Origin of the sequence: Streptomyces sp. CA-179760, assembly GCF_050937045.1 — a bacterium.
GTDB lineage: Bacteria > Actinomycetota > Actinomycetes > Streptomycetales > Streptomycetaceae > Streptomyces.
Genome location: NZ_JBNJLZ010000001.1, coordinates 2,273,954 through 2,331,624, shown reverse-complemented (window position 1 = coordinate 2,331,624; position 57,671 = coordinate 2,273,954). Strand labels below are relative to the sequence as shown.

Sequence of the window (57,671 nt, the reverse complement as noted above, 5' to 3'; positions counted from 1 at the left end):
GGGTGCCCGCGGCGGCCTGGGGGCTTCGGTGGGGGTGCGCGTAGCGCCTGTGCCGTGGTGGTGGGTCGGGGCCGCGCCGCGGGGTGTCCGTTTTTCGGAACGTCGCGATGGCGTTGGGCGCCGACTGACTGTTCGTTGACGCGACAACCGCTGCGGGCGGACACCCCCCGACACGTCCCCTTGCGTCGTCCGGCGGGTGCGGGCGCGTCGCCCCCGCTGCGGGCATGCGTGCCCGCTCCGCCGGGCTGCGGAAAACCCTCGCTTGACCTCAAGCTTGGTTGAGATTGAAAGGTGGGGTGCGCAGGCATTCGGCGAAGTGTGACTGGAGTGTTCAATGAGCCGTCGGACCGAGCAGCACCCTGATCTCACCGACCCGCGTATCGGTGCTCCCCTCTTCAGTACCTGGCGCGTGGGGACGCCCGAGCGGCAGGGGCGGACCGTGGAGGCGATCGGGCGTACCTGGGAGCGGCGGCCCTGGCCCGCTGACGGGCTGCTGGGGTATCACGTCTATGCCGGGCATGACGGGTCCACGCTGATGCACCACTCGCAGTGGAGCGCTGAGCAGGCTTTCGAGGCGTTTGTGAAGACGCATCGGCAGGAGCGGGTCGACGAGATCGACACCGCCGTGCCGGGGATCGAGCGTGTGGGGCTCGGGCGGTACCGGCGGTATCGCAGCCGGGAGCGGGCCGTCGGGGACGTGCGGGTACCGGGGTTGATCGTCACCGTGCGGATCGACTTCGAGGAAGGGGCCGGTGCGCGGCGGGAGGACTGGGTCGACCTGGTGGTGAAAGCCGTGGGGGACGATCCGGAGGCGCACGCCGGGCTGATCTCCGCTCACTTCCATCTGAGTACCGATGGCGGGCATGTGCTGAATTACGCCGAGTGGGAGAGCGACCAGGCCTATGACGACGCCTTGGCCGCGCCCGGGACAGACGCGTGGGAGCGGGTACGGACGTATCCGGGGATGAAGGGGACGAGCGGGAGCCGGTACCGGCATGCTCTGGGGCTCGTGCCCGGCTGAGTGCTGTGAGGTGGGGCCGGCTGAACCATTCGTTCAGCCGGCCCTTGTGGGTTACGGGCGGAAGCGCAGGACCTGGGGGTCGTGGTCGCTGATCTGGTCGTTGAACTCCGCGTTGATGTGCACGCTGTCGTACTCGAAGTCGCAGTCGCGGCGGATCGACGGGCTGATCAGGATCTGGTCGAGGACCTGGCTGTTGCCCTGGTAGACGTACGAGTAACGCTCGCTGCGGGGGAGCGACTTGATCGCCGACCAGAGTTCGCCGCGGCCCTCCAGGAGCTTCGCGGTCTTCGAGAACTCGAAGTCGTTGATGTCGCCCAGAGTGACGACGTCCGCGTTCTTCTGGGTGTCGAGGATGTCCTTGACGAAGGCGTTCACCAGGGTGGCCTGCTGGTGGCGCTGGGTCTCGGAGCTGCGGGACGGCGGCTGGTACTGGGAGGTCAGGCCCTGGTCACCGCCCTTGGAGTTGAAGTGGTTGGCGATCACGAAGACCGTACGGCCGCGGAAGGCGAACTCTCCGGCCAGCGGCTTGCGGCTGTTCTTCCAGGCCTCGTCGGCGGGGGCGACGCGGCCGGGGCTGAGCGTGAGCCGCGCCTTGCCGCGGACCTTCGTCACGTCGGTGGCCGTCGTGGCGTCGCCGCCCGCGCGGTCGGTGAAGGAGACCCGCTCCGGGTTGAACAGGAACGCCTGGCGGATGTTGCCGCCCGGCTCACCGCCGTCCGTGTTGTTGGCCGGGTCGATCGAGCGCCAGTCGTACTTCGGGCCGCCGGCCGACACGATCGCGTCGATCAGCTTGGTCAGGGTCTGGTCGGCGGCGACCGTGCCGTCGTTCGTGGCGCCGTTGTTGTCCTGGATCTCCTCCAGGGACACGATGTCCGGCGACTCGAGGTTCTTCACGATCGCGGCGGCGTGGGCGGCGAAGGTGTTGTCGGACGGGTCGAGGTTCTCGACGTTGTACGTCGCGACCGACAGTTCGCCGCCGCGCTGCTTGCGGGTCGTCTCGCGCTTGAGGTCACCGGTCTTGAGCGTGCCGAGCTCGCTCGCCACCAGGGTGTAGCCGCCGAACTGGTTGTAGTCGAGCGGGCCCGCCGTCGTGCCGGTGAGGGTGTCGCCGACGTTCGCCTTCGGGAAGTCCGCCGTCGAGCCGAGGGACTGGATCTGCAGGCGGCCGGTGTTCTGGGCGTCGTAGGCGCCGTAGACCGTGCCGCCGTGGCGGTTGCGGTTCTCGTGCGACTTCACCGTCACCCAGAGTTCGGTGTACGGGTCGGTGGCGCCGACGACCCGGGTGTCGGAGACGCGGACGGCCATGCCCTCGAGCGCCTCGTAGTAATCCAGGGCGTACTTCGAGGGCTTGAGCGGGAGGGCGTTGATCGAGCCGTTCGCGGTCGGGTCGCCGGGGGGCGCGTAGGCGGCGGGGACCGACCGGGCGGTGATCGTGGTGGCGGCGGGGAGCTTGTTGCCGCTGGAGAGGACCGTGAACGACGGCTTGGTGATCTCCGTCAGCGACTGGTTGCCGGAGGTGGCGCCGCCGGGGACGTACTCCGAGACTGTGCCGCTGACCGTGACGGAGTCACCGACGGCGACCCCCTTCGGCGCCGAGCTGGTGAAGACGAAGACGCCCTCGCTGGTCGCCGGGTCGGCGTCCGGGTTCGGGTCCTGGATCCAGAAGCCGCGCGAGGAACCGTACGTCCGGATGCCGGTGACGATTCCGGCCACGTCCGTTACCTGCTTCCCGGCGTACGGGGAGGTCCGGGTGCTGCCCTGGACGTCGTGGACGCGGACCGAGTCCGCGTGCGCGGGGGTGGTGAGGACGATCGTGGATGCCGCGGAGCACACGGCGGCGACGGTGAGCGCGGCGAGACGCGCGGACGACTTGCTCGGCAAGGGGTTTCCCTCCGGGGACGTGACAGAGCGCCGGGACGAGGGTGGTGCGTGGGCTGTCCGCCGCTGCCTGTGGGGCGGCGGGGCGGTGTGACGCGCGTAGCGGGCGGTGGACGGGCGGGGTGGGGCCGACCCGGTGAACAACTGTCCGCCGACTTCTACGCGCGTCAATCTCCAGCCTGCTCATGTCACTTGTCAAGGTTTCGGCCATGTACGGCGACTGACGGGGAGATGAAGCAGGCGGCATGGGTGGAAATCCGTCTAGGCTGAGCGGCTGAGTCGTAAGAGGCGCCCTAGGAGAAACAGCCGATGTCAGACAGCTCCCCCCTGCCGCCGGTGCGGCTGACTTCCGAAGCGGAGCTGGCGCGTGCCGCACTGTCCACGCCGTTGCTGTCCCGGGCCGCCCGGCTCGCCCGCTGGGCCGGGCCGGACACCCGCGTCGACGCCGGGGGAGGGCTCGTCGACGAGCAGCTGCCCGCGGCGGCCGAGACGCTCGGGCTGAGCGGGGACGATGCCGCCGCCGACGCCAGTGAGGCGTGGCGGGTGGCCGTGGACGCCGGGCTCGTCGAGGTCGTCGACGAGGAGGAGGGCACCGTCCGCGCGGGCGAGGACCTGGCCCTGCTCACCGGCGGTTCGCCGCAGGACGTGCTCGCCCTGTGGCTCGCGGCCCTGGAGACGGTGCTCGCCGACGCGAGTGTGCCCGACCTGGAGGGGCTCGCGGACCTCGTCGACGAGGACGGCGAACTCGACCTCTCCGCCCTCGACTGGGACCCCGAGTCCGAGGCCGAGTTCCTCGACGGTGTGCTCGGCAACCTCTATCTGCTGACCGTCGGCGAGGACACGCCCGGCGAGGCGCCGGTGCCGCTGCCCGCGCTGGCCGCGTCGGTGATCGTGCCCAGCGACATGGGCGAGCCCACCAACGACGTCCTGGAGCAGGTGTCCGACGCGATGATGCGGCTGGACGACCAGTTCCGGATGCTGGAGCCGGTGGGGCTCGTGGAGTACCAGCCGGTGGACGAAGCGCTCATGGCCGATGCCGACGAGGAGCCCGCGGCGCCCGTCGACGACACCGACGTCTCCCGGTACGGCATGGTCCGCCTCACCCCGCTCGGGCTGTACGGGATGCGTGCCCGGCTGCTGGAGGCCGGGCTCGAGGCGCCGGCCGTCGGGGACCTCGCGGACAAGGGGGCCGACGCGCTGCTCGACGGCACGGCGGCGTTCCCGCCGGCCGCGGCGCAGGCCGAGACCGAGCAGTGGCTGGCCCGCCGTGACTCCCTCGCCTCCGCGCGGGAGTTGCTGGCGGCGGCGCGGGGTTCGGATGCCGGGGCGCCGCTGCGGCGCTTGCGGTGCCAGCAGGCCTTGTCGCTCGTCGGTGCTTCGGCTGAGCCGGCCTTGCGGGAAGTGCTTGACGATGCCGAGCTGGGCGGGCTCGCGCGGGTGTGGCTGACCGAGCACGGGGCGGCGGATGTGCCCGCGCCGTCCGAGGCGATGGTGTATTGGCTGACCATCGACACGGTGGCCGCGCAGCTTGCCGCGGAAGGGAACTCCGAGGAGTTGCGGGCGCTGGTTCAGGGGCTCGCTCAGCAGCACAGTGGGTTCTTCGCGGCTGTGTGGCGGGTGGATCATCCGGCTGTGGCTGATGTGCTGGAGGCGATGGGGCGGCTGCATCCCGACAAGAAGGTCGCGAAGGAAGCACGAAAGGCTGCATTCAAGGCGCGGTCGCAACAGGGTGGTTGATCTTGCATTGCGGGTGCGGCGCCGTCTCGGCTTGTCGCGCCCACGCGGCGGAGCCGCATAACAGAACAGCCCCGCGCCCCTGAGGTGTTGTTCAACCGGCGTTCATGGATGAGCGGCACGGTGTCGCCGAATGAGGTCCGCCACCCTCCACGGCATACTCACCGTCACAGGAGACACCATGTCGCTCACCCGCAGGGACTTCGCCAGAACCTCCGCGATCACCGGTGCCGGTGTCGCGCTGGCGGGCAGTGTCGGCGCCCTCGCCACCGCACCGAACGCGCTGGCGTCCTACGACACCGACGCCGACAGCGCGGGGGACGCGTCCGCGGACTCCCGGCACGGGGTCGGCTACGGCCCGCTTGTCCCGGACCCCGAGGGCATCCTCGCCCTGCCCGCCGGCTTCACGTACCGGATCCTCACCTACAGCGGGAAGACGAAGCTGGAGTCCGGTGAGTTCACGCCGTCCAACCACGACGGCACCGCCACCTTCGACGGACCCCGTGGCACCACCCTGCTCGTCAACAACCACGAGCTGAAGGGCCCGCGCGCCAACTGGGAGCACCCGGTGCCGCTCACCGAGGGCCTCGTCTACGACCCGGCCGCCGCCGGTGGCTGCACGGTCGTCGAGGTGCGCCCCGACGGACGCGTCGCCGAGTGGGTGGGCATCGCCGGCACCTCCACCAACTGCGCCGGCGGCAGCACCCCCTGGGGCACCTGGCTCACCTGTGAGGAGAATTCCGACAAGGCCGGTGTCAACGGCATGACCAAGGACCACGGTTATGTGTTCGAGGTCGACCCGTGCGACCGGCGCGCCAATCGCAGCCCCAAGCCCCTGAAGTTCTTCGGCCGCTACGACCACGAGGCCGTCGTCATCGACCCCAGGCGCGGCCACGCCTACCTCACCGAGGACGCCTCCGACCCCAACGGCCTCTTCTTCCGCTGGACCCCGCCCAGGGGCTTCGAGTACGGCCCCGGGAAGTTCCGCAGGCTCGCCGACGACGCCGGTGTCCTCCAGGCGCCCAAGTGCTTCGACTCCGGCGGCACGTTCGTCGACGACCTGTCCCGGGCCACCAAGATCGGCACCGTGTACGGCGTCGACTGGGTGGACGTACCGGACCGCGACGCCCGCACCACCCCCGTGCGCAAGCAGTTCAAGGACGACCAGGTCACCCGCGCCCGCAAGCTGGAGGGCATGTGGTGGGGCGACGGCGGTGCCTACATCGTCTCCTCGTACGCCCGTGAGGAGAGCCCCGTCCAGCACGACGGGCAGGTCTGGTTCTACGACCCCAAGCGCCGGACGCTGACGCTGAAGGTCTTGCTCGGAGTGAACCCCGACCCCTCCAAGGACGGCGCCTTCGACGGCCCCGACAACATCACCGTCTCCCCGTACGGCGGCCTCGTCATCGCCGAGGACGGGGAAGGGGTGCAGCATCTGTTCGGGGCCACCGACAGCGGACGTACGTACCCGATCGCCCGCAACGAGCTGAGCACTGGCACCGACGAGGAGCCGGAGTACAGCGAGTTCACCGGTGTCACCTTCTCTCCCGACGGCCGGACGCTGTACGCCAACATTCAGACGCCGGGCATCATGCTGGCCATCACCGGTCCCTGGAAGCGGCAGCGGCGGTAAGGCTTCGGTCCCTCTACTTGTCCACCCCCAGGCTGACATCTAACATTTCAGTTCATGGAGACCATCCGGCCCGTGCCCCGGACCCTGCTCAGGGACCGGGCGTACGCGGCGATCCGGGACGCCATCGTGGCCGGGGAGATCGAACCCGGTGCGGTGGTGCGGGACGCCGAGCTCGCGGAGCGGCTCGGGCTGTCCCGGGCGCCGGTGCGGGAGGCGTTCTCCCGGCTGGTGGACGAGGGGCTGCTGGAGAGCAAGCCTCAGAGCTACACGCGGGTGACGCCGCTCGTGGCCTCCGACGTGCGGGACGCCGCCGCCGTGGTCGGCGCCATGCACGAGCTGGTGACACGGGTCGCCGTGTCCCGGCTGAAGGCCGTGGACATCAAGGTGATGCGCGCGGCCAACGAGCGGTTCGCCGCCGCCGTCGGCACCGGAGACGTGGACGCGGCCCTGCGTGCCGACGACGCGCTGCACGGGGTCCTGGTCCGGGTGAGCGGCAATCGCGCGGCCGCCGCGACCGTCGCCCGCTACACCCCGCTCATCCGCCGTCTGGAGCGACGGCGCTTCGGGCAGGGCGGCAGCTGCCGTTCGGCCGGGCTGCACGAGCGGCTGATCGAGGCCTGTGCGGCCGGTGACGTGGCCGAGGCGGTCCGCGTCACGGCGGAGATCTGGCGGGGGCTCGAAGAACTCGCCGACTGAGACCGACGCCCGATCCCGGGAGGAACCATGCCCCTTTCCTCGTACGAGCGTTACCCCCTGCTCTTCGGGCCCTCGCCCGTCCACCGTCTGCGGCGGCTGACCGAGCATCTCGGCGGCGCCTCCCTCTGGGCCAAGCGCGAGGACTGCAACTCCGGTGTCGCGTACGGCGGGAATAAGACCCGCAAGCTGGAGTACCTGGTCGCCGACGCGCTCGCCCAGGGCTGTGACACGCTCGTCTCGATCGGCGGGGTGCAGTCCAACCACACCCGCCAGGTCGCCGCCGTCGCCGCCCGGGCCGGGCTCAAGTGCGTGCTCGTGCAGGAGAGCTGGGTGGACTGGCCCGACGCCGTGTACGACAAGGTCGGCAACATCCTGATCAGCCGGCTCGCCGGGGCCGATGTGCGGCTCGTGAAGGCCGGGTTCGGGATCGGGTTCAAGGAGAGCTGGGAGCAGGCCCTCAGGGAGGTCGAGGAGGGTGGCGGGAAGCCCTACGCCATTCCTGCCGGCGCCTCCGATCATCCGCTGGGCGGCCTGGGCTTCGCCGCCTGGGCGTATGAAGTGGTGCAGCAGGAGCGGGAGCTGGGCGTCTTCTTCGACACCGTCGTCGTGTGCTCGGTGACCGGGTCGACGCAGGCCGGCATGGTCGCCGGGTTCGCCGCGCTGGAGGAGGCGGGCGGGCGGCCCCGGCGCGTGCTCGGCATCGACGCCTCTGCCAGGCCGGCCGCCACCCGTACGCAGATCGCGCGGATCGCCCACAACACGGGCAGGCTCATCGGCCTCAAGCGTGAGGTGACCGAGTCCGACGTCGAACTCGACGAGCGGTACCACGCGGGCATCTACGGCATCCCCGACGAGTCCACCCTGGCGGCGATGCGGCTCGCCGCCCGCACGGAGGGCATGGTCACCGACCCCGTGTACGAGGGGAAGTCCATGGCCGGGATGATCGACCTGGTCTCCAACGACGAGATCGGCCGCGACTCCACCGTCCTCTACGCCCACCTCGGCGGGCAGCCGGCGCTGAACGCGTACAGCGCGCTGTTCTGAGCGGACGACGAGGGGCCGGGCGGCCGGGGTCGTCGCCGAGCCGACGCATGCCCCCTGGAACTCGCTGAACTCCCGGCCGGAGGCCCCGGCGCCCCGAGGCTGACGCTGTTCACCGAGCTCGGCGACCGAGCTGCCCGCCCCGCTGCCCCTGCCGGGCGGCGTCCGGCGCCGGATAAGGTGCTCAGCGTGTGGACCGACGAACAGCGGGTGGAGCCGGGTGACGAGCGGCCCGACGGTGCCCGGCGCCGGGCCACGATCCATGACGTCGCACGGCTGGCCGGGGTGTCACGCCAGACGGTCTCCCGGGCGGTCAACGACAAGGGTGAGATCGACCCGGGCACCAAGGAGCGGGTGCTGGAGGCGGCGCGGCTCCTGGACTACCGGCCCAGCCGGTTCGCGCGCGGGCTCGTGCAGAAGGGCGCGGTGACGGCGGGCCTGGTCATCCCGGACCTGCGCAACCCGTTCTTCCCCGAGGTGGCCGCCGGGGTGCTGGAGGCGGCCGAGCAGCGCGGCTGGCAGGTCGTCGTGTGGGATTCCCGTATCGACGAGGCCAGGGAGCGGCAGGCTCTCGACGTGCTCTCCCACCAGGCGGACGCGGTCGTGGGCTACTTCAAGGATTCGGACGACGTGCTCACCCGGCACCTCGGGGGCGTGCCGCTGGTACTGCTGGAGCGCGGTCCGCAGCAGACCCGGTTCGCGGCCGTCGGTATCGACTCCTCCGCGGGTGTCGAGCAGGGCATCGCCCACCTGGTGGAGGCCGGGCACCGCAGGATCGGCATGCTGGACGGCGAGCGCGAGAACGGGACCCGTAAACAGGCCTTCCTCGAGCAGGTCAGGCGGCACGGGCTGCCCGTCGACGACAGCTGGATCGTGCTGTGCCCCGAGCACAGTGTGGCGGGGGGCGAGGCCGGCATGGACCGGCTGCTGGACACGCGGCCGGAGATCACCGCGGTCTTCGGCTTCAACGACCTGATCGCGGTCGGGGCGATGCGTACCGCCCGGCGCCGTGGCCGCGGGGTTCCGGACGATCTTGCCGTGCTGGGCTTCGACGGTCTCTCCCTGGGCGAGCTGGTGGATCCCGCCCTGACCACCCTGCACATCGACAAGCGGCAGCTGGGACGGCTGGCCGTCGAGCAGATGGCCCGGCTGTGCGCCGGTGAGGAGCCGCTGCGGGGCGCGGACGCGTGGATCACGCCCGAACTGATCGTGCGCGAGTCCGCCTGATGCCCGGGGCCGCCGCGCCCTGTCGGTAGATCACCCCGCCGTTCTCTTGACACCGGTTTTCGGGCGCCCCGATACTCAACCGCAACGCTCACGTGAACGTTCACGAATGCTCAGAAACCCCCACTGCGAGACTCGTCGGCCCGACTACCCCGCGCCTGCCGACATCGTTGTCTTCGCTTCCTCATCCCGGAAGCCTTCCCCCCCCATCCCCGTGTGAACGGGCCCGCGGCAGCGCTTCCCCAGGCCGCGGTACGCCCGGAAAGCGAGTGCGCGCCCATGGAACACCGAACGATGTCCCGCAGACGCTTTCTGGGGGCCTCCCTGGGCGGCGCGGGAGCGGGGCTGCTCGGACTGACCGGATGCGGGACCGAGGCAGGCTCGGCCTCCGCCGGCACCGACCACCTCAGCCTCTGGTACTGGAAGGGCTCGCTCAGCGACAAGCTGCTCGCCACCGCCAGGCGCGGCGTCCCCGGCGTGCCGGGACTGCGGGTGAAGGGCTCCCAGATCCCGGACGGCGAGATCGACTCCAAGGTGCGCACGAGTCTCGCAGCCCGCGCCTACGTCCCGGACCTGACGGTCGTCAACAGCGACAACCTCGCCACGTTCTTCCCCGACGAGGGTGAGTTCCTCGACCTGCGCACGCTCGGTGCGGAATCCCTTCGCGACCAGTACCTCGACTGGAAGTGGAAGGCCTGCTTCACCCCGACGGGCAGGATGATCGGGTTCCCGCTGGACGCCGGCCCCACCGCGCTCTACTACCGCAGGGACCTCTTCGAGAAGGCCGGACTGCCCCACGAACCGGCGGATGTCGCCGAAGGGGTGCCCACCTGGGAGAAGTTCATCGCCGCCGGACGGACACTGCGGGCCAAGGGGCCCGGCAAGCCCTACCTCGTGAGCAACATCGGCAACGTCTTCCAGCAGGTCCTGCTCCAGAGCCCCCGGCAGTTCGTGGACGCCGGTAACCGCTTCGTCGGCGACCAGGAGCATGTCCGTCGCGCCTGGGACGTGTCCGTGGAGATCCTCCGCCAGGGACTGAGCGCCAGGATCACGGACGGCACGCCCGACTTCAACGCGGCCATGAGCGGAGGCCGGGTCGCCACCATGACCACGGCGGTGTGGGCCAGCTACGGCCTGAAGGACACCGCCCCGAAGACCTCCGGATCCTGGCGGCTGACCACGCTGCCCGACGGCCCCTGCAACTACGGCGGCTCCTACGTCACCCTGACCCGCTACTGCCGGGAACCGGAAGCGGCCTTCGCCTTCCTGAAGTGGATGCTCAGCCCCGCGAACCAGCTCAAGAGCTACCAGGAGATGGCCCTGTTCCCCACCACTCCGGCCTCCTACGCCGACCCGGCGATGCACAAGCCCGACCCCTTCTTCGGCGGTCAGCAGCCCATCGACGTCTTCGGCCCCGCCGCCAAGAAGGCCCCGGTCGTCTACTTCAGCCCCTACGAGGAGACCGCCAAAACCCCGTTCTTCCAGGAGCTGACCAATGTGGAGATGCTCGGCAAGAATCCCGCCCGGGCGTGGCGGGACGCCGTGAACACGGCCGAGACCACGCTGTCCCGGGTGGGGGTGAGCTGACATGGCCACGGTTCTCGACCCGGCCGGCGCGCCGGCGGCCGACGAGCGGCGGCCCGCCCGCCGTACCAAGTCCTCCACCCCGGGCGGACGCAGGCGTCACGTCCCGCCCCTGCTCGCCATCTCTCCGTTCTACGTGCTGTTCGCCGTCTTCGGCGCCTTCCCGATCCTCTTCTCCGTCTATCTGTCCTTCCAGGACTGGGACGGCATCGGCGACATGCGCTTCGTCGGGTTCCAGCAGTACGGCTGGCTGCTCCAGGACTCGGTGTTCTGGCACTCGGTGCTCAACACCTTCGAGATCTGGCTGCTGTCGACGGTGCCGATGCTGTTCCTGGCGCTCGTGCTGGCGTTCCTGCTGCACTCGCAGGTCCGCTTCAGCGGCGTCTACCGGGTGGCCTACTTCATCCCCAACGTGACCTCGATGGTCGCCATGACCGTCGTCTTCGGCTCGGTCTTCGCCCAGGCGGGCCTCGCCAACGCGGTGCTGCGGGCGATCGGGGTGGACGGGATCGGCTGGCTGTCCTCGGAGTGGGGCATCAAGTCGTCCGTCTCCCTCATGATCATCTGGCGGTGGGTCGGCTACAACGCGCTGATCTTCCTGGCGGGCCTCCAGGCCATCCCCACCGAGCACTTCGAGGCCGCCCGCGTCGACGGCGCGAACAGCCGGCAGACCCTCTTCCGGGTCGTACTGCCGCAACTGCGGCCGGTGGTGCTGTTCGCGGCCGTCACCTCCACCATCAACGGCCTGCAGATCTTCACCGAGTCCCAGGTGCTCTTCCAGTCGAGCGACGTCGGAACCACGGGCGGGCCGGGCCAGGAAGGGATGACCATCGTGCTCTATCTGTGGCAGAAGGCCTTCATGGAGCACCAGTTCGGCTATGGAGCCGCGATGGGCTGGGTCCTCTTCGCGATCATCGCGATCTTCACCATCGTCAACTGGCGACTGGTCGCCGGCTCGGACGACGACCGCCGTCCCGGCATCACCGCTCTGCTGCGCCGCAAGGGAGCTCGCCATGGCCGCTGACGACAGGACGACCGGCAGCGCGGGCCTGGCCATCGGCTCCGGCAGCAGGCTCAGCCGTATCGGTGTGCGGGCGACGCTGCTGTTCGGTGTGCTGGTCTCGCTGTTCCCCTTCTACTGGCTGGTGGTGCTGGCCTCCGGCACCACACAGGACATCTACCGCTACCCGCCCAAGCTGCTGCCCGGGCCCCATCTGCTGGACAACATGGGGCGGGTGCTCGACACCGTCGACTTCTTCGGCTCGCTGTTCAACACCGTCGTCGTCGCCGTGCTCGGGACCGTGCTGGTGCTGTTCTTCGACTCGCTGGCCGCGTTCGCCTTCGCCAAGTACGAGTTCCCGGCGAAGAAGTTCCTCTTCGGCATGCTGCTGGTGACATACATGATCCCGGCGCAGCTCTCCCTGGTGCCGCAGTTCGTCACCATGGCCGAGTTCGGCTGGGCGGGCTCGCTGAAGGCGCTGATCATCCCCGGTGCGGCGAACGCGTTCGGCATCTTCTGGATGCGCCAGTACGCCCAGAACTCACTGCCGGACGAGCTGCTGGACGCCGGGCGGATCGATGGGGCCGGGTTCTTCCGCCTCTACTGGACGGTCGCCCTGCCGCTGTTCCGCCCGGCCCTGGCCTTCCTCGGCATCTTCACGTTCATCGGCCTGTGGAACGACTACATCTGGCCCCTCGTCGTCATGATCGACCCGGACAAGGTCACCCTCCAGGTCGCCCTGGCGAATCTCAACGTCCTCTACAACACCGACTACTCCCTGGTGATGGCGGGCGCCTTGATGAGCGTCATCCCGTTGATCGTCGTGTTCCTGATCGGGGCGCGGCACTTCCTGCGGGACCTGGCGGCGGGGGCGATGAAGATGTAGGACCGCGGTCGCGGGGCAGGGGAGCCGGGCGGTTGTCTCGATAGGGTGCGGAGAGGATCCCCGGTTCTCGTCCCCGGTTCTCGTGTCTCGTGAGGAGTGGCTGCGTGGCGCAGGTCAGGCCCATGCGGGCGGACGCCCGGCGTAACTACGCGCGGTTGCTGAAGGCGGCCGTGGAGGCGTTCGCCGAGCATGGGGAGAGCGCGTCGCTCGACGACATCGCGAAGCGGGCCGGGGTGGGCTCCGGCACGCTGTACCGGCACTTTCCGACCCGGCACGCGCTGCTGGAGGCCGTGTATCTCGACCGTATCGAGGCGATCGCGGCGCGGGCGGATGAGCTGGCGGCCCGCCTGTCGCCGGGCGAAGCGCTGGTGGAGTGGCTGTACGAACTCGGCGCCGGACTGATCGAGGTGCGCGGCCTCAAGGCGCTGCTGGGCCCGGCCGTCACGGACTCGGGCGCCCCCGTGGGGACGGCCTGCGGTGACTCGGTGAAGGGTGCGGCGGGGCGGCTGGTGCGGGCGGCGCGGGAGGTGGGCGCGCTGCGGGGGATGTCGAGCCGATCGATGTCCTGCGGCTGGTCCACGGTGTCGCTGCGGCGGCGGAGCTGGCGGATGCGGAATGTGGGTATGTGCGGCGGTATCTGATGCTGTTGGTGGAGGGGTTGCGGCCGCGGGGTGTGTGAGTGCGGTGCCGGGAGTGGGTCCCAGGCGCCGTAGGGGTGGGGGAGTTTGTCGGGTGCGGGAGGTGTGTGGCTTGTCGCGCAGTTCCCCGCGCCCCTGAGGGGCGCGGGGAGAAGGTTGTTCAGAGGGCCTGGGCTGCCGGCTTGACCATGCCCCTGACCGTGCGGGACTTCACGAAGTCGCCCATCGCCGTCATGTCCCACTCGCCGGAGAACTGGCGGACGAGCTTGGCCATCATGACGCCGGTCTGCGGCTCGGCGCTGGTGAGGTCGAAGCGGACCAGTTCCTCGCCCGTCGTGCCGTCCAGGAGGCGGCAGTAGGCCTTGGCGACCTCGGTGAACTTCTGGCCGGAGAAGGAGTTGACCGTGAAGACCAGGCCGGTGACCTCCTGCGGCAGCCGGCCGAGATCGACCATGATCACCTCGTCGTCCCCGCCGCCCTCACCGGTGAGGTTGTCGCCGGAGTGCTTGATCGCGCCGCCCACGATCTGGAGCTTGCCGAAGTAGCAGCTGTCGATGTGGTTGCGCTGCGGCCCGTAGGCGATGACCGAGGCGTCGAGGTCGATGTCCTTGCCGCGGTACGCCGGCTCCCAGCCGAGGCCCATCTTGACCGAGGAGAGCAGAGGGCGGCCGCCCTTGACGAGGGAGACGGTCTGGTTCTTCTGGAGGCTGACGCGGCCCTTGTCGAGGTTGATCTTCCCGGTGCCGGGCGCGGGTGGGGGAGGGGTGGCCGGGGCCGGGGCGCCGCGGGCGTGGTGACGGGCGGGGCCACCGGCGGCTGCACGGGGGCCGGCGGCGGGGTCACCGGCTGGGCGGGGGACACGGGCTGGGCCGGGGCGGCCGGTTCCTCGACCGTGACACCGAAGTCCGTGGCGATGCCCGCGAGGCCGTTGGCGTAGCCCTGGCCTACCGCGCGGGCCTTCCACTGGCCGTTGCGCAGATAGATCTCGACGATCACCAGGGCCGTCTCGCTGCCGAGCTGCGGAGGGGTGAACGAGGCCAGGACGGAGCTGTCGCCCGCGTTGCGGATCGTCGCCGTCGGCTCCACGCCCTGGAAGGTCTGGCCCGCGGCGTCCGGGCTGGCGGTGACGATGATCTTCTCGATGCCGGGGGCACGGCCGTCGTGTCGACCACGATCGCGTCGGGCGCGGTGCCGCCGCCGGAGCGGTACGTCACGCCCGGGCCTGACGGCTGGTTGTAGAAGATGAAGTCGTCGTCGGAGCGCACCTTGCCGTCGGCGGTGAGCAGCAGGCCCGATACGTCGAGCCGCACGGGAGCGGCGACGTCCACCGTCACGCGGGCGGCGGACAGGGGGATGTTCGAGCCTGGGGTCATAGCTGTCATGCCGGGTGAACGAGCGAGGCGGTTTTGCCGTTCCCTTACCTTGCCGCCAATCGGGTCAGCGGCGATTGCGGGGGTGATCGCGCGCGGTGCGTTCGTTGCCCCGCTTGTAGTTGCCGGTCCAGCGGGCCATGACGAGCTGGGGGTCGGAGGTCTCGACCTCGGCGAGGAACTGTTCGGCCCGGGGGCCGTTCAGGGTGGTGGCGGGGCGGACGTGGTGGGTGATGCGGACGGTTCCGCCGGTGTGCTGTTCGTAGCTGAATCCGTGGGGTCGTGGCATGGCGCGAGGGTATGGGGTGGGAGGCAGGCGCTCCCAGCGGATTTCGCCTGCATCGTCTCGGTCGACCCGGGCCCCGGGGTCGCCGTCCATTGATAGGTGTTCCGCTATCAATCCGGCGAAGATCGGAATCAGACGGACGTTCCCTTCGGTGGTCCGGCTGCACAAGAATGGCGCGGAAGGATCTTGCACGACCGGCGGTGACTCGGGGGACGCGTGGGGTGCGGCCGGAACAGGTCGCATCCCACGCGCCGTTTGAGCCGTCCGGCCTTCCTACGGCACCACGACGATCTTCCGGCCCACGCCGGACGCGAACTGCTCCAGCGCCTGCGGGTACCGCGTCAGCGGGATGCGATCGCTGATGAAGACCTCCGGGTCCAGCACGCCGTTCGCGAACAGCTCCGCCGCCCGCTCGAAGCTGTGCAGCACCGCCATCGAGCCCGTGATGGTGATCTCCTGGTTGTAGATGCGGTACGGGTCGATCGTCACGCGGGTCGCGTAGTCGGCCACGCCGAACTGCAGGAACGTGCCCGCCTTCGCCACCCGCTCCAGACCGTCCTGGATCGCCGCCGCGTTGCCCGTGGCGTCGACGACCAGGTCCCAGCCCTGCGGGCGGTCCAGTTCGTCGGGGTTCGCCGCCGACGCCGAGACACCGAGGCGGCGGGCCGTCTCCAGGCGGGCCGGGTTCACGTCGACGATGTCCACGCTCGCCGCGCCCGTGCGCTTGGCCAGCTCCAGCATCATCAGCCCCATCGTTCCCGAGCCGTAGATCAGGACGTGCGCGCCGAGGCGGGACTGGAGCACGTCGTAGCCGCGTACCGCGCAGGACAGCGGCTCCACGAGGGCCGCGTCCTCCGTGCGGACGTGCTCCGGAAGCTTCACGCAGTTCGCCACCGGGGCCACCGCGAACTGCGCGGCGCCTCCGGCCGTCGTCACGCCGATCGCCGCCCAGCGTTCACAGAGGTTGTTGTGACCCGTACGGCAGTAGCGGCACTCGTAGCAGTAGAGCGAGGGGTCGACCGCCACCCGGTCGCCCACCGACACCTCGGTGACCCGGTTGCCGACCCCGACGATCTCGCCCGCGAACTCGTGCCCGGGCACGATCGGCAGCTTCGGGGCGAACTCGCCCTGGAGGATGTGGAGATCGGTGCCGCAGAGGCCGCAGGCGGCCACCTCCACGACGACCTCGCGCGGCCCTGGCGTCGGGTCCGGGACCTCGGCGACGACGGCCTTGCCCACGGACTCGATGACGGCGGCCTTCATTTCACGGCTCCCAACGACAGGCCCTGGACCAGCTTGTCCTGGGCGGCGAACCCCGCGGCGAGCACCGGCAGGGAGATGACGAGCGACGCGGCGCACACCTTCGCCAGGAACAGGCCCTGGCTGGTGATGAAGCCGGTCAGGAAGACGGGGGCGGTCTCGGCGACCACGCCGGTCAGCACCCGTGCGAAGAGCAGTTCGTTCCAGCTGAAGATGAAGCAGATGAGGGAGGTTGCCGCGATGCCGGGCAGGGCGATCGGGGCGACCACGCGCGTGAGGACGGTCGGCAGTCTGGCCCCGTCCACCTTCGCCGCCTCGATCACCGCGACCGGGATCTCGGCGAGGAAGGACTGCATCATCCACACCGCGATCGGCAGGTTCATGGACGTGTAGAGGATGACCAGCAGCCAGATGTTGTCGAGCATCCCGGCGTTCCTGGCGAAGAGATAGATCGGCAGCAGACCCGCCACCACCGGCAGCATCTTCGTGGAGAGGAAGAAGAACAGGACGTCCGTCCACTTGCGGACGCGGTTGATCGACAACGCGTAGGCCGCGGGGAAGGCCAGCAGCAGGACCAGCAGGGTCGAGGCCAGTGACGCGACCGCCGAGTTGATCAGCGCCGGCCAGGGGCTCGCGCCGCCGCCCGCGCCGAAGAACTCGCGGTAGCCGTCCAGGGTCAGGGAGGCCGCGAAGGAGGGCGGGTTGGTGGCCGCGTCGGCCTCCGAGTGCAGGGACGTCAGGGCCATCCAGGCGATGGGCAGGAAGAACACGATCCCGGCCAGCCAGGCCATGAGGCCCATGCTGTTGCGGCGTACGGCGTTCATGCGTGGGAGGCCTCCTCGCGGAACAGGGACGACACCACGCGCAGGGCGAAGGTCGCGATGACGATCGAACCGATGACGACCAGGACGCCCGCGGCCGAGGCGAGGCCGTTCTCATGGGCCTGGTAGAAGCTCTGGTAGACGGTGTAGGGGAGGTTGGCGGTGCCCAGGCCGCCCGACGTGATCGTGAAGACCGCGTCGAAGTTCTGGACGATGTAGATCGAGCCCAGCAGGGCGCCCAGTTCGAGGTAGCGGCGCAGATGCGGGAGCGTCAGATGGACGAAGATCTGCCAGTCGCTCGCGCCGTCGACCCGGGCCGCCTCGACCTGCTCGTGGTCGCGGCTCTGCAGGCCGGCGAGCAGGATCAGCATCATGAACGGGGTCCACTGCCAGACGAGGGAGGCCTCGACCGCGAGCAGCGGGGTGTGGGAGATCCAGTCGGGCTGTGGGCCGCCCACATAGTGCAACAACCCATTGAGCAGGCCGTATTCAGGGTTGTAGAGCACATGCTTCCAGAGCAGGGCCGCTGCCACCGGGACCACCAGGAACGGTGCGATCAGCAGGGTGCGGACGATGCCCCGGCCCCTGAACCTCCGGTCCAGCAGCAGGGCGAGCACGAGTCCCAGCACCAGGCTGGCCAGCACCACGGCCACCGTGAGCAGCACGGTCGTCCACACCGAGTGGCGCAGGTCCGCGTCGGTGAGGACCTCCTGGTAGTTGTCGAGGCCCGTGAAGTGCCGGGCGTCGGGATAGAGGGCGTTCCAGTCGAAGAAGGAGATCACCAGCGTGGCCACGAAGGGCAGCTGGGTGACGACGACCATGAAGATCAGGGCGGGGAGCAGTGGGGCCCGGGTGGCCCACGCGCGCAGCCGGGCGGAGGGCCTGCGGACGGGGTTGCGTATCTCGGGGGAGGCCACGGGGGCCGTTGTCGTGGCGGTCATCGTCCCTCGTACTCCTCGGAGATCTTCTCTGCGAGCGCCTGAGACTTCTTCAGGGCCGACTCGACGGACTGGCGTCCGGCGATGGCCGCGCTGATCTCCTGGGAGACCTTGGTGCCGAGGTCGGTGAACTCGGGGATGCCGACGAACTGGATGCCGGGGGCGGGCCGCGGCTGCACGCCGGGATCGTCGGGCCGGGCCCCCTCGATGGCCTCCTTGGTCATCTCCTGGAAGGCGGCGGCCTCCTTGCGGTAGTCGGCGTTGGCGTACGTCGACGCCCGCTTGCCGGCTGGGACGTTCGACCAGCCGGCCTTGTCCCCGACCAGTTCCTCGTAGCCCTTGCCGGACGCCCAGGAGACGAACTTCCACGCGTTGTCGGGGTTGCGGGAGGACTTCTGGATGCCCCAGGCCCAGGTGTAGAGCCAGCCGGAGGACTTCGTCTTCTCGACAGGGGCGGGGGCGTAGCCGACCTTGCCCTTGACCGGGGAGTTCGCCGCCTCCAGGGATCCGGCCGCGGAGGTGGCGTCGTACCACATGGCGACCTTGCCCTGGGTCATGTTGTTCAGGCACTCGGCGAAGCCGGACTGGGCGGCGCCGGACTCGCCGTGCTCGCGGACCAGGTCGACATAGAACTTCGTCGCCTTCTCGAAGGCGGGTGAGTCGAGCCGCGCCTTCCAGTTCTTGTCGAACCAGGTGCCGCCGAAGGTGTTGACGACCGTGGTCAGGGGTGCCATGACCTCGCCCCAGCCGGGCAGCCCGCGCAGGCAGATGCCCTTCATGCCGGACTCGGCGCCGTCCGCCTTCGCCGCGAGGTCCGCCACCTGCCGCCAGGTGGGGTGCGCGGGCATCGTCAGGCCCCGCTTCTCGAAGAGGTCCTTGCGGTACATCAGGAACGACGACTCGCCGTAGAAGGGCTGGCCGTAGAGCTTGCCGTCGTCCGCGGTGAGTGACTGGCGCATCGGCTTGAGGATGTCCCGCTCGTCGTAGGCCGGGTCCTTGGCGACGTAGCCGTTCATCTGCCGCAGCCAGCCGTTGCGGGCGTAGATCGGTATCTCGTAGTTGGACAGGGTGGCGACGTCGTACTGGCCGGCCTGGTTGGCGAAGTCCTGGCTGATCTTGTCGCGGACGTCGTTCTCGGGCAGGACGGTGAAGTTGACCTTGATGCCCGTCTCCTTGGTGAAGTGGGCGCGGGTCAGCTTCTGCAGCTCGACCATCTGGGGGTTGTTGACCATGAGGACGTTGATGGCGTCGCCGCCGGATCCGGCCCCGCCCGCGCCGACCCAGCAGCCGGAGAGCAGCGGGGCGAGCAGCGTCCCTGCGGCGGCCGCGGCGAGCGTGGCTCGCGGTGGCCGTCGTCGGCTCTGGGTTCGCATGGATCGCTCCTGGATGTATGGGGAGATAAGGGGCAGCACAGAGCGTGACCGCTCCCGCTGGGGGCGAGGGGCGGTGTGGTCTCAGACCCGGATGACCTGGGGCCCGAGCAGTGAGTAGCGGTGAGCTTCGGCCGTCGGCAGCAGCGTGCTCGTCACGATCGTCTCCAGCGCGCCGACCTCGGCGAACCGGCAGAAGCTGACCGCTCCGAACTTGGTGTGCACGCCCGCGAAGACCGTGCGGCGGGCGGCCCGGATCGCCTGCGTCTTGACCTCGCTGACGGCCGGGTCGGGGGTGGTGAGGCCGTGTTCGCGGGAGATGCCGTTGGCGCCGATGAACGCCAGGTCGACGACGAAGCCGGCCAGCATCTTCGTCGTCCAGTGGTCGACGGTGGCGAGGGTGCCGGAGCGGACCCGGCCGCCGAGCAGCAGGACGGAGACGGTGTCGGTCTCGGCGAGCGCGCCCGCGACCGGCAGGGACGCGGTGACCACGGTCAGCGGCCGGTCCCTGGGGAGTGCCTCGGCGATGAGCTGCGGGGTGAAGCCCTCGTCGACGAAGACGGTCTCGGCGTCCCCGAGCAGCTCGGCCGCGGCGGCCGCGATCCTGCGCTTCTCGGGGACGTGGCTGGTGGCGCGGAAGGCCAGCGTCGTCTCGAAGCCGGCGCTCTCCACGGGGTAGGCGCCGCCATGGGTACGGCGGAGCAGGCCGTGGTCCTCCAGGACGCGCAGATCCCGCCGTACGGTCTCCTTGGCCACGCCCAGTTCGGTGGCGAGGGCGGTGACGTCGACGGCGCCGTCACGCCGTGCGGCCAGCACGATCTCGCGCTGGCGATCCTCCGCGGTTCTGTTCATGGCCGTCACCCGCCTTTCCGCCGTGCTGCCCGTTCGGGCCCTCGGTGGGCCATGGGGGAAGTTCTACAGCGGGTGTTCCGTGGTGGCCAGGCCTGTTGCGGGCGTGATCCTGCCCGTGTGTGCCCGTTCGGTCTTGCGGATGTGCGGAGTGCCGTGGGGAGGCCGTGGCCGTCTGCGGGTGCGTTCTGGCTGGTCGCGCAGATTCCCGCGCCCCTGGCGGCGCTGCCCGACTGCTTCCGGGTCGTGCCCGAATGCCCGAGCGGGCGGGCCCGTTCTCTGCCCGCCCGCCGCTGGAGGTGAAGTCTTCCGGTCAGTACGGCCAGACCGGCGGGTCCGTCACGAACTGGCCGCCGAGGTAGGCGTGGGCTTCGTTGCCGTCCCGCAGTTCGCCGTGCTCGGCGATCAGCTTCTCGGCGAAGGGCTCGGAGTCGTCCTGGGGGTCGTAGCCGAGCGCCCGTGCCGTGGTGAGGTCCCACCACAGCCGGGTGTTGGCGGAGGAGCCGTAGACGACGGTGTGGCCGACGTTCTCGGCGGTCAGGCTCGCGTGGAGGAGGCGGGCGCCGTCGGCCGGGCTCATCCACAGCGACAGCATGCGCACGCTGGTCGGTTCGGCGAAGCAGGAGCCGATGCGCACCGAGACCGTCTCGATGCCGTGCTTGTCCCAGTAGAACTGCGCGAGGTCCTCGCCGAAGGACTTGGACAGGCCGTAGAAGGTGTCCGGGCGGTGCGGGGTGTCGACGGGGATGAGCGGGTCGTCGCCCTGGGGGCGCGGGGTGTAGCCGACCGCGTGGTTGGAGGAGGCGAACACGATCCGGCCGACGCCCTCCTCGCGGGCGGCCTCGTACAGGTGGTAGGTGCCCTCGATGTTCGCCTTGAGGATCTTCTCGAAGGGGGCTTCCAGGGAGATGCCCGCGAGATGGATGATCGCGTCGACGCCCCGGACGGCCTCGCGCACGGCGTCCTTGTCGCCGAGGTCGGCGACGATCGCGTCCGGCGCGTCCTCGATCGGGCGCAGGTCGAGCAGGCGCAGCTCGTAGCCGTAGTCCGGGAGCAGGTCCCGCATCAGGGTGCCGAGGCCGCCGGCGGCGCCGGTGAGCAGAACGGTGCGGGGAGCGGGCATCCTCGGTTCTCCTTGAATGAGCCGCCGTGTACATGAGTGCACGGCATTCATATGCGTGGACACGCTAAGGATCTGGGGCGGAGCCCGTCAAGTATGTCGCGTGAGCGGCCAATCCGCTGGTGTGTCGCGGGTTCGTGCGCTTGACCGGCACCGAGGGGGCGTCTTAGCGTGGGGGCGTTCAGAAATGTAGACGCCAATCATGAATATGGAACCGGGAGAGCTCGTGACGTCAGCCCCCTCGCCGCTCGGCTCACCGTCCCCAGCGGACCGCTGTTCTTCCCGGTCACCGCGTACGGCCCCGACGGCTCCGTGGACCTCGACGCCTACCGCACGCACGTACGACGCGGAGTGGAGGCCGGAGCCGCCGCCGTGTTCGCCTGCTGCGGCACCGGCGAGTTCCACGCGCTCACACCCGAGGAGTTCGAGCGGTGTGTCCGGGCGGCCGTCGAGGCGACCGAGGGGCGCGTGCCGGTCGTCGCGGGCGCCGGGTACGGCACCGCGCTCGCCGTGCGCTACGCCCGCCTCGCCGAGGCCGCCGGGGCGGACGGGCTGCTCGCCATGCCGCCCTACCTCGTCGTCGCCGGACAGGAGGGGCTGCTGCGGCACTACCGGGAGGTGACTGCCGCGACCTCCCTGCCGGTCATCGTCTACCAGCGCGACAACGCTGTCTTCACCCCGGAGTCCGTCGTCGAACTGGCCCGCACGGACGGAATCATCGGCCTCAAGGACGGGCTCGGCGACCTCGACCTCATGCAGCGCGTCATCAGCGCAGTGCGCTCGGAGGTTCCGGGTGACTTCCTGTACTTCAACGGCCTGCCGACCGCCGAGCAGACCCAGCTCGCCTACCGCGCCCTCGGTGTCACGCTCTACTCCTCCGCCGTGTTCTGCTTCGCGCCCGAACTCGCCCTCGCGTTCCACCAGGCCCTCGCCAACGGCGACGAACCGACCGTGGAGAAGCTGCTCGACGGCTTCTTCCGCCCCTTCGTCGAACTGCGCGCCGAGGGCCGCGGCTATGCCGTCGCCCTCGTCAAGGCCGGTGTGCGGCTGCGCGGACTGGACGTCGGGGAGGTGCGGCCCCCGCTGCACGAGCCGACCGAGGATCATGTCAAGCGGCTCGCCGAACTGATCGAACGCGGCTACGCGCTGTTGGAGGAGGACTAGTGAAGGCGTCGACATTCGTCTACCCCTGGGACGTCAACGGGGATCCGGAGGCGCCCGCGCGGATCGCCGCGCTGGGTGTGGAGCAGGTGACGCTCGCCGCCGCCTACCACTCCACGCGCGCGCTCACGCCCCGCCATCCGCGCCACCGCATCGTCACCGCCGAGCACGCCTCCGTGCTCTATCCGGCCGACGAGCGCTGGGAGGGGCGGGAGCTGCGCCCCTACGCGGCCGGCGCCTGGGCCCCGGGGACGCCTTCGGGGAGGCCGCTGCCGCTCTCGCGGACGCCGGTCTTGAGGTGCACACCTGGGTCGTTCTCGCGCACAACTCCCGGCTGGGTGCCGAGCACCCTGACGCCTCGGTCGTCAACGCCTACGGCGACCGCTACCCCTGGGCGCCGTGCATCGCGCAGCCGGCCACGCGCGCGTACCTGACCGACCTGGCGGCGGAGGCGGCCATACGGTCCGGGGCGCGCGGCACCGAGCTGGAGTCCCTCGGCTGGTACGGCCTGCAGCATCTGCACGCCCACGACAAGACCGGCGGCATCGGCCTCGGGGACGCCGGGCTGTACCTGATGGCGCTGTGCTTCTGCCCGTCCTGCCGGGAGGGCTACGGGCGGCACGGCCTGGACGCCGACGAGCTGGCCGCCGCCGTACGGACCGCGCTGGAGCCGGTCTGGCAGGGGGTGACGCCCTCCGACGAGGGCTGGACGGGCATCGAGAAGCTCCTCGGTGAGACCCTCGCGAACACCACGCGCGCGTACCGCGACGAAACCGCCCGCACGCTTCAGGAGGAGGCCGTCGCGGCGGTCCGGGCGGCCGCCCCCGACGACTTCCAGGTGCTGCTGCACGCTGACCCGGTGTCCTACCGCGTCGGCGCCAACCCCGGCGTCGACCCGGCGCACATCCTGTCCGTCGCGGACGGCGTGGTCGTGCCCTGCGCGGGCGGCACCGGCACGCTGACGCCGTTCGCGAGCCAGGGCAAGGAGGGCGCGGTCATCGCCGCCAACTTCCCCGTCGTCTCCGGCATGGGCGGCAGCCCGGGCACCCTCGCCGCCGACGCGGCCGAGGCCCGCCGGCTCGGGGCCACGGAACTGCGGCTGTATCACGCGGGGCTGGCGTCGGACGGTGACTTGGAGGCGGTCCGCGCCGCTCTCGCGGGGCGCTGAAGCGGCCCGCCCGGCCCGGCGCCACCGGTCATTCCGGGCCGGTGTCCGACGGTGATGTCGACGGGGTCCGTCGCGCTCTCGCCGGGTGCTGAAGCAGCAGGGCGGCCGTGGGCAGCAGGGCCGCGCCCAGAGCCACCAGTACGAGCCGGTGGTCGGTCAGCTCGACCAGGGCCGCCCCCGCGGCCAGGCCGACCACGTTCGGGCTGTACACCAGCGTGTTGGCCGTGGCCGTGACCCGGCCCAGCAGCGGGGCAGGCGTCTCGCGCTGTACCGAGGTCAGGGCGGCGATCAGTACGGCGGGCAGGCCCGCGCCGATCGCCGCGCCGCACACCAGCGCCAGTGGGTCGGACGGCACCGCCCGCAGGGCCACCGCGACGGACAGCAGGCCGATGCCGTACGCCGCGAAGCGCCGCTCGCCCAGGAGGCGCAGAGCCGTGCCGGAGAGCAGGCCGATCGCCACCGACCCGGCGCCCTGGACGGCGTACAGCACACCGGCGTACGCGGGGGAGTGTCCGAGGCCGGCGACGACGGCGTAGACCATCGCCCCGTTCACCCCGGCGCACAGCATGGTCGCGCCGCCCGCCAGGATCAGAGGGCGCAGCGCGGGGTGGGACCACAGGTGGCGGGCGCCCTCGGCGGTTCGCGTCCGCCGGCTTCCGGTGGGCGGCGCGGGCCTCTCCTCCCGCGCCCGGAGCAGCGCGTACAGCCCCGTGGCCAGCACGAACGTCGCCGCGTCCAGGAGGGCTACGCCCGCACCGCCGTACGCCGCGTACAGGCCCGCGCCCGCCAGCGGGGCCAGGAGCTTCATGCTCTCGGCGGCCGTCATGCGCAGGCCGTTGAAGTCGCCGAGCAGGGACGGGTCGACGGCGGTCGCCACGAGCGCCGACTCTGCCGCGTCATGGACCACGCCCGCCGCGCCGTACACGAAGAGCACCGCGCGTACAGCAGCCACAGGTCGCCCGGGGCGTCGACGCTCACCAGGGTGAGCAGGAGGGCGCCCAGGAGCACGTTCACGCCGATCAGCAGCGGCTTGCGGCGGCCCCGGTCGGCGAGGACGCCCAGCAGTGGCCCGGCCAGGGTCGGCAGCCACATGGCGAGCATGCACAGCGCGGCCAGGCCGTCCGAGCCGGTGAGGTCCTTGACCCATACACCGGACGCCAGCCACAGGGCCGAGGTGCCGAAGCCGGAGACCACCACCGAGGAGAGGCAGAGCCCCGCGTCGCGGTCGCGCAGGACGCGCACCAGAGGCCAGGTCGTCTTGGTCGTCATGCCTGGCCATCGTGGGACTAAGGACCGTGCGGAGGGATCGGGAGGGTGCCTTGATTCCAGCGTGGGACAGTGGTCAATCCCATTGTGAGGCGAGCATTTCCCCGAGCTTGCCGAGGCCCTGGACCCAGCCTTCCTCGTGCAGGGCCCGCCGCCGCTCGGTGGCGAAGTCGCCCTGGTCGACGGTGAGATGAGACTGTCTGACGTCGGTGTCGTACAGCGACAGCGTCACCACCGTCTCCCGGTCCTCGGGATCGGGATCCTCCCAGCGGAAGGTGTACGACAGGCCTACCGGCGGATCGACCTTGATGTATTCGCCCACCAGGTAGAACAGCTCGCCTTCCGGGGGCTGCATCGCGATCCGGTAGGCACCGCCCGGGCGGAGGTCGATCTCCGCACTCGGGGTGCTGAACCCGTCCGGGCCCCACCAGCGAGCCACTTCCAGGGGGTCGGTCAGCTCTCGGAACACGCGCGTGGGCTCATCCGCCAGCTCGCACTCCAGATGCAGTCTCAGCTCGACGTCCTGTGTCATCACGCACCACCTGCCACTGAAGGTGCCTGGAATAACCCCTATGTACATATTAGGTCTCGGTCGGCTCAGGAGCGGACTCTCAGGGAGGCGGCGGCCGGGCGATGAGTTCCACGGTCGCCGTCGGTCTACCTCCCAGGAGCCGCATCAGCGCATCAGGAGGAGCAGCCGATGACCGACACGACCCCGACCCCCGACCTCGGACCGCAGGCGGCGGCCGTGGCACGCCTGGCCGAGGGCGTCACCGACGAACAGCTGGCGGACCCGACGCCCTGCCCGGAGTACGCGGTGCGCCATGTGCTGGCCCACCTGGCCGGCCTCGCCGTCGCCTTCCGTGACGCCGGCCGCAAGGACCTGGGTGTCACGACCGACACCGCCCCCGGCTCCACCCTGCCCGAACTCGGGCCCGGCTGGCGCGAGGAGCTGCCCAAGATGCTCGGCGAGATGGCCGAGGCCTGGCGGGACCCGGCCGCGTGGACCGGTATGACCCGCGCCGGAAGCGTGGACATGCCCGGCGAGATCGCGGGCCTGGTCGCGACCGACGAGCTGGTGATCCACGGCTGGGACCTGGCCCGTGCGACCGGTCAGCCCTACGCCCCCGACCCTGCCGCGCTCCAGGCGTGCCACGGCTTCCTCGAGGCGGCCGCCGACGACCCCGACCGGGGCGAGATCTTCGGACCCGTCGTACGCGTCGAGGCGGACGCCCCGCTGCTGGCCAGGGCGGTGGGGCTGAGCGGGCGGGACCCGGAGTGGGCGCCCAGGCCGTAGAAAGCGATTGCTACTTCCTCTGTCAGAAGCATTGACGAAACAAACGCGCCCCTCCTAACGTCATCGCGTCGTACTTCGTACGTCATATATGAGACGCGATACGCGAGATCCCATACGCGATCCACCGAGACGCGAGATCCGAGAGGCGCGCATGACCTCTGTGCCCACGCCGATCCCCTCCCGCACGCAGTTCGTGCTGGAAGGGATCAAACACCGCATCCTCACCGGGCAGCTGACGCCCGGGCAGGCGCTGGTCGAGACCGAGCTCGCCGCACAGTTCGGGGTGTCGAAGACCCCGGTGCGCGAGGCCCTCAAGACCCTCGCCGGGACCGGGCTGGTCGTGATGAGCCAGTACAAGGGCGCCACGGTGCGCCTGGTGGACGCGGACATGGCACGCGAGGTCTACGACGTACGGCTGCTGCTGGAACCCGAGGCGCTGAAGCGCGCCGTGCAGCGCGGGGCCTCCCTGGACGCCGCCCGGTCCGCGCTGACCCGGGCCGACGCTGCCGTCGACACCGCCGAACGCTCCCTCGCCAACCGGGAGTTCCACCGCTCGCTGTATCTGCCCTGCGGCAACCCGCTGCTCGGCCGGATGCTCGACGAGGTCCGCGACCAGGCCGCCCTGGTCTCCGCCGTCGCCTGGGCCGCCTCCCCGTCCTGGGAGCGGGAGGCCGGCGAGCACCGCGAGATCCTCCGGCTCGCCCTCGACGGCGACGCCGACGGAGCGGCCCGCGCCCTCCACTCCCACATCGCGTCCTTCGTGCGGCGCGCATTCCCCGAGGCAGGACTGGAACAGGAAGGTCAGCGATGAGCAGCGTGGCGTTCGAGACCCAGCGGGCGGCCCTGGCCGACGTGGTGGCGATCCCGGTGACCCCGTTCGCCGAGGACGGCTCCGTCGCCGAGGACACCTACCGGGCCCTGCTGCGCCGTCTGCTCGACGGCGGCATCACGACCCTCACCCCGAACGGCAACACCGGCGAGTTCTACGCCCTGGCGCCCGAAGAGCGGCGTCTGGTCACCGAGCTGACCATGGACGAGGCCGGGGACCGGGCCGCCGTCCTGGTCGGGGTCGGGCACGACGTGCCGACCGCCATCGCCTCCGCCCGGCACGCCCGTGAGCTCGGCGCCCAGATGGTGATGGTCCACCAGCCCGTCCACCCGTACGTCTCCCAGGGCGGCTGGGTCGACTACCACCGTGCCGTCGCCGAGGCCGTGCCCGAGCTGGGCGTCGTCCCCTACGTCCGCAACCCGCAGCTGACCGGTGCCCGCCTCGCCGAACTCGCCGACGCCTGCCCGAACGTCATCGGCGTGAAGTACGCCGTCCCGGACGCCGCCAGGTTCGCCGCCTTCGCCCGGGACGCCGGTCTTGAGCGGTTCGTGTGGGTCGCGGGGCTCGCCGAGCCGTACGCCCCCTCCTACTTCTCCGCCGGCGCCACCGGCTTCACCTCGGGGCTCGTCAACGTCGCTCCCGCCGTCTCCCTGAACATGATCGAGGCGCTGCGCTCCGGCGACTACCCGGCCGCCATGAAGGTCTGGGAGCAGATCCGCCGCTTCGAGGAACTGCGCGCCGACAGCGGCTCCGCCAACAACGTCACCGTCGTCAAGGAGGCCCTCGCCTCCCTCGGACTGTGCCGCCGCGAGGTCCGGCCGCCGAGCAAGCCGCTGCCTCAGAGCGAGCGCGCCGAGGTCGCCGCGATCGCCGCGGGGTGGTCGATATGACCGGCAGGCTGCGTCCCGAGGACCTCAGGAGCCATCAGTGGTACGGCGCCGAGGGCCAGCTGCGCACCTGGTCGCACAACGCCCGTATGCGCCAGCTCGGTTACGAGGCGGAGGAGTACCGGGGCCGCCCGGTGATCGCCGTCCTGAACACCTGGTCCGACATCAATCCCTGCCATGCCCATCTGCGCGAGCGCGCCGAGGCGGTCAAGCGGGGGGTGTGGCAGGCCGGCGGCTTCCCGCTGGAGTTCCCGGTCGCCACGCTCTCCGAGACGTACCAGAAGCCGACCCCGATGCTCTACCGCAACCTGCTCGCGATGGAGACGGAGGAGCTGCTGCGGTCGTACCCGGTCGACGCGGCGGTGCTGCTCGGTGGCTGCGACAAGTCGACGCCCGCGCTGCTCATGGGCGCGGCCTCGGCCGACGTACCGGCGATCTTCGTGCCGGCGGGGCCGATGCTGCCGGGCCACTGGCGCGGTGAGACCCTCGGGTCCGGCACCGACATGTGGAAGTACTGGGACGAGCACCGCGCGGGCAACCTGACCGACTGTGAACTGAGGGAGCTGCAGGGCGGGCTGGCGCGTTCACCCGGTCACTGCATGACCATGGGGACCGCGTCGACGATGACCGCGGCGGCGGAAGCCCTCGGTATGACGCTGCCGGGCGCCTCCTCGATCCCGGCCGTCGACTCCGGGCACGAGCGGATGGCCGCCGCCTCCGGGCGCCGTGCCGTGGAGCTCGCCTGGACCGCGCTCAAGCCGTCCCGGATCCTCACCAGCGAGGCCTTCGAGGACGCCGTCACCACGGTGCTCGGGCTCGGCGGCTCCACCAACGCCGTCATCCACCTGATCGCGATGGCGGGGCGCTGCCAGGTCGAGCTCACCCTCGACGACTTCGACCGCGTCGCCCGCACCGTGCCGGTGCTCGCCAACGTCCGGCCCGGCGGACAGACGTACCTCATGGAGGACTTCTACTTCGCCGGCGGTCTGCCCGCCTTCCTCTCGCGGATCACCGACCTGCTGCACCTGGACCGGCCCACCGTCAACGGAACCCTGGGAGAGCAGATCGGGGACGCCGTCGTCCACGACGACGACGTCATCCGCGCCCGCGAGAACCCGGTCGCGGCCGAGGGCGGAGTCGCCGTGCTGCGCGGAAACCTCTGCCCCGACGGTGCCGTCATCAAGCACATCGCGGCTGAGCAGCACCTGCTCAAGCACACCGGTCCCGCCGTCGTCTTCGACGACTACAAGACGATGCAGCGCACCATCAACGACCCGGAGCTGGGGATCACCGCGGACAGCGTCCTGGTGCTGCGCAACTCCGGACCCAAGGGCGGCCCGGGCATGCCCGAGTACGGCATGCTCCCCATCCCCGACCACCTGCTCAAGCAGGGCGTCCGGGACATGGTCCGCATCTCCGACGCCCGGATGAGCGGCACGAGTTACGGCGCGTGCGCGCTGCACATCGCGCCGGAGTCGTACGTCGGCGGGCCGCTGGCCCTGGTCCGCAGCGGTGACTCGATCACCCTCGACGTCGAGGCGCGGGCCCTGCAACTCAACGTGAGCGAGGAGGAGTTGGAGAGCCGCCGTAAGGAGTGGACTGCCCCGCCCGCCCGCTACGAACGCGGCTATGGCGCCCTGTACAACGACCAGATCACCCAGGCCGACACCGGCTGCGACTTCGAGTTCCTGGCAAGGCCGGGCAAGGCCCCGGATCCCTACGCCGGTTGACCAGTCCCACCTGGGGGCGCGGGGCTGTATCGACATGCGGCTCCGCCGCGTGGGCGCGACAAGCCACAACGCATCCGCACTCGCCACGCACACCGCAAGAGGCAACCCGTACCGCGCACTCCAGGCGGACTCCCGCACATCGAGAAAGCGCTTCCCGTACGACCGTACCTAGATCGGAGACCCTGTCATGGCCCAAGCCGCAGCCGTGGCGAAACCGCCCGCGCCACCCCGGCGGCGCCGGGCCTCCGCCACGCCGCGCAGGCTCCCTTACCTGCTGATCGCCCCGGCCGCCCTGCTCATGCTGGGCTTCATCGCCTACCCGGTCATCAGCGTCTTCTACTACAGCCTGCAGAACTACAACCCCACCAAGCCGTGGCGGAACGGCTACGCGGGCTTCGACAACTTCGTCCACGCCTTCACCAAGGACCCGGTCTTCTGGGACACGCTGGTCTTCAGCGCCAAGTGGGTCGTCGTCGAGGTCGGACTCCAGCTGCTGTTCGGACTCGCGCTGGCCCTCATCGTCAACCAGACCTTCGTGGGCCGGGGCCTGGGCCGCGCCCTGGTCTTCTCCCCGTGGGCCGTCTCCGGCGTGCTCACCTCCGCGATCTGGGTGCTGCTCTACAACTCCCAGACGGGCATCACCCGTTACCTCGCGGACATGGGCATCGGCTCCTACGGCACGAGCTGGCTTTCGGACACCTCCACGGTGTTCCCGGCGGCGGTCGTGGCGGACCTGTGGCGCGGTGTGCCGTTCTTCGCGATCCTCATCCTCGCCGACCTCCAGTCCGTCTCGAAGGACCTGTACGAGGCCGCCGAGGTCGACGGGGCCAGCCGCATCAAGCAGTTCTGGCACATCACGCTGCCGCATCTGAAGGACGCCATCATCCTGTCCACGCTGCTGCGCGCGGTGTGGGAGTTCAACAACGTCGACCTGCTCTACACGCTGACCGGCGGCGGCCCGGCGGGGGAGACCACGACCCTCCCCCTCTACATCGCCAACACCTCGGTCGACGCCCACAACTTCGGCTACGCGTCCGCCCTGACCACGGTCGCGTTCGTGATCCTGCTCCTCTGCTCGATGGTCTATCTGCGGCTGAGCAAGTTCGGAGGCGACAACAAGTGAGCGTCAAGGAAGCCACCAAGGCGGCGCCCGCTCCCGTGCGCGCCACCCCCGAACCGCCGCGGACCACGAAGAGGAAACGCGCGTGGGACGAGGCCCCCCGCTGGCAGGTCTACCTGCCCCTGGGGATCTACCTGGTCTTCACCCTCATCCCCTTCTACTGGATCCTGCTCTTCTCGCTGCGCCCGGCCGGCTCGACCTCGCTCGTGCCCTGGCCGATGACCTTCGAGCACTTCGAGAAGGTGTGGACGGACCGCAGCTTCGGCACCTACTTCACCAACAGCGTGCTCGTCGGTGTCGCCACCCTGCTGATGACGACGCTCGTCGCCCTGGCCGGCGGCTACGCCCTCGCCCGGTTCGACTTCAAGATCAAGCGGGCGTTCATGCTGGCGCTGCTGTGCTCCCAGTTCGTGCCGGGCGCCCTGCTGCTGGTGCCACTGTTCGAGATCTTCGCCGAACTGCAGATGATCAACTCGCTGGGCAGTGTCATCCTCGCCGAGACGGTCTTCCAGCTGCCACTGTCGATGATCCTGATCAGCAACTTCATCAAGAACGTGCCGTACTCCCTGGAGGAGGCGGCCTGGGTCGACGGCTGCAACCGCATGACGGCCTTCCGGATCGTGGTGCTGCCGCTGCTGCGGCCCGGCCTGATCGCCGTCGGCTCGTTCGCCTTCGTCCACTCCTGGAACCACTTCCTCTTCGCCCTGATGTTCCTGAACAACCAGGACAAACAGACGATCCCCGTCGGCCTCAACTCCCTGATGAGCGCCGACAGCGTCGACCTGGGCGCGCTCGCCGCGGGCGGCATCATCGCCGCCGTCCCGGTCGTGATCGTGTTCGCCTTCATCCAGAAGTGGCTGATCACCGGGTTCAGCGCGGGGGCGGTGAAGGGGTGAGACTCAGACAACTGGCCGTCGCGGCCGGGCTGTTGGGGCTGCTGTGCGTCCCCGCGCATGCCGAGGACCGGGACATCGGCCGCGACACCCTGCCCGCGAACGACGGCTGGGCCGCCGAGGGCGCGGGCACCACCGGAGGCGCCGCCGCCGACGCCGAGCACGTCTTCACCGTCACCGACCGGGCCGGACTGGTCCGCGCCCTCGACGGCGGCAGCGACACCCCGAAGATCATCAAGATCGCCGGGACCATCGACGCCAACACCGACGACGACGGCGACCGGCTGGACTGCTCCGACTACGCCACCGGCGGTTACACGCTGAAGAAGTACCTCGCTGCCTACGACCCCCGCACCTGGGGCTCCGCCAAGCCCAGCGGCCCGCAGGAGGAGGCCCGCCAGGCCTCCGCCGCGAAGCAGGCCGAGCGGATCGTGCTGCCCGTCGGCTCCCACACCACCATCGTCGGACTCGGCGACTCGGCCGTCCTCAAGGGCGCCGGCCTTCAGGTGAAGAACGCCGACAATGTGATCATCCGCAACCTCGACGTGCGCGACGCCTACGACTGCTTCCCCGTGTGGCAGCCCAACACCGGCGGCCTCGGCGACTGGAAGACGGCGTACGACAACATCTGGCTGACCGGCGCCACCCATGTGTGGGTGGACCATGTGACCCTGAGCGACAAGGGCCACCCCGACGCGAAGGAACCCACCTACTTCGCCCGCAACTACCTGCGCCACGACGGCCTGCTGGACATCACCAACGGCTCCGACCTCGTCACCGTCTCCTGGAGCCGGTTCGCCGACCACGACAAGGCGATGCTCATCGGCAACGGCGACACCGCCACGGGCGACCGGGACAAGCTCCGGGTCACCCTGCACCACAACTCGTTCGAGTCGGTCGTGCAGCGTGCCCCGCGCGTCCGCTTCGGACAGGTGCACGTCTACAACAACCGGTACGAGGTCACCGACGACCACCGCTACTCCCTCGGTGTCTCCACCGAGTCGAGGATCTACGCCGAGAACAACGCCTTCCACGCCCCCGGTCATGTGGAGGTCGCCGACCTGGTCAAGAGCTGGAACGGCAGCGCCCTGCACCAGAGCGGCACTCTCTGGGGGTCCCCCCGGACGGAGTCTGGGGGAGGCTATCCGGTCGACCTGCTCGCGATCCACAACGCCTACAACTCGGGCAGCGAGCGCGATCTGACCGCCGACGTCGGCTGGACCCCCACCCTGCACGGGCCGGTCGACAGCGCCGCGGCGGCCGACCGGGCCGTGGCCCGCGGCGCGGGAGCGGGGAGGATCCCGTGACCGGTCGCATGATCGACGCCATGAACGACTCCATGAACATGCCTCTGCCCGTCGTCCTCGCCGGTGCCCGTGGCCACGGCCGCTGGCACGTCGAGAACATCCGCCGGCTCCAGAAGCAGGGCATCGTGCGGCTCGTCGGCGTCTGCGAGCTGACGCCGCTGACCGAGGAGGAGCTCGGCGACCTCGGCACGCCCGAGCAGTCCGCCGACTTCGGTGCCCTGCTGGACTCCACCGGCGCCAGGATCGCCGTGATCTGCACACCGATCCCGACCCACACCGACCTCGCGCTCACGGCGGCCGAGCGGGGCGTGCACGTTCTGCTGGAGAAGCCGCCCGCCCCCTCGTACGCGGAGTTCCGCCGCATGGCCGACGGGGTCGCGGCGGCCGGTGTCGTCTGCCAGATCGGCTTCCAGTCGCTGGGCTCGCACGCTCTGCCCGCCATCCGCGAGATGGTCGCCGAGGGCGCGATCGGCACGCTGGTCGGGCTCGGCGGGGCTGGTGCCTGGGTACGCGACGAGGACTACTTCCGGCGGGCGCCCTGGGCCGGCAAGCGGCGGCTGAACGGCGTGGACGTGATCGACGGGGCGCTGACCAACCCGCTCGCCCACGCCGTCGCCACCGCCCTCGCCCTGGGCGGCAGCACCCGAGCCGAGCACGTCAGCGGCATCGAGACCGAGCTGCTGCGCGCCAACGCCATCGAGTCCGACGACACTTCCTGCGTCCGGATCACCACCACGCAGGGCCACCCGGTGACCGTCGCCGCGACCCTGTGCGCCGAGCAGTCGGACGAGCCGTACGTCCTGGTGCACGGCAGCAGCGGCCGGATCACCTTCTGGTACAAGCAGGACCGGGTGCTGCTCCAGCGCGCCGGTCACGGGCCGGAGGAGTCCGACCACGGCCGCAGCGACCTGCTGGAGAACCTCGTCGCGCACCTCACCACCGGCGCGGCCCTGCTGGTCCCGCCGGAAGAGACCGGCGCCTTCATGAAGGTCGTGGAGGCCATCCGCACCTCTCCCGACCCGGCACCGCTGCCGGACACCGCCTGGCACCGGATCCCCGACGAGAACCGCCGTGTCGTACCCGGCATCGACGGACTCGTCGCGGCCGCCGCCGACACCCTCTCCCTCTACTCCGAACTCGGCGCCCCCTGGGCGCACGGGCACTTCTCGAACGAGGTGAGCACCCGATGACCAGCAACGACACCGCGGTCCTGCGCGTCGCGGGCCGGCCGGTCGGCCGGTACGTCACCCGGCCCGAGCTGCCGGTCCGGCTCTCCCCGCGCCCCTATCTGCATCCCGTCACCACCCTGTCCGGTACGGCGGTCACCGAGCTGAGCCCCGCCGACCACGCACACCACCTCGGCGTCGGTGTGGCCGTTCCCGACGTCGAGGGGTTCAACTTCTGGGGCGGGCGCACCTACGTCCGCGACCAGGGCCCGACCGAGCTGGACAACCACGGCACCCAGCGGCACGTAGCCTTCCAGCTGCGCGACCCCGACGGCTTCGTGGAGGAGCTGCGCTGGGTGTCGGCGGCCGGTGAGCTGCTGCGCGAGCGCCGTACGGTCGCCGCCACCGAACTCACCGACCAGGCCTGGGCCCTGGACCTCACCTTCTCCCTCACCAACGTCACCAAGGGCCCGCTGTCGATGGGCAGCCCGGCGACCAACGGGCGTCCGGGAGCGGCCTACGGCGGCTTCTTCTGGCGTGCCCGCAAGGAGGACGCGCCGCCGGACGTCTTCACCGCCGGCACCGAGGGCGAGACCGAGGCGCACGGCAGGCGTGCCGACTGGCTCGCCCTGGCCGGCTCCGGCTGGACGCTGGTCTTCGCCGGGGCCACCGAGCAGACCCGCCGCGACCCGTGGTTCGTACGGACCGGGGAGTATCCCGGGGTGGGTTCCTCGCTGGCCCATGACGAGCGGCTGCCGATCCCGTCGGGCGAGACCGTCGTCCGCCGGGTCGTCACCGTCGTCGCCGAGGGCCGGCTCGGCCGGGACGCCGCGGCGGCCCTCGTCCGCAAGGCGGTGAGCCCGTGACCACCCCGACCTACCGCAATCCGATCCTCGACGCCGACTGGTCCGACCCGGACGTCGTCCGCGTCGGCGACGACTTCTATCTGACCGCCTCCAGCTTCGGGCGCGCCCCCGGCCTGCCATTACTCCACTCCCGCGACCTGGTGAACTGGACCCTGGTCGGCCACGCCCTCGAACGCCTGGAACCCACGGAGGGGTTCGAGCGGCCCCGCCACGACTGCGGCGTCTGGGCCCCGTCCCTCCGGCATCACGACGAACGCTTCTGGATCTTCTGGGGCGACCCCGACCAGGGCATCTTCCAGATCAACGCCCCCGAGATCAGGGGCCCCTGGACCCGGCCGCACCTGCTGAAGGCCGGCAAGGGTTTGATCGACCCCTGCCCCCTGTGGGACGAGGAGACCGGCGAGGCTTATCTGGCGCACGCCTGGGCCAAGTCCCGCTCCGGCATCAAGAACCGCCTCACCGGGCACCGGATGCGCCCCGACGGCACCGAACTCCTCGACGAGGGCAAGGTGATCGTCGACGCCGACCGCATACCCGGCTGGTTCACCCTCGAGGGCCCCAAGCTCTACCGGCACGACGGCTGGTACTGGATCCTCGCCCCCGCCGGGAGCGTCGAGACCGGCTGGCAGGGCGCCTTCCGCTCGCGCGGCTTCTTCGGGCCGTACGAGGAGAAGATCGTCCTGGAGCAGAAGGACACCGACGTCAACGGCCCCCACCAGGGCGGCTGGGTGCGCACCGCGACCGGCGAGGACTGGTTCCTGCACTTCCAGCAGCGCGGCGCCTACGGCCGGGTCGTCCACCTCCAGCCCATGTGCTGGGGCCAGGACGGCTGGCCGGTGCTCGGGGACGACGGCGCCCCCGTCGCCGTACACACGATGCCCGACCTGCCGCCGCAGCCGCCGGCATCACCGGCCACCGACGACGACTTCCCCGGCGGACGGTACGGCCGCCAGTGGCAGTGGACGGCCAACCCGGGCGACGGCTGGGCCACCCAGCACTCCGGGGACGGACTCAGGCTGACCTGCGTCCGCTCGGCCGACGCCCACGATCTGCGCAAGCTGCCCAGCGTGCTCACCCAGCGGCTGCCCGGCGCGCCCCGCACGGTCGAGGTGGACCTGCGGCTCGACAGCGACGAGCCCGGGGCCCGGGCCGGACTCGCCGTCCTCGGGGACGCGTTCGGCTGGATCGGCCTTCAGCGGGGCACGGACGGCACCGTGCATCTGGTGCACCGGTTCGCCGAGGCGGTCGCGGAGGCCGAGCGCGACGCCGCCCACCCGAGGCTCGCGCCCGAGGGCCGGGCCCGGCTGCGCATCGAGATCGGCGCGGGCGCCCGCTGCCGTTTCTCGGCCGACACCGGCGACGGGTTCCGCCCCTCGGGCCCGGTCTTCGCCGCCACCCCGTGGCGCTGGGTCGGCGCCCTGCTCGGCCTCTTCGCACTCGCACCCACCGGTCAGGGACACGCCGGTGCGGCGACCTTCGGCCGGTTCCGGATCAGCCCCTCGTAACGCACCTGTCGTCGTACGCCTGTTGGGAGCCGCAATGACGCACTTCCGTAGCAAGCGCTTGTCGAGACCGGGGCACGGCAAGGTCGTGGCCGCCGTGCTCGGCCTCGTCGCCGCGCTGAGCCTCGGGGCGATGGGGGACGCCCGGGCAGCCCCGCCGTCGAAGGCCGTGCCCGCCGCCGACCGCTGGACCGATCGCCCCCACGGCTTCGCCTCCCTCGCCGGCGGCACCACCGGCGGCGCGGGCGGCAAGGTCGTCACCGTCACCGACCAGGCCGCGCTGGCGAAGTACGCGGCGGCCGAGGAGCCCTACGTCATCCGCGTCAAGGGCGCCCTGGAGATGGACCCGTTCGGCACGGAGATACCCGTCGCCTCGGACAAGACCATCATCGGCGTGAGCGACACCGCCGAGATCGTGCACGGCGGCTTCACCCTCGATCCCGGCACGCACAACGTCATCATCCGCAACCTCACCATCCGCGACACGGCCATCGAGGGCAACTGGGACTGCAAGGACACCGACTACGACGGCATTCGCCTCGACACCGCCCACCACGTGTGGATCGACCACATACGGTTCTCGCGGATCTGCGACGGCCAGCTCGACATCCGCAAGGACAGCGAGTACGTCACCGTCTCCTACAACCGGTTCACGAACAACAACAAGACCTTCGGCATCGGCTGGACCCCGAACGTCAAGACGCAGATCACCGTCGACCACAACTGGTTCACCGGCACCAAGCAGCGCAACCCGTCCGCCGACAACTGCGCCTACGCGCACCTCTACAACAACTACCTGTCCTCGCAGCTCTCCGACAACGACCCCGTGTGGACGTACGGGAACTGGTCGCGCGGCCGGACGAAGATGGTCATCGAGAACAGCTTCTACGACGGTGTCCAGCACCCCTACCAGGCCGACGCCACCGCCGAACTGGTGCAACGCGGATCGGTCCTGCGGAAGACGACGGGCCGGCACGACGCGTGGGGCACGGCGTTCGACCCGCGCGAGTTCTACGCCTACCGGCTCGACCCGGCCGCCGCCGTGCCCGCGCTGGTGAAGAGGTTCTCCGGGCCGCAGCAGCGTATCGGCGGCCCGGTCGTGCTGAACGTACCGGCCGACTACCCGACCGTGCAGTCCGCCGTGGACGCCGTGTCCGACGGCAACGACACCCCGGTGACCATCGCCGTCGCCCCCGGCACCTACCGCGAGAAGGTGTACATCCCCGCGAGCAAGCCGCACGTCGAGCTGCGCGGGACCGGGCGCGACCGCTCCGGCACCGTCATCGTCTTCGACACGCCGGCCGAGTACGGGGGGTCGACGGGGAGCGCGACCGTCCGGATCGCAGCGAACGACATCACCGCACGAAACCTCACCTTCAGCAACGACTTCGACGAGGCCGCGCACGAGCTGAAGGGCGAGCAGGCGCTGGCGATGAAGACGACCGGCGACCGGATCGTCTTCGAGGACACGGCGTTCCTGGGCAACCAGGACACCCTGATGACCGACAGCCCCAAGCTGACCACCGTCAGCCGGGTCTACATCCGCGACTCCTACATCGAGGGCGATGTCGACTTCGTCTACGGCCGGGCCACGACGGTGATCGAGCGGTCGGTCATCCGGGCGCTGAGCCGCGGCTCGGACACGAACAACGGTTACATCACCGCCGCCTCGACGTGGACGGGTAACCCGTACGGATTCCTGATCAGTCGGTCGAAGATCGTCAGTGACGCGCCCGCCGGGACCTTCCACCTCGGACGCCCCTGGCATCCGGGAGGAGAGCCGGACGCGGTCGCACAGGTGCTGATCCGCGACACCGAGCTGCCCGCCGCGGTCAAGTCGTCGCCGTGGACCGACATGAGCGGGTTCTCGTGGAAGGACGCGCGGTTCACCGAGTACCGCAACCACGGGCCGGGGGCGGGCGTGACCGCGGACCGGCCGCAGCTGAGCGACGCCGACGCGCGGACCCACACCGTCGCGCACTACCTCAAGGGCACCGACGACTGGGCTCCGTACGCCCGCCACCACTGACCCCCACACCTTCGCAGCACGTATCCACAGCCAGTTGGATCCAGAAGAAGAGAGCCGACCGATGAAGATCAGCAATCGCAGAAGCAGGCGCGCCGCCACGGCCGTCGCCCTGGGCGCCGCGCTCGCCCTGACCGTCACCGCCTGCGGCGACGACGGCAGCGGGGCGAGCGGCGACAAGGGTTCCGAGGGCAGTGGCAAGGGCGAGATCGTCTTCTGGGACAACAACGGCGGTGTCCGCACCGAGATCTGGAAGAAGATCATCGCCGACTTCGAGAAGGCCAACCCCGACATCGAGGTCGAGTACGTCGGCATCGCCTCGACCGAGTACCAGTCCAAGGTCGACACCGCTCTCCAGGGCGGCGGTCTACCGGACGTCGGCGGTGTGGGCGCGGCGATGCTCGCCGGGTTCGCCGCGCAGGGCGCGCTGGAACCGCTGGACGAGCGGCTCGGCGAGTCGTCGCTCAGCGGCAAGCTCAACAAGGACATGGTCGAGTCGCTGAAGGCGGCCGGCGGTGGCGACGACAAGCTGTACTCGATACCGACCTCCGCGAACAACGGTGTGCTGTATTACCGCACCGACCTGTTCGAGAAGGCGGGCCTGGAGGAGCCCACGACGTGGGAGCGGTTCTACGAGGCCGCGAACAAGCTCACGAACGCGGGCAAGAACGAGTTCGGCTACACCATTCGCGGCGGCTCCGGGTCCATCGCCCAGGCGCTCGACGCGATGTACGGGCAGTCCGGGATCACGTCGTTCTGGGACTCCAGTGGCGACAAGACCACGGTCAACGACCCGAAGAACGTGGCGGCGCTGGAGAAGTACGCGGCGCTGTACAAGAAGGTCACCCCGGCGGCCGACCTCAACAACGACTTCACGAAGATGGTCGCGCAGTGGGACTCCGGCACGATCGGGATGCTGAACCACAACCTCGGGTCGTACCAGGACCATGTGAAGGCGCTGGGGGGCGAGAAGTTCCGGGGCATTCCCCAGCCGGTGGGTGCCGGGGGCAAGCGGGTGCAGGTGTCCAACCCCGTGGACGGCCTTGGACTGTTCAAGAGCGGCAAGAACAAGGAAGCCGCCTGGAAGTTCATCGAGTTCGCCACGTCCAAGGCGGAGAACTCGCGGTTCAACGAGGCAGCGGGGCAGGTGCCGTCGAATACGGACGCGGCGTCGGATGCGTGGATCTCGAAGGCCGAGCCCACGAAGCTGGCCGCTGACGCGTTGTCGGACGGGTCGACCACGATTGTGCAGCTGCCGTACTACCTGCCTGACTGGAACACGATTTCCAAGGCTGACAACGAGCCGAACTTCCAGAAGGTGCTGCTGGGGAAGATGAGTGCGAAGGAATTTCTCGACACGATGGCTGAGCAGCTGAACACTGCCCAGGAGGAGTGGAATCAGCAGAACGGGTGATTGCTGGATTCGCCGTGGGGCGGCCTGTGGATCGCAGGGTGCGGGCCGCCCCTGGCTTGTCGCGCCCACGCGGCGGAGCCGCAAAATTAATACAGCCCCGCGCCCCCAGGTGAGTGATCCGCCCCCCTGTTGAAAGGAACACTGCGTGTCTCTCAGTCGAAGACAAGTGGCTGTGGCGGGAATCGCCGCCATGCCCTTAGCTCTCTCCGCGACCGGTGCCGCCCATGCCACCGGTCGCCGCACCCGCACCCTCTATATCGCCGGTGATTCCACCGCCGCCCAGAAATACGCCTCCGCCGCGCCCGAGACCGGGTGGGGGATGGCGCTCCCCTTCTTTCTCCACCGCTCTCGGCCCGTCTCCAATCATGCCGTGAACGGGCGGAGTTCCAAGAGCTTCGTGGACGAAGGGCGGCTCGATGCGATTCTCGATGTGATCGAGCCGGGTGATTTCCTTCTCATTCAGTTCGCTCACAATGACGAGAAGGCGGAGGATCCCACCCGCTACACCGAGCCCTGGTCGACGTATCAGGACTATCTGCGGATGTACGTCGACGGGGCCCGGGCCCGTGGCGCGCGGCCCGTGCTCGCCACCGCCGTCGAGCGGCGGAGGTTCGACGCGGGCGGGAAGGCCGTGCCGACGCACGGTGAGTATCCGGCGGCCATGCGGGCGCTGGCCGCCGAGGAGCGGGTCGCGTTGCTGGACCTCCAGGCGCTGTCGCTCGCCCTGTGGCAGGAGCTCGGGGCCGAGGCGACGAAGAAGTACTTCAACTGGACCGCGACCGAGCAGGACAACACGCACTTCAATCCGCCGGGCGCGATCGCCGTGGCCCGGCTGGTGGCACGGGAGCTGCTGCGGGCCCGGGTGCTCGGGCCGCGCGATGTGTGCCGGCTGGAGGCGGAGATCCCGGAGTCCTGGATCAGCTGGCCCGAGGCCGCCGCGTAACACCCCTCGACGCAGAAGGAAGAGCCGCACCATGAAGATTCAGAAGTGTCATGATCATGTCATAGGCAAGGTCGCCCTCCTGGTCGGGTGCACCGCGCTCGTGCTGTCCCTGAGCGGCACCACCGCTCAGGCCGGCGGCCGGGACGCGGCTCGCCAGACCCTCGGGGCGAACGACGGGTGGGGCGCGTACGGCAGCGGCACCACGGGCGGTGCCACGGCCGATGCCGCGCACGTCTACACCGTCACCACCTGGGACCAGTTCAAGGCCGCCCTGAAGGACGGCGGTTCCGCGCCCAGGATCATCAAGGTGAAGGGGATGATCGACGCCGTCTCCCAGGGCTGCGAGGCGTTCGAGGCCGAGGGGTACGACTTCCAGAAGTACCTCGCGGACTACGACCCCGCCGTCTGGGGGCACGACAAGCCGGTCAGCGGTGCGCAGGAGGACCTGCGGGTCGCGTCCGCCGCCCAGCAGGACAAGATCATCAAGGCGAGCGTCCCCGCCGACACCACCATCATCGGCGTGGGCAAGAACTCCGGGATCCTCGGCGGCAGCCTCCAGATCAAGGGCGTCGACAACGTCATCGTCCGCAACCTCACCATCGAAGCCCCGGTCGACTGCTTCCCCCAGTGGGACCCGACCGACGACAACAAGACCGGCGCCTGGAACTCCGAGTACGACGGGGTCGTCGTCTACGGCTCCACCCATGTGTGGATCGACCACAACACACTCACCGACGGCCGCTACTCCGACAGTTCCCTGCCCTCCTACTTCGGCAAGACCTACCAGCAGCACGACGGGCTGGCCGACGTGGTGCGCGGCTCGAACCATGTGACCGTGTCCTGGAACTCGTTCAAGGACCACGACAAGACCATGCTGATCGGCAACAGCGACAGCGCCACCGCCGACGACACGGGCAAGCTGAAGGTCACGCTGCACCACAACCGCTTCGAGGGCATCGTCGAGCGGGCGCCGCGGGTGCGGTTCGGGCAGGTCGACTCGTACAACAACCACTTCGTGGTCACCAAGGGCCAGAAGTGGGGCTACGTCTACGGCATCGGCAAGGAGTCCCGGCTCGTCTCCGAGCACAACGCGTTCACGCTCGCGCAGGGCATCAGCCCGGCGAAGATCCTCAAGAAGTGGAACGAGGCGCCGGTCACCGCGAACGCCAACTACGTCAACGGCAAGGCCGTCGACCTGATCGCCGTGCACAACGCCGAGATCCCGGGCGAGACGCTCCAGTCAGGTGCCGGCTGGACACCGACCCTGCGTGCCGGTGTCGACCCGGCGAAGGCGGTCCCCGGCATAGTCAACGCCGGCGCGGGCGCCGGCCGCCTGCGCTGACCTGACCAGCCCCTCCTGAACCGGCCGGGGCGGCCCGCATCGCACTCCCGCCCCGGGGTGCGCCCGCCCCGGCCTTCCCTTCCTTGTCCCGCACCCGCCGTACCGCGAAGGAGCAGCCGCATGCTCTCGCAACCCCACCGTTCCCTCTCCCGCCGGGGATTCCTCGTCGCGGGCGCCGCCCTCGGCCTCGCCGCCGGCCCCGCGCGGGCCGGCACCCGTCCGCGTCCGTTCGGCCGGTACGGCTCACCGGCCGCCCGCCGCGATTCCAAGACCCTGTACGTCCATCCCGGCGGCGCCGGTGACTTCACCACCGTCCGGGACGCCGTGGCCGCCGCGACCGGCAGTGGGCACACCCTCGTCATCGCACCCGGCGTCTACCGGCAGACGGTCGCCGTCGACCCCGCCCGTACGGAGATGACCTGGATCGGGGCGAGCGAGGACCCCCGTGACGTCGTGATCGTGTACGACAACGCGGCCGGGACCCCGAAACCCGGCGGCGGCACGTACGGCACCACCGGCTCCGCCACCACCACCGTGCAGGCCGACGGCTTCACCGCCCGCTGGATCACCTTCGCCAACGACTGGCACCGCGCCGACCACCCCGAGATCACCGGCACCCAGGCGGTCGCCCTCAAGGTCCAGGGCGACCGGTCCGCCTTCCACCACTGCCGGTTCCTCGGTCACCAGGACACCCTGTACGCCGACTCCATGGCGCTGGGCACCTTCGCCCGCCAGTACTTCGCCCACTGCTACGCCGAGGGCGACGTCGACTTCGTCTTCGGACGGGCCACCGCCGTCTTCGAGCACTGCCACTTCCGGACCCTGAACCGGACCGACCTGCCGGCCGCTCCGTACGGCTTCGTCTTCGCCCCGTCCACGGCCGGTGCCAACCCCCTCGGCTACCTGGTGACCAGGAGCCGCGTCAGCAGCGAGGCCCTGGACGGTTACTTCAAGCTGGCCCGGCCCTGGGTGCCCAGCTCCGACACCACCGCCCGCCCGATGCTCACCGTCCGGGACACCTGGCTCGGCCCGGGCATCGACGCGGTAGCGCCCTACACGAACATGGCGAGCGGCTATCCCTGGCAGTCGATGCGGTTCGCCGAGTACCGCAACGCCGGGCCGGGTGCCGTCGTGTCCGTTCCGGAGAACCGGCCCCAGCTCACCCGGGCGCAAGCCGCCTCACACGCCAGGCAGACGTATCTCGGTGACTGGCGGCCCTGTGCGTAGGGCCGCGGCGCTCCTTCTCGGGGTGTGCCTGCTCTGGCCGGCTCCCGCGGCCTCCGCCGCCGAACGCGGGCCCGTCGGCTGGGCCTCGACCGGTACCGGAACCGACGGCGGGGCGGGCGGCAGGATCTGGACGGTGGGCACCCGCGCCGAGCTGAAGCAGGCCCTCGCGAACGACGGCGATCCCACCGCGCCCAAGGTGATCCGGGTCGTCGGCGCCATCTCCGGACACGAGGCCGACGACGGTTCCCTGCTCGGTGAGCAGGACTACGCGCCCGGATACGACCTCGGCAAGTACATGTCCTGCTTCGGCGAGGACGGCGCCGCCTGGTCCGACACCCGCCACCGCTACTGCAAGGAGCAGCGCCAACTGCGTCAGACCGGCTCGAACAAGGAGAAGGCGCAGATCCAGCTCACCGTGCCGGGCAACACCACACTCGTCGGAGCGGGGCGCGACGCCCGGCTGCTCGGGGTCTTCCTGACCGTCAACACCGGCAGCGACATCATCGTGCGCGACCTCCGTCTGGAGGCGCCCGTCGACCACTTCACCAGCTGGTCCCCGGACGACGGCACCCGCGGCAGCTGGAACGCCCGCTTCGACGCGCTGACCGTGATCACCGGCAGGAACATCTGGATCGACCACTGCACCTTCACCGACGGCCGCTTCCCGGACCGCGAGGAGGCCCCCCACGGCTTCCACGGCGAGCGCGTCCAGCGGCACGACGGGCTGCTCGACATCGAGGACGGCTCCGACTTCGTCACCGTCTCCGACAGCCGGTTCGACGGCCACGACAAGGCGCTCCTCATCGGCTCGGGCGACGGGCGCGGCGACCGGGACCGGGGCCATCTCAAGGTGACCTTCGTCCGCAACCTGTTCAGTGATGTCGTACAGCGCGCCCCGCGTGTCCGCTTCGGGCAGGTGCACGTCGTCAACAACGTCTACCGGGGGCGGGCGCCCCTCTACGCCCTGGGGGTCGGCGTGGAGTCCGCGATCTTCTCCGAGCGCAATGTCTTCCGGTATCCCCGGACAGGCCCGTCCCTCGCCGTCGCGGACTACGGGGGCGAGCGGTTCCGCGACACCGGCTCCTGGTTCAACGGCCGGCCCGCCCGGCTGAACGACGTGGCGAGCGGCCTCGGTCTCGGGAGCGATATCGGCTGGGACCCCGCCGATGTCTACGACTACCGCGCCCTCACATCCCCGGCGGCGGTCGAGCGGTACGTGCTGCGGCACGCCGGAGCCGGGAGGCCCCATGGGCGCCCATGAGCGGCTCGGACGGCGGACGTTCGTGTTCGGGGCCGGTTCGGCGCTGCTGGCCGGGGGAGCGGTGAGCGGTGCCGAGGCGGCGGTCGTCGACGGGCCGCTGCCCGACTTCCACCCGGCGTTGAAGGAGCGGCTGACCTTCCCGCTCGCCTGGGGGACGTCCCCGATCCGCGACTTCGGCGCCTGGCGGCGGACCGCCCGGGCCACCGTCGAGGAGCACCTCCTCGTCGAGCGGCCGGACCGGTTGCCGTTCGCGCCGGAGTACACCGGGCGGACTCAAGGGCACGATTACACCCGTGAGTCGGTGACCGTCTCGCTCACCCGGTACGAGCGGGTGCGTGGCTCCCTGCTCACCCCGCACGGCGACGGGCCCTTCCCCGCCGTGCTCCTCCTGCACGACCACGGGTCCAAGTTCGACATCGGGAAGGAGAAGCTCGTCCGGCCCTGGTACGACGACACGCGTCTCGCCTCCGCCCAGGCCTGGGCGGACAAGTACTTCAGCGGGCGGTTCGTCGGCGACGAACTGGCCCGGCGGGGCTACGCGGTGCTGTGCCTGGACGCCCTCGGCTGGGGCGACCGCGGGCCACTCGCCTACGAGCAGCAGCAGGCGCTGGCCTCCAACTTCTACCACCTCGGCTCCTCGCTCGCCGGACTCATGGCCCGGGAGGACCAGCGGGCCGCCGCCTTCCTGGCGGGGCTGGACCGGGTGGACGCCCGCCGGGTCGCGGCCGTCGGCTTCTCCATGGGCGCCTACCGCGCCTGGCAGACCGCTGCCCTCAGCGACCACATCACCGCCGCCGCGAGCGTCTGCTGGATGACCGGCCTGAAAGAGATGATGGTGCCCGGCAACAACACGCTGCGCGGGCAGTCGGCGTTCCACATGCTCCACCCGGGGCTCGCCCGGTATCTCGACATCCCCGACGTGGCGAGCATCGCCGCCCCCAGACCGATGCTCTTCATGAACGGCGGACTCGACACGCTCTTCCCCGCCGAGGGGGTACGGGTCGCCTACGACAAGCTGCGCGCCGTCTGGCGCTCGCGCCAGGCCGAGCAGCGGATACGGGTGAAGACGTGGCCGGAGCTCGGCCACGTCTTCACCCACGCGATGCAGGACGAGGTCGTCAGCTGGCTCGACGACATCCTGTGAGGCTCACCGCCGTACCGGCTCGATGCCCTCCAGCGTCGGCACCACCGGCTTGATGCTGCCGTCGGCCGCGAACTCCATGCGGTCGACGGTGGTCTCGCGGTGCATGCCGTCGCCGGCCGGCAGGCCCGGGCCGTTGAGGGCGAAGCGGTGGTAGACCATGTACCAGTCGTCGGTGCCGGGCGTGTTCACCACCGAGTGGTGACCGGTGCCGAGGATGCCGTACTCGGGCCGCTTCTGAAGGATCGTGCCGCGCTTGGTCCACGGGCCGAGCGGGGACGGGCCCGTCGCGTACGCCACGTGGTAGTTCTCGCTGCGGGTGTCGTCCTCCGACCACATGAAGTAGTACGTGCCCTTCCGCTTGATCACGAAGGAGCCCTCGCGGAAGTTGTCCGGGGTGATGTCCTTCACCTTCGACGCGTCGAAGGACACCATGTCGTCGCCCAGCGGCACCACGTACCCGTGCCCGTTGCCCCAGTACAGGTACGCCTGGCCGTCGTCGTCCGTGTAGACCGCCGGGTCGATCATCTGGCCCTTGAGCGCCCCGCCCTTGGCGACCAGCGGCTTGCCGAGCGCGTCCTTGAAGGGGCCGGCGGGGGAGTCGGCCACCGCCACGCCGATCTGCTGCTCCGCGCAGAAGTAGAAGTAGTACTTGCCATCACGCTCGGCGATCGCGGGCGCCCAGGCGTTCTTGTCGGCCCAGCTCACGTCCGGGCCGAGGTCGACGATGACGCCGTGGTCCTTCCAGTTGACCAGGTCCTTCGACGAGTACGCCTTGAACTTGGTGCCGCTCCAGCCCTCGAAGCCGTCCGTCGTCGGGTAGATCCAGTATCTGCCGTTGAGGTAGTGCACGTCGGGGTCGGCGTTCAGGCCGGGCAGGAGCGGGCTGCGGGTGCGGACCGCCTCGACCGTCCAGACGCGCTTGGTGCCGTCGGCGGCCGTCACTGTGTACTTCTGCGGCTTGCGGAAGTCGCGGCGCGTACCCGACTTGGGGCTCAGCCTGGCGCCCTCACCCACCCACAGCTTCGGGGCGAGGTCCCGCAGGCCGGCCTTGGGCTCCATCGGCAGCACGACCTTCGAGGCGCTGTCCGTGACGATCGAGTAGCCCTTCTGGTGCCCCGCCGTCGCGTCCACCACCGAGGTGGAGGTGGACGGGTAGGCCGCCAGCAGCCGGTCGTACTCCTTCTGCGTCACCGGGAGCACCGTGCCGTGCCGGGGGCTCGCCGGGAGCTGGTAGTTCGTGGACGGGGTCCACTTGCCCGAGGCGAGGTCGGTGGTCTCGAACGGCAGATAGCCGCGGCCGCCGTACTCGTCGATGAACAGGTACCACTTCTTCTCGGTGTTCGACTTGAACACCGTCGGGCCCTCACCGCGGTCCATCGCGCCCTTGCCGATGCAGTCGGCCACGAAGTCGTACTTCGTCGAGGTCAGGGAGGTCGACTTCTCCCCGGTGATGAACTTCGAGCAGGGGCTGGAGGAGGTGGGGTCCCGCTCGTCCTTGGTGTAGCGGTAGTACTCGTCCTTGTACTTGACGACGGTGGAGTCGATCACCGAGTAGCCCGGGTCGTTCCAGACCTTCGGCTCGCTGAAGGTGCGGAAGTCCTTCGTGGTCGCATACATCATCTTGTTGTACGTGTCGCCCTTGTGGTCCGGGTCGTCGTCGGCGTACAGCTTCGACGCCCAGAAGACGACGTACTCACCGAGCTCGTCGTCCCAGTAGGCCTCCGGGGCCCAGGTGTTGCCCGCGGTGTCCGGGGAGACCTTCACCAGGCGCTGGTCGGTCCAGTGGACCAGGTCGGTGGACTCCCAGACCATGATCGACTTGCTGCCGTGCCGCTGGACGTCGTCCCAGCTCCCGCTGGAGTTCTGGTACATCCTGAGGTCGGTGGCGATCAGGAAGAACTTGTCGCCCTTCGGGGAGCGGATCACGAACGGGTCGCGCAGCCCCTTCTCGCCGGTCGTCGACGTCAGGACCGGCTTGCCGGCGTTCAGCTCACGCCAGTGCAGCGCGTCGTTGCCCCGGCTCAGGGCGTAACGGATCTGCTCGCCGTCGGCGGTGCCCTCACCCGTGAAGTAGGCGAAGAGATAACCGGCGTACTTGGAGTGCTTCACGGGTGGTGCTCCGGGGTCTGCGGTGCTGGGCGGCGCCGTGAGAAGAGTCAGGAGAAGGCCGGACAGGGCCAGGAACGGAAGCAGAAGCGTGCGGGGGCGCATGACACTTCCTGTCGGAGTGTGGGGGATTCTGTTGGGTATCGGCTCTCGGAGTTTCACCGGACGGGGGCAGTGCGTCAACGGGTGTGCATGAGGCCGGTGGTTTCGAAAGTTTCGGAACCCGGGCGCGGCCGTGCACGTGACGGCGGCAACGGCGGCAACCCTTTCCCGGCCCGGCGGCGACTGCTGGGCGGAAACGGATCGGAGCGGGCCCCTCCGAACCGCTTCCGTCTCTCATCCCCCAGGAAAGGAACGCTCCGTGCTGCTCAGCACCGGACGCCACCGCAGGACCCGTACGCTCACCATCGCCGCGGCCGTGGCCCTGGCCGCCGGGGCGGGCGGCGTCCACCTCGGGCTGTCGAGCGGCGGCGCGCAGGCCGCCTCGGCGGCGGTCACCGTCTCCACCGCGGCCCAGCTCGAAGCGGCCGTGAAGAACGCCACCGCCGGCACCGTCATCCAGGTCCGCGGCGGCACCTACTACCCGGCCGCCACCCTCAAGTCCACGGCGAACGGCACGAGTTCCGCGCGCATCACCCTGCGGCCCCACGGCAGTGAGAAGGTGCGGATCGACGGCTCCAAGCTGCCCGCCGGCTCCTGGCTGACCGGCCTCCACGGCGACTACTGGACCGTCGAGAACCTGGCCTTCGTCAACGCCCCGGCGCAGGGCTTCGTCGCCACGTCCTCGGCCGGCGGCGTGTTCAGGAACCTCGTCACCGCCGGCAACGGCGACTCCGGCTTCACCCTGCGCGGCGACGGCACCACCGGCAACCTCGTGCAGAACCTGGACAGCCACGGCAACTACGACCCGGCGGGACACGGCCAGAACGCCGACGGCATCGCCGTGAAGTTCGGCTCCGGGACGGGCAACAAGATCACCGGCGCCCGGCTGTACAACAACTCCGACGACGGCCTCGACCTCTGGCAGTTCTCCTCGCCGGTCACCATCGAGCACTCCTGGGCCTTCGGCAACGGGAAGAACCGCTGGGACGACCCGGCCTTCGAGGGCAACGGCAACGGCTTCAAGCTGGGCGGCGGGGGCGCCTCCGTGGCCCACGTCGTCAACAACAACGCGGCCTGGGACAACACGCTGCACGGCTTCACCGAGAACTCCAACACCGGCGCCATCGCCCTGAACCGCAACACCGCGTACGCCAACGCCCAGAGCGGCTTCTACTTCGCCACCGGCAAGGCCCGCCTCGGCAAGAACCTCGCGGTCAAGGACAAGGGCGGCCCCGTGAAGCGGGGCTCCTCGACGGTCTCCGCCGGCAACAACTGGGACAGCGGCGTCACCACCCCGCCCTTCAGGTCGACGGACGCGGCCGGCGCGTACGCGGCACGCACGACGGACGGCTCCCTGCCCGCGACGACGTTCCTGACGACCGGCTCCACGACCATCGGCTCGACGATGGACTAGGCGGCTGTCGTACGGCTGCCCCGGGCGGCGGCCACTCTTCTCCACACACCTGGTCGTCGTCCGCCGGATCCCCGCGGGCTCACCGCCGGCCTGTGATGCCGGTCATGTGCGCACATGCCGACGCCCCCGCCGGTTCGCACCGGCGGGGGCGTCCTGCCGACTGGCCGAGGGGGGCTCGGCCAGTACCGACCGACCGTCCGGAGGGGGGCTCCGGAGGGTCGGGTGCCGAAGGTCCGGCTGGGGGCCCGGACGTCCGGCGTCCGGCCCGCCCGAGGGATGATTCGGGCGGGCCGGAGGTCACGTGGGCCGCTGCCTCACTGGTAGCTGATGTCGGAAGCCTTGAACTTGCAGGTCTTGCCGTCCGGACCCGGCGGCTTCAGCTCCGTCGGCTCCTTGCCGGTGTTGTTGCCCTTGAAGCGCACACACGTCTTGATCTTCTTCTTGCTGTCGCCGTGGACCCGGATCTTCGACAGCGTCGCCGTGTCGCCGTAGTTCTCGTTCACGCCGACGATCGAGTTCATCGGCGCCGTGACGTCGATGTCGTTGAGCACGATCGTGCGCTTGTGCTGCGTCCCGCAGTTGCCGCAGGAACGGACCAGCTTGCCGGCGTTCTGCACCTGGAAGCCCGACACGTTCAGCGTGCCGGCGCCGTTGAACTGCAGCACCTTGTCGTCGGCGTTCTTCGCGCCGCCGCCGATCACCTTGTACACCGCCGAGGCGGACTTGCCCTTGAAACTGGCCGCGTCCTCGCCGACGTCCAGCCACCACACGTTCTGCAGCGTGCAGCTGCCCTTGCAGTGCACGCCGTCCGCGGCCGGGGTGCCGATGATGACGTTCTTCAGGGTCGCGCCGTCCGCCAGCTCGAAGAGGGGGTCCTGGCCCTCGTCCTGGTTGTCCTTGCCCAGCGCGCCGGTGCCGTAGAACATCTTCATGCCGCCGTCGCGGACGCCGGAGACCGGGATGGTCTTCGACACGGGCTTGCTGCCCGTGTCGGAGGGCCAGGAGGACGCGGCGCTCGCGGTGGACAGCATCGACGTGGTGACGATCGCCGCTCCCGCGATACCGAACGCCGAGAGGCCGGCGACCACCGCCCGCCGCTTGGTGACCCGACGGCGATGGCGGACGCGCTGTTCTGCTGGTGCAGTCATGTACTGATTCCTCGCATGGGGGGTGACTCTGTGCGCGTAGTGGTCGCCACCGGTGAGGAGAGGGTTGCCGGGTCTTCAGAATTTTTTCACGGGTGTGCGCCAGGCACGGTCGGCCGACGTGATGCCGGATGCGGCTGCTGGGGTGTACCCGGACCGTTACGAGTCGCCCCCGGCGTCGTCCGCGTCGTCCGCGGCCGCGAACCCCCCGCCCACCGACAGCCGGTCCGGCCCCGCGGCGGCCGTCACCGAGTAACGGTCCCCGCCCGCGTCACGCCCCCCGCGGTCGTGGTCGAACTGGCCCGCGAACACCCACTCGCCGGCCGGGACCTCGCGGCCCTCCTTGAGGGTCCAGGTGTAGACGAGGGAGCCGCCCTGCTCGCCCACCGTGAGCGTGAAGTCGTTCTCGGGCAGCGACCGCCAGGCGCCCGCGTCGGAGACCCCGCCGGTCTGGGAGACGCTCAACCGCACGGTCAGCGCGGTCAGTTCCTCGCGGGTCCTGATCGTGATGTTGCTCTGCGCCCAGAAGTCGTTGCTGTGCGGGTCGACCGAGCCGTCCGACCACAGTGGCCCGTCCTCGGTGGCGGCGGGCGGCCGCGCGGTGACGGAGGCGCTCGGCTTCCGGGAGGGCGGCGGGGCGGACTCGCGGCGCTCCGGCGAGGCGGTCGGCGTGGGATCCGCCGGCGGCACGGGTGCCCGGCTCGTAGCCTCCGGCGACGGAGTGGGCGTCGGCGACGTCGCCACCTCCTGCTGCGGCGGGGCGGCCTCGTCCTTCACCGCGGACGCGACGGCGTAACCGCCGACGGCCAGCACGCCAGCCACCGCGGCCGTCGCACCGGCCACCCGCATCCAGCCGAACACCGGCGGACGCGTCGCCCGGTGAGCGGACGCGGCCGGACCGGCCATGCCGCGCTCGACCCGGGCCAGAATGCTCTCCCGGTCGGGCTCGTGCCCCCCGGCCGCCTCGTGCAGCCGGGCGCGCAGCTCCTCGTGCACGTCCCGCCGCATGGTCATCGGTCCCTCCCTCCGCCCTCACCGGTGCGCGCCCGCAAGCCCTCCACGGCGGGTGAGCAACGGGGCGCGCCCACCGTCGCGTGCATGCGCTGCGGCACTCCCTTCGTGCCCAGCAACCGCTGCAGTTCGGCCATCCCCTTCGAGGTCTGGCTCTTCACCGTACCCACCGAGACGCCGAGGGCGAGCGCGGTGTCCTTCTCCGACAGGTCGAACGCGTGCCGCAGCACCACACAGGCCCGCTTGCGGAACGGCAGCCTGCGCAACGCCTCCTGGACGTCGACGACTCCCGCGACGTCCGGGTTCTCGGTGCTCTCCTCGCGCTGTGACCAGAACAGGGCGACGCGCCGCCGCTCTCGCACGGCGCTGCGGATGCGGGTGCGGGCCATGTTCGCGACCACACCGCGGGCGTACGCCGCCGGATGGTCTGCCGCGCGCACCCGGTCCCAGCGGTGCCACAGCGCCAGTAACGCGTCCGCCGCCAGGTCGTCGGCGGTGTCCGACTCGCCCGTCAACAGGTAGGCCAGGCGGGACAGTTCGGCGTAGTGGCGCTCGAAGAAGGCGTGGAACTCCACGGAGGCGGCGTCGTCGACGACTGTGCCCACGGGCGACCTCTCCTCGCAGCGGCTTCGGGCAGCCCCGGGAGCGGGGGCGCCTGTGCGTGTCATGTAGATGACATGTGATCATCCGGGGGAGGCCCGGACGAGATCGGGAAGCGTAGCAGCGTTCGTCAGGATGGTTCGTACGGAGCTTCGAACAACGTATGGCGGGCCGGACTTCGAATCCGTAACACGAAGAAAACCTGAACGTGGTTCAACGCGAGGAAAATCCAGCCAGCACCCGCACACCGATCACCCAGGCATCAAGGAGCACTCGCCATGTCCGAATCGCAGAAGGTGGCCGACCGGTCCGACGCCGCACCACCAGCGGTGAACAGCGTCGACCGGTTCTTCAAGATCTCCGAGCGGGGGTCCACCTTCGGCCGTGAGATACGCGGCGGCTTCGCCACGTTCTTCACGATGGCCTACATCCTTGTCCTGAATCCCATCATCCTGGGCAGCGCGAAGGACAAGTTCGGGCACCAGCTGGACGCCGTCCAACTCACCACCGCCACCGCCCTGGTGGCCGCGGTCATGACGATCATCATGGGCGTCGGTGGCAATCTGCCCCTCGCGCTCGCCGCCGGACTCGGCCTGAACGCCGTGGTGGCCTTCCAGATCGCCCCGCTGATGAGCTGGGACGACGCGATGGGCCTGATCGTCCTCGAAGGCCTGCTGATCTGCGTGCTGGTGGTGACCGGTCTGCGCGAGGCCGTCATGCACGCCATACCCCAGCCGCTCAAGCAGGCGATCAGCGTCGGCATCGGCCTGTTCATCGCCTTCATCGGCTTCGTCGACGCCGGGTTCGTCACCCGCATCCCGGACGCCGCGAACACCACCGTGCCCGTTCAGCTGGGCGGCACCGGCACCCTCGCCGGCTGGCCGATGCTCGTCTTCTGCCTCGGGCTGCTGCTGACGATCGCCCTGCTCGCCCGCAAGGTCAAGGGCGCCATCCTCATCAGCATCGTCGGCATGACGGCGGTGGCCCTGGTGATCAACTCCATCGCCGACACCAAGACCTGGGGCCTGACCACACCCTCCTGGCCCGGCAACCTCGTCGACACCCCCGACTTCGGACTCATCGGCGACTTCGACCTGTTCGGCGCGTTCAGCGCCCCCGGCGTCGGCGTCATCACGGTCGTCCTGCTGATCTTCACGCTGATCCTGTCCGACTTCTTCGACACCATGGGCACGGTCGTCGGCGTCAGCGCCGAAGCGGGCCTGCTGGACGAGGAGGGCAAGGTCCCGAACCTCGGCCGGGTGCTGCTGATCGACGGTGCCGCCGCCGTCGCGGGCGGCGCGGCCTCCGCCTCGTCGGCGACCTCCTACATCGAGTCGGCGGCCGGCGTCGGGGAGGGCTCACGCACCGGCTTCTCCAACCTCGTCACCGGCGGCCTGTTCGCACTCGCGCTGTTCCTGACCCCGCTGCTCACCATCGTCCCGCTGCAGGCTGCCGCCCCGGCCCTGGTCGCCGTCGGCTTCCTGATGATGACCCAGGTCAAGCACATCGACTGGGACCGCTACGACATCGCGATCCCCGCGTTCCTCACCATCGCCGTGATGCCGTTCACCTACTCCATCACCAACGGCATCGGCGCCGGCTTCCTCGCCTACGTCGTGATCAAGACCGTGCTCGGGAAGGCCAAGGAGGTCCACTGGCTGCTGTGGGGGACCTCGGCGCTGTTCCTCGTGTACTTCGCGATCGATCCCATCGAGCAGCTGCTCGGAGCCAAGTGACGCCTGAGGCAAGGCGAAGGGCCGCCCCCGGGGGAAGGGGGCGGCCCGTCTGTCTGTAGAGACGGCTTCCGTACGGCGAAGGTTCAGTGGGAGCCTCAGTCCTTGAGCGCCGCTTCCATCATCGCCTTGGCGACCGGAGCCGCCAGGCCGTTGCCGCTGACCTCCGAGCGGGCGGCGTTCGACTGCTCGACCATGACCGCCACGGCGACCTCCTTGCCCGACGAGTCGGACTTGCCGTACGAGGTGAACCAGGCGTACGGCACCTGGCTGTTCTTCTCGCCGTGCTGGGCGGTGCCCGTCTTGCCGCCGACGGTCGCGCCCGCGATCTGCGCGTTCGAGCCGGTGCCCTTGTTCACCACCGTCTGCATCGCCGACTGCAGCTGCTCGGCGGTCGAGGAACTGACGATCTCCTTCGTGTCCGTCTCGTCGTCGTAGTCCTGCAGCACGTCACCGCCGCTGTTGGTGATCTGCGACACCATGTGCGGCGAGACCAGCTTGCCGCCGTTGGCGATGGCCGCCGACACCATGGCCATCTGCAGCGGGGTCGCGGTGACGTCGAACTGGCCGATGCCCGTCAGGGCGGTCTGCGACGGGTACATGTCCGACGGGTACACGCTCGTGTAGGCCCGGACCGGCACATCCAGTTTGTCGTCGTTGAAGCCGAACTTCTCGGCCATCGCCTTCACCTTGTCCTGGCCCAGCTGGACGGCCATCTTCGCGAAGACGTTGTTGCACGAGTACTGCAGCGCTGTGCGGATCGTGGCGTCCGTGCAGGGCGCGTTCGGGTTCTCGTTCGACAACTTCGTGCTGGTGCCCGGCAGCGTGTACGGGTCCGGGCTGTCGGTCTTGTCGTCCACCGACTCGTACAGCCCGTCCTCCAGCGCCGCTGCCGCCACGACCAGCTTGAACGTCGAACCGGGCGGCAACGGCTGCCGCAGGGCGCGGTTGGTCAGCGGCTTCTCCGGGTCGCTGGTGAGCTTCTTCCAGGCCACCCCGGCGGTGTTGGCGTCCGTCAGCGACGAGGGGTCGTACGACGGTGTCGACACGACCGCGAGGATCTTCCCGGTCTTCGGGTCGATGGCGACGGCGCCGCCCTTCTTGTCGCCGAGCGAGTCGATCGCGGCCTTCTGGACGTCCGGGTCGATCGTGGTGACCACGTTGCCCGGTTCGGCCCGCTGGTTGGTGACGGTGTCCATCACGGACTTCAGACGGTTGTCCGTGCCGTTCAGGAGGTCGGTGTAGATGCCCTCCAGTTGCGTCGGCGCATACGCCTGCGAGGCGTAGCCCGTCACCGCCGCGTACCGCTCACCGTCCGTGTACGTGCGCTTGTACTTGAGGTCGCCTGTCTTCGTCGGGGCCGAGCCGGTGACCGACCGGCCGCCCACGATGATGTTCCCGAGCGGCGCCGAGTACGTCTCGATGGCGTTCCGCCGGTTGTCCTTGTCGTCTGCGAGCGCCTGGCCGTCGTAGAACTGCACCCAGGTCGCCCTGACCAGCAGAGCGAACACAAGGAGCAGTGCGAAGACCGACGCGCGCCTGATCGTCTTGTTCATCCCGAACATGAGGACGAGCCAGGAGGGGCGGATCGTTCCCACCCGCCCGTTTTCTCATTCCGCGTTCAGAAAGCCCGCCTCGTACGCCGCGATGACCGCCTGCGTACGGTCCCGGGTGCCCGTCTTGGCCAGGACCGCCGCCACGTGCGATTTCACGGTGGCGGGGCCGACCTCCATCCGGCGGGCGATCTCCGCGTTGGTCAAACCGGCGGCCATGTGCCGCAGGACCTCCCGCTCGCGGCCCGTGAGCTTCGCCACCCACGCGGGCGGCGCGGAGTGGGCGCGCGCGTGCTCGGTCGCGAGGGTGCGGACGGCCGCCGGGAACAGCAGGCTGTCGCTGCGCGCCACCAGCCGGACCGCCTGCACGAGCGCGTCGGCTTCCGCCCGCTTCAGCAGGAACCCGGCGGCTCCGGCGCGCAGCGCGTCATACACGTAGGAGTCGTTCTCGAAGGTCGTCACGACGACGATCCGGGGCGGCTCGTCCAGCGTGGCGAGGATCTGCTCGGTGGCGCGGATGCCGTCGATCTCCGGCATGCGCACGTCCATGAGGACGACGTCCGGCCGCAGGTCCCGTACGACCGACACGGCCTCGGCGCCGGTGGCCGCCTCGCCCACCACCTCCAGGTCCGGCTCGGCGGAGAGGATGGCGCGCAGCGCGGTGCGCACCATGCGCTCGTCGTCGGCCAGGACGACACGGACGGGTGCCGGGCGGGTCATGCGGGTCCTTTCGTCGCGGGCCTTCGTACGGGCCCGTCATTCAGGTCTGTTCATCGGCAGGCGTACGTGCAGACGCCAGGTCCTCGCGGCGGTCGGCCCGGCCGTCGACGTCCCGCCCAGCAGCCTGGCCCGGTCCGCGATGCCGCGCAGCCCGTGGCCGCCGCCGGGCCGGGAGGGCGCGGGGCCGGTCACCGGATTCTCCACGGTGATCTCCAGCTCCCCCTCCGCCCACGCGATCCGCACGTCCACGGCGACCCGGTGCCCGGCGTGCTTGAGGGCGTTGCTCAGCCCCTCCTGCACGATGCGGTAGGCCTCGCGGGAGAGCAGCGGGGGCAGCGCCTCCGGGTCGGCGCCGACCGTGGCCGTCACCCGGGCCCCGCCCGCCCGGGTACGGGACAGCAGGCTGTCGAGGTCGCCGGCGAGGGTGGGCGCCGGGGCCGTGCCGGGACCGTCGCCCTCGCGCAACACGCCCAGCACGGCGTCGAGTTCGCCGACGGTACGCCGGGTCGTCTCCTCGATCGCAGCGAGGGCCTCGCGGACGAACTCCGGGTCGGAGTCGAGGACCCGGCGTGCCGCGCTCGCCTGGAGGGTGACGGCGCTCAGCGCGTGCCCGACCGAGTCGTGCAGCTCCCGCGCCAGCCGGTTGCGTACGGCGAGGTCGGCGGCGCGAGCCTCGGCGGCCGCCAGCCGGCCCTCGGGAGACTGGCCGAGCAGGTCGGGTGCCCAGCGGGCCAGCAGCGCACCGCCGCCGGCCGCGCAGCCCGCGAGGGCGACCAGCATCGCCGCTCCCGCGACCGGCGCCAACGCCAACACCCAGGCGTGGTCGAGGACTTCGGGCACCCCGGGCGGCGTGCCGCGCAGCCCGGCGATGAGCGGCAGCAGGATCAGCACGACGGCGAACGGCGGCACGGCCAGCGACATCCCCGCGATGATCCCGCCGAACCCGAGATGGAGCGTGAACCAGGCCGCCGTACGCCCCTTCTCGCCCCGCGTCCGGGCCGGTCCGAAGGCGAGCCGGTCCGCGTCGACCCCGCACAGCCAGCGCACGGCGGCGGCCTCCAGCGGCCGGGTCAACGGAAAGACGGACGTGACGGCGGCGATCGGCAACCCCACCCCGAACGAGGCGAGCTGGAGGGGAAAGGACCCGAAGACGTCCGCGCCGCCGGTGGCCGGGCCGATGATCACCGAGCCCACCAGTACATACGGCATGGCGAGCGCGCCGCCGAGGATCAGATGGACCCAGCGCAACCGTGCCCGCCGGCCGAACAGGAGCCGGGCGGCCCGTCTCACGCCGCCCGCCGCGCGGTCCCGGCCGAGCGCTCCGCGAAGTGGTAGACGCCTATGACGGCGACGAGGAAGCCGACGAGCATCTGCCCAGCGTAGGCGAGG

At 70.3% G+C, this 57,671-nt stretch carries 46 protein-coding genes and 5 pseudogenes (1 of these 51 cut by a window edge); 32 read left to right on the top strand and 19 right to left on the bottom strand.

The window, feature by feature from the left end; translation table 11 throughout:
• Positions 1 to 334: 334 nt before the first annotated feature.
• Positions 335 to 1,021, top strand: coding sequence for an antibiotic biosynthesis monooxygenase (locus ACQEV8_RS10410; RefSeq protein WP_432959242.1), 687 nt, complete (start codon positions 335 to 337; stop codon positions 1,019 to 1,021).
• Between the two features lie 51 nt (positions 1,022 to 1,072).
• On the opposite strand, the gene ACQEV8_RS10405 is transcribed toward ACQEV8_RS10410, so the two are convergent.
• Positions 1,073 to 2,902 carry an endonuclease/exonuclease/phosphatase family protein gene (locus tag ACQEV8_RS10405; protein ID WP_432959240.1) on the bottom strand — a complete coding sequence of 610 codons (1,830 nt, stop codon included), beginning with the start codon at positions 2,900 to 2,902 and terminating at the stop codon, positions 1,073 to 1,075.
• A gap of 306 nt (positions 2,903 to 3,208) precedes the next feature.
• Between ACQEV8_RS10405 and ACQEV8_RS10400 the strand changes: the two genes are divergently transcribed.
• From ACQEV8_RS10400 to ACQEV8_RS10355, 10 genes and pseudogenes are all read left to right on the top strand, one after another.
• Positions 3,209 to 4,636 carry a hypothetical protein gene (locus tag ACQEV8_RS10400; RefSeq protein ID WP_432959238.1) on the top strand — a complete coding sequence of 476 codons (1,428 nt, stop codon included), beginning with the start codon at positions 3,209 to 3,211 and terminating at the stop codon, positions 4,634 to 4,636.
• 178 nt (positions 4,637 to 4,814) lie between these two features.
• Complete coding sequence (locus tag ACQEV8_RS10395; protein WP_432959236.1) at positions 4,815 to 6,266, top strand: alkaline phosphatase PhoX; 1,452 nt, start codon at positions 4,815 to 4,817, stop codon at positions 6,264 to 6,266.
• A gap of 54 nt (positions 6,267 to 6,320) precedes the next feature.
• A complete protein-coding gene (locus ACQEV8_RS10390) occupies positions 6,321 to 6,962 on the top strand; it encodes a GntR family transcriptional regulator (RefSeq protein WP_432959234.1) in 642 nt (213 codons plus the stop codon).
• A 27-nt stretch (positions 6,963 to 6,989) separates the two neighbouring features.
• Positions 6,990 to 8,006 carry a 1-aminocyclopropane-1-carboxylate deaminase gene (locus ACQEV8_RS10385; protein WP_432959232.1) on the top strand — a complete coding sequence of 339 codons (1,017 nt, stop codon included), beginning with the start codon at positions 6,990 to 6,992 and terminating at the stop codon, positions 8,004 to 8,006.
• A 4-nt stretch (positions 8,007 to 8,010) separates the two neighbouring features.
• Positions 8,011 to 8,132: pseudogene (locus tag ACQEV8_RS10380) on the top strand (VOC family protein); the annotation flags it as partial.
• Between the two features lie 60 nt (positions 8,133 to 8,192).
• Complete coding sequence (locus ACQEV8_RS10375; RefSeq protein WP_432959230.1) at positions 8,193 to 9,230, top strand: LacI family DNA-binding transcriptional regulator; 1,038 nt, start codon at positions 8,193 to 8,195, stop codon at positions 9,228 to 9,230.
• Positions 9,231 to 9,521: 291 nt separating this feature from the next.
• Entirely contained in the window at positions 9,522 to 10,814 is a 1,293-nt protein-coding gene (locus ACQEV8_RS10370; protein WP_432959229.1) for an ABC transporter substrate-binding protein, read from the top strand.
• Position 10,815: 1 nt separating this feature from the next.
• Positions 10,816 to 11,835: a carbohydrate ABC transporter permease gene (locus ACQEV8_RS10365; RefSeq protein ID WP_432959228.1), complete on the top strand. Its 1,020-nt coding sequence runs from the start codon at positions 10,816 to 10,818 to the stop codon at positions 11,833 to 11,835.
• A complete protein-coding gene (locus ACQEV8_RS10360; RefSeq protein WP_432959226.1) occupies positions 11,825 to 12,697 on the top strand; it encodes a carbohydrate ABC transporter permease in 873 nt (290 codons plus the stop codon). Before ACQEV8_RS10365 ends, ACQEV8_RS10360 begins: the two co-directional genes overlap by 11 nt.
• Before the next feature lie 104 nt (positions 12,698 to 12,801).
• A pseudogene (locus tag ACQEV8_RS10355) lies at positions 12,802 to 13,376 on the top strand (TetR/AcrR family transcriptional regulator).
• A 119-nt stretch (positions 13,377 to 13,495) separates the two neighbouring features.
• On the opposite strand, the pseudogene ACQEV8_RS10350 reads toward ACQEV8_RS10355, so the two are convergent.
• The 8 genes and pseudogenes from ACQEV8_RS10350 to ACQEV8_RS10315 form a co-directional block, all read right to left on the bottom strand.
• Positions 13,496 to 14,708, bottom strand: a pseudogene (locus ACQEV8_RS10350) (TerD family protein).
• Positions 14,709 to 14,772: 64 nt separating this feature from the next.
• Positions 14,773 to 14,994 carry a hypothetical protein gene (locus tag ACQEV8_RS10345; protein ID WP_432959224.1) on the bottom strand — a complete coding sequence of 74 codons (222 nt, stop codon included), beginning with the start codon at positions 14,992 to 14,994 and terminating at the stop codon, positions 14,773 to 14,775.
• A gap of 270 nt (positions 14,995 to 15,264) precedes the next feature.
• Positions 15,265 to 16,254 (bottom strand): zinc-dependent alcohol dehydrogenase family protein, encoded by a 990-nt coding sequence (locus ACQEV8_RS10340; protein WP_432959222.1) that lies wholly within the window; start codon positions 16,252 to 16,254, stop codon positions 15,265 to 15,267.
• The gene (locus tag ACQEV8_RS10335; protein WP_432959220.1) at positions 16,251 to 17,075 is read right to left on the bottom strand and encodes a carbohydrate ABC transporter permease; all 825 of its coding nucleotides are present in this window, start codon (positions 17,073 to 17,075) and stop codon (positions 16,251 to 16,253) included. The genes ACQEV8_RS10340 and ACQEV8_RS10335 overlap by 4 nt, the downstream gene beginning before the upstream one ends.
• Positions 17,072 to 18,013 carry a carbohydrate ABC transporter permease gene (locus ACQEV8_RS10330; protein WP_432959218.1) on the bottom strand — a complete coding sequence of 314 codons (942 nt, stop codon included), beginning with the start codon at positions 18,011 to 18,013 and terminating at the stop codon, positions 17,072 to 17,074. The genes ACQEV8_RS10335 and ACQEV8_RS10330 overlap by 4 nt, the downstream gene beginning before the upstream one ends.
• Positions 18,010 to 19,383 carry an ABC transporter substrate-binding protein gene (locus ACQEV8_RS10325; protein ID WP_432959215.1) on the bottom strand — a complete coding sequence of 458 codons (1,374 nt, stop codon included), beginning with the start codon at positions 19,381 to 19,383 and terminating at the stop codon, positions 18,010 to 18,012. Before ACQEV8_RS10325 ends, ACQEV8_RS10330 begins: the two co-directional genes overlap by 4 nt.
• Positions 19,384 to 19,464: 81 nt before the next feature.
• Positions 19,465 to 20,232, bottom strand: coding sequence for a DeoR/GlpR family DNA-binding transcription regulator (locus tag ACQEV8_RS10320; protein ID WP_432959213.1), 768 nt, complete (start codon positions 20,230 to 20,232; stop codon positions 19,465 to 19,467).
• A 310-nt stretch (positions 20,233 to 20,542) separates the two neighbouring features.
• Positions 20,543 to 21,352: an NAD-dependent epimerase/dehydratase family protein gene (locus ACQEV8_RS10315; RefSeq protein ID WP_432959211.1), complete on the bottom strand. Its 810-nt coding sequence runs from the start codon at positions 21,350 to 21,352 to the stop codon at positions 20,543 to 20,545.
• Positions 21,353 to 21,622: 270 nt separating this feature from the next.
• On the opposite strand from ACQEV8_RS10315, the gene ACQEV8_RS10310 reads away from it, so the two are divergent.
• Positions 21,623 to 22,513, top strand: a complete 891-nt coding sequence (locus ACQEV8_RS10310) for a 5-dehydro-4-deoxyglucarate dehydratase (RefSeq protein WP_432972583.1) — start codon at positions 21,623 to 21,625, stop codon at positions 22,511 to 22,513.
• Positions 22,513 to 23,678, top strand: a pseudogene (locus tag ACQEV8_RS10305) (hypothetical protein). Before ACQEV8_RS10310 ends, ACQEV8_RS10305 begins: the two are co-directional and overlap by 1 nt.
• Positions 23,679 to 23,706: 28 nt before the next feature.
• Here the strand turns inward: ACQEV8_RS10305 and ACQEV8_RS10300 are convergent.
• Both ACQEV8_RS10300 and ACQEV8_RS10295 read right to left on the bottom strand, forming a co-directional pair.
• Positions 23,707 to 24,947 (bottom strand): annotated as a pseudogene (locus ACQEV8_RS10300) (MFS transporter).
• Between the two features lie 73 nt (positions 24,948 to 25,020).
• Positions 25,021 to 25,476, bottom strand: coding sequence for an SRPBCC family protein (locus ACQEV8_RS10295; protein WP_432959209.1), 456 nt, complete (start codon positions 25,474 to 25,476; stop codon positions 25,021 to 25,023).
• 168 nt (positions 25,477 to 25,644) lie between these two features.
• Between ACQEV8_RS10295 and ACQEV8_RS10290 the strand changes: the two genes are divergently transcribed.
• From ACQEV8_RS10290 to ACQEV8_RS10210, 17 genes are all read left to right on the top strand, one after another.
• Complete coding sequence (locus tag ACQEV8_RS10290; RefSeq protein WP_432959208.1) at positions 25,645 to 26,241, top strand: TIGR03086 family metal-binding protein; 597 nt, start codon at positions 25,645 to 25,647, stop codon at positions 26,239 to 26,241.
• Between the two features lie 151 nt (positions 26,242 to 26,392).
• Positions 26,393 to 27,052, top strand: a complete 660-nt coding sequence (locus ACQEV8_RS10285; protein WP_432959206.1) for a GntR family transcriptional regulator — start codon at positions 26,393 to 26,395, stop codon at positions 27,050 to 27,052.
• Positions 27,049 to 27,960, top strand: a complete 912-nt coding sequence (locus tag ACQEV8_RS10280; RefSeq protein ID WP_432959205.1) for a dihydrodipicolinate synthase family protein — start codon at positions 27,049 to 27,051, stop codon at positions 27,958 to 27,960. The genes ACQEV8_RS10285 and ACQEV8_RS10280 overlap by 4 nt, the downstream gene beginning before the upstream one ends.
• On the top strand, positions 27,957 to 29,687 hold the full coding sequence (gene araD / locus ACQEV8_RS10275) for an L-arabinonate dehydratase (RefSeq protein ID WP_432959203.1): 1,731 nt from the start codon (positions 27,957 to 27,959) through the stop codon (positions 29,685 to 29,687). Before ACQEV8_RS10280 ends, araD begins: the two co-directional genes overlap by 4 nt.
• Before the next feature lie 187 nt (positions 29,688 to 29,874).
• A complete protein-coding gene (locus tag ACQEV8_RS10270) occupies positions 29,875 to 30,810 on the top strand; it encodes a carbohydrate ABC transporter permease (RefSeq protein WP_432959202.1) in 936 nt (311 codons plus the stop codon).
• Positions 30,807 to 31,703 (top strand): carbohydrate ABC transporter permease, encoded by an 897-nt coding sequence (locus ACQEV8_RS10265; protein ID WP_432959200.1) that lies wholly within the window; start codon positions 30,807 to 30,809, stop codon positions 31,701 to 31,703. The genes ACQEV8_RS10270 and ACQEV8_RS10265 overlap by 4 nt, the downstream gene beginning before the upstream one ends.
• Positions 31,700 to 33,007 (top strand): pectate lyase family protein, encoded by a 1,308-nt coding sequence (locus ACQEV8_RS10260; protein ID WP_432959199.1) that lies wholly within the window; start codon positions 31,700 to 31,702, stop codon positions 33,005 to 33,007. Before ACQEV8_RS10265 ends, ACQEV8_RS10260 begins: the two co-directional genes overlap by 4 nt.
• A 38-nt stretch (positions 33,008 to 33,045) precedes the next feature.
• Positions 33,046 to 34,197: a Gfo/Idh/MocA family protein gene (locus ACQEV8_RS10255; RefSeq protein WP_432972580.1), complete on the top strand. Its 1,152-nt coding sequence runs from the start codon at positions 33,046 to 33,048 to the stop codon at positions 34,195 to 34,197.
• On the top strand, positions 34,194 to 35,039 hold the full coding sequence (locus tag ACQEV8_RS10250; RefSeq protein ID WP_432959197.1) for a PmoA family protein: 846 nt from the start codon (positions 34,194 to 34,196) through the stop codon (positions 35,037 to 35,039). Before ACQEV8_RS10255 ends, ACQEV8_RS10250 begins: the two co-directional genes overlap by 4 nt.
• A complete protein-coding gene (locus ACQEV8_RS10245) occupies positions 35,036 to 36,544 on the top strand; it encodes a family 43 glycosylhydrolase (RefSeq protein ID WP_432959195.1) in 1,509 nt (502 codons plus the stop codon). The genes ACQEV8_RS10250 and ACQEV8_RS10245 overlap by 4 nt, the downstream gene beginning before the upstream one ends.
• 34 nt (positions 36,545 to 36,578) lie before the next feature.
• Entirely contained in the window at positions 36,579 to 38,570 is a 1,992-nt protein-coding gene (locus ACQEV8_RS10240) for a pectinesterase family protein (RefSeq protein ID WP_432959193.1), read from the top strand.
• Between the two features lie 61 nt (positions 38,571 to 38,631).
• A complete protein-coding gene (locus tag ACQEV8_RS10235; protein WP_432959191.1) occupies positions 38,632 to 39,981 on the top strand; it encodes an ABC transporter substrate-binding protein in 1,350 nt (449 codons plus the stop codon).
• Positions 39,982 to 40,126: 145 nt separating this feature from the next.
• Entirely contained in the window at positions 40,127 to 40,924 is a 798-nt protein-coding gene (locus ACQEV8_RS10230) for a rhamnogalacturonan acetylesterase (RefSeq protein ID WP_432959190.1), read from the top strand.
• Positions 40,925 to 40,955: 31 nt separating this feature from the next.
• Positions 40,956 to 42,266: a pectate lyase family protein gene (locus ACQEV8_RS10225; protein ID WP_432959188.1), complete on the top strand. Its 1,311-nt coding sequence runs from the start codon at positions 40,956 to 40,958 to the stop codon at positions 42,264 to 42,266.
• 120 nt (positions 42,267 to 42,386) lie between these two features.
• Complete coding sequence (locus tag ACQEV8_RS10220; RefSeq protein WP_432959187.1) at positions 42,387 to 43,493, top strand: pectinesterase family protein; 1,107 nt, start codon at positions 42,387 to 42,389, stop codon at positions 43,491 to 43,493.
• A 22-nt stretch (positions 43,494 to 43,515) separates the two neighbouring features.
• Positions 43,516 to 44,754: a pectate lyase family protein gene (locus tag ACQEV8_RS10215; RefSeq protein ID WP_432959185.1), complete on the top strand. Its 1,239-nt coding sequence runs from the start codon at positions 43,516 to 43,518 to the stop codon at positions 44,752 to 44,754.
• Positions 44,741 to 45,898 carry a dienelactone hydrolase family protein gene (locus ACQEV8_RS10210; protein ID WP_432959183.1) on the top strand — a complete coding sequence of 386 codons (1,158 nt, stop codon included), beginning with the start codon at positions 44,741 to 44,743 and terminating at the stop codon, positions 45,896 to 45,898. Before ACQEV8_RS10215 ends, ACQEV8_RS10210 begins: the two co-directional genes overlap by 14 nt.
• Positions 45,899 to 45,901: 3 nt before the next feature.
• Here the strand turns inward: ACQEV8_RS10210 and ACQEV8_RS10205 are convergent, their stop codons facing one another.
• On the bottom strand, positions 45,902 to 48,109 hold the full coding sequence (locus tag ACQEV8_RS10205; RefSeq protein ID WP_432959181.1) for a family 43 glycosylhydrolase: 2,208 nt from the start codon (positions 48,107 to 48,109) through the stop codon (positions 45,902 to 45,904).
• A 256-nt stretch (positions 48,110 to 48,365) separates the two neighbouring features.
• Between ACQEV8_RS10205 and ACQEV8_RS10200 the strand changes: the two genes are divergently transcribed.
• Entirely contained in the window at positions 48,366 to 49,520 is a 1,155-nt protein-coding gene (locus tag ACQEV8_RS10200) for a right-handed parallel beta-helix repeat-containing protein (protein WP_432959179.1), read from the top strand.
• 314 nt (positions 49,521 to 49,834) lie between these two features.
• Here ACQEV8_RS10200 and ACQEV8_RS10195 read toward each other — a convergent pair whose 3' ends face one another.
• From ACQEV8_RS10195 to ACQEV8_RS10185, 3 genes are all read right to left on the bottom strand, one after another.
• The gene (locus tag ACQEV8_RS10195) at positions 49,835 to 50,668 is read right to left on the bottom strand and encodes a pectate lyase (protein ID WP_432959175.1); all 834 of its coding nucleotides are present in this window, start codon (positions 50,666 to 50,668) and stop codon (positions 49,835 to 49,837) included.
• Between the two features lie 156 nt (positions 50,669 to 50,824).
• A complete protein-coding gene (locus ACQEV8_RS10190) occupies positions 50,825 to 51,679 on the bottom strand; it encodes a hypothetical protein (protein WP_432959174.1) in 855 nt (284 codons plus the stop codon).
• Positions 51,676 to 52,281, bottom strand: coding sequence for a SigE family RNA polymerase sigma factor (locus tag ACQEV8_RS10185; RefSeq protein WP_432959172.1), 606 nt, complete (start codon positions 52,279 to 52,281; stop codon positions 51,676 to 51,678). The genes ACQEV8_RS10190 and ACQEV8_RS10185 overlap by 4 nt, the downstream gene beginning before the upstream one ends.
• 273 nt (positions 52,282 to 52,554) lie before the next feature.
• On the opposite strand from ACQEV8_RS10185, the gene ACQEV8_RS10180 reads away from it, so the two are divergent.
• The gene (locus ACQEV8_RS10180; RefSeq protein ID WP_432959170.1) at positions 52,555 to 54,012 is read left to right on the top strand and encodes an NCS2 family permease; all 1,458 of its coding nucleotides are present in this window, start codon (positions 52,555 to 52,557) and stop codon (positions 54,010 to 54,012) included.
• Between the two features lie 95 nt (positions 54,013 to 54,107).
• On the opposite strand, the gene ACQEV8_RS10175 is transcribed toward ACQEV8_RS10180, so the two are convergent.
• The 4 genes in view from ACQEV8_RS10175 to ACQEV8_RS10160 are tightly spaced (at most 54 nt apart) and all read right to left on the bottom strand, a layout consistent with a single transcriptional unit that may run on beyond the window.
• Positions 54,108 to 55,565: a peptidoglycan D,D-transpeptidase FtsI family protein gene (locus ACQEV8_RS10175; protein WP_432972577.1), complete on the bottom strand. Its 1,458-nt coding sequence runs from the start codon at positions 55,563 to 55,565 to the stop codon at positions 54,108 to 54,110.
• A gap of 54 nt (positions 55,566 to 55,619) precedes the next feature.
• Positions 55,620 to 56,282: a response regulator gene (locus tag ACQEV8_RS10170; RefSeq protein ID WP_432959168.1), complete on the bottom strand. Its 663-nt coding sequence runs from the start codon at positions 56,280 to 56,282 to the stop codon at positions 55,620 to 55,622.
• A 36-nt stretch (positions 56,283 to 56,318) separates the two neighbouring features.
• Complete coding sequence (locus tag ACQEV8_RS10165) at positions 56,319 to 57,572, bottom strand: sensor histidine kinase (RefSeq protein WP_432959166.1); 1,254 nt, start codon at positions 57,570 to 57,572, stop codon at positions 56,319 to 56,321.
• Positions 57,569 to 57,671: the 3' portion of a hypothetical protein gene (locus ACQEV8_RS10160; protein WP_432959165.1), read on the bottom strand. It continues 905 nt past the right edge of the window; only the last 103 of its 1,008 coding nucleotides appear in the window; its start codon lies off the right edge, out of view; its stop codon occupies positions 57,569 to 57,571. Before ACQEV8_RS10160 ends, ACQEV8_RS10165 begins: the two co-directional genes overlap by 4 nt.

Coding starts and splice junctions, on each gene's coding strand:
- ACQEV8_RS10410 (WP_432959242.1), top strand. CDS start 335: ATGAGCCGTCGGACCGAGCAGCACCCTGATCTCACCGACCCGCGTATC.
- ACQEV8_RS10400 (WP_432959238.1), top strand. CDS start 3,209: ATGTCAGACAGCTCCCCCCTGCCGCCGGTGCGGCTGACTTCCGAAGCG.
- ACQEV8_RS10395 (WP_432959236.1), top strand. CDS start 4,815: ATGTCGCTCACCCGCAGGGACTTCGCCAGAACCTCCGCGATCACCGGT.
- ACQEV8_RS10390 (WP_432959234.1), top strand. CDS start 6,321: ATGGAGACCATCCGGCCCGTGCCCCGGACCCTGCTCAGGGACCGGGCG.
- ACQEV8_RS10385 (WP_432959232.1), top strand. CDS start 6,990: ATGCCCCTTTCCTCGTACGAGCGTTACCCCCTGCTCTTCGGGCCCTCG.
- ACQEV8_RS10370 (WP_432959229.1), top strand. CDS start 9,522: ATGTCCCGCAGACGCTTTCTGGGGGCCTCCCTGGGCGGCGCGGGAGCG.
- ACQEV8_RS10365 (WP_432959228.1), top strand. CDS start 10,816: ATGGCCACGGTTCTCGACCCGGCCGGCGCGCCGGCGGCCGACGAGCGG.
- ACQEV8_RS10360 (WP_432959226.1), top strand. CDS start 11,825: ATGGCCGCTGACGACAGGACGACCGGCAGCGCGGGCCTGGCCATCGGC.
- ACQEV8_RS10345 (WP_432959224.1), bottom strand. CDS start 14,994: ATGCCACGACCCCACGGATTCAGCTACGAACAGCACACCGGCGGAACC.
- ACQEV8_RS10340 (WP_432959222.1), bottom strand. CDS start 16,254: ATGAAGGCCGCCGTCATCGAGTCCGTGGGCAAGGCCGTCGTCGCCGAG.
- ACQEV8_RS10335 (WP_432959220.1), bottom strand. CDS start 17,075: ATGAACGCCGTACGCCGCAACAGCATGGGCCTCATGGCCTGGCTGGCC.
- ACQEV8_RS10330 (WP_432959218.1), bottom strand. CDS start 18,013: ATGACCGCCACGACAACGGCCCCCGTGGCCTCCCCCGAGATACGCAAC.
- ACQEV8_RS10325 (WP_432959215.1), bottom strand. CDS start 19,383: ATGCGAACCCAGAGCCGACGACGGCCACCGCGAGCCACGCTCGCCGCG.
- ACQEV8_RS10320 (WP_432959213.1), bottom strand. CDS start 20,232: ATGAACAGAACCGCGGAGGATCGCCAGCGCGAGATCGTGCTGGCCGCA.
- ACQEV8_RS10315 (WP_432959211.1), bottom strand. CDS start 21,352: ATGCCCGCTCCCCGCACCGTTCTGCTCACCGGCGCCGCCGGCGGCCTC.
- ACQEV8_RS10295 (WP_432959209.1), bottom strand. CDS start 25,476: ATGACACAGGACGTCGAGCTGAGACTGCATCTGGAGTGCGAGCTGGCG.
- ACQEV8_RS10290 (WP_432959208.1), top strand. CDS start 25,645: ATGACCGACACGACCCCGACCCCCGACCTCGGACCGCAGGCGGCGGCC.
- ACQEV8_RS10285 (WP_432959206.1), top strand. CDS start 26,393: ATGACCTCTGTGCCCACGCCGATCCCCTCCCGCACGCAGTTCGTGCTG.
- ACQEV8_RS10280 (WP_432959205.1), top strand. CDS start 27,049: ATGAGCAGCGTGGCGTTCGAGACCCAGCGGGCGGCCCTGGCCGACGTG.
- araD (WP_432959203.1), top strand. CDS start 27,957: ATGACCGGCAGGCTGCGTCCCGAGGACCTCAGGAGCCATCAGTGGTAC.
- ACQEV8_RS10270 (WP_432959202.1), top strand. CDS start 29,875: ATGGCCCAAGCCGCAGCCGTGGCGAAACCGCCCGCGCCACCCCGGCGG.
- ACQEV8_RS10255 (WP_432972580.1), top strand. CDS start 33,046: ATGCCTCTGCCCGTCGTCCTCGCCGGTGCCCGTGGCCACGGCCGCTGG.
- ACQEV8_RS10250 (WP_432959197.1), top strand. CDS start 34,194: ATGACCAGCAACGACACCGCGGTCCTGCGCGTCGCGGGCCGGCCGGTC.
- ACQEV8_RS10240 (WP_432959193.1), top strand. CDS start 36,579: ATGACGCACTTCCGTAGCAAGCGCTTGTCGAGACCGGGGCACGGCAAG.
- ACQEV8_RS10235 (WP_432959191.1), top strand. CDS start 38,632: ATGAAGATCAGCAATCGCAGAAGCAGGCGCGCCGCCACGGCCGTCGCC.
- ACQEV8_RS10225 (WP_432959188.1), top strand. CDS start 40,956: ATGAAGATTCAGAAGTGTCATGATCATGTCATAGGCAAGGTCGCCCTC.
- ACQEV8_RS10220 (WP_432959187.1), top strand. CDS start 42,387: ATGCTCTCGCAACCCCACCGTTCCCTCTCCCGCCGGGGATTCCTCGTC.
- ACQEV8_RS10210 (WP_432959183.1), top strand. CDS start 44,741: ATGGGCGCCCATGAGCGGCTCGGACGGCGGACGTTCGTGTTCGGGGCC.
- ACQEV8_RS10205 (WP_432959181.1), bottom strand. CDS start 48,109: ATGCGCCCCCGCACGCTTCTGCTTCCGTTCCTGGCCCTGTCCGGCCTT.
- ACQEV8_RS10195 (WP_432959175.1), bottom strand. CDS start 50,668: ATGACTGCACCAGCAGAACAGCGCGTCCGCCATCGCCGTCGGGTCACC.
- ACQEV8_RS10190 (WP_432959174.1), bottom strand. CDS start 51,679: ATGACCATGCGGCGGGACGTGCACGAGGAGCTGCGCGCCCGGCTGCAC.
- ACQEV8_RS10180 (WP_432959170.1), top strand. CDS start 52,555: ATGTCCGAATCGCAGAAGGTGGCCGACCGGTCCGACGCCGCACCACCA.
- ACQEV8_RS10175 (WP_432972577.1), bottom strand. CDS start 55,565: ATGAACAAGACGATCAGGCGCGCGTCGGTCTTCGCACTGCTCCTTGTG.
- ACQEV8_RS10170 (WP_432959168.1), bottom strand. CDS start 56,282: ATGACCCGCCCGGCACCCGTCCGTGTCGTCCTGGCCGACGACGAGCGC.